The organism is Streptomyces sp. NPDC107522 (genome assembly GCF_055657525.1).
On sequence record NZ_JBVKAU010000005.1, the window covers coordinates 562,052 to 619,471 of the forward strand.

Below are 57,420 nucleotides of genomic sequence, written 5' to 3' on the forward strand. Positions count from 1 at the left end.
ACCGTACCCACGACATCGACGTCGGGATGGAGCGACTGCGCCGGGCGTTGGATGAGTCCGGGGGCCGCACGCCGGAGGAGACGTGCCGAGCGGTGATCGACTCGATGAAGCCGTCACACACTTCCGACGACATCGCGCTGTTGACGGCACGGACCCGGAAGTTCCCGCGCTCGGATGTGGCCATGTGGGACGTGCCGCCGGACCCGGCGGTGGTTCCCTCGGTACGGGCGCGCTGCCGGGAGAGGTTGCTGGAGTGGGGGCTGGAGGAGACCGCATTCGCCACGGAGCTGATCGTCAGCGAGCTGGTCACGAACGCGATCCGGTACGGCTCGCCACCGGTCGCCGTACGGCTGCTCCGCGGACGCTGTCTCATCTGCGAGGTGTCGGACGGAAGCGGCACGTCGCCGCGCATGCGGCGGGCGGCGACCACCGACGAGGGCGGGCGGGGACTGTTCCTGGTGGCACAGTCCGCCCAGCGATGGGGGACGCGGCACACCCCTCACGGCAAGGTCATCTGGACGGAGCAGCTTCTTCACGACGGCGCATCCGCCGCCTCGGGCCTCGCCCCGGTCGATTTTCTTCTCGACCAGTTCGATGATCCTGGCCTGTGAGCCTGCGTTGAGCCGGGCCGCTGTTGGGCCGTCTGTGGGCCGTCGAGGGGCGGCCAGGGTGACCCACGCGGCGGGCGGAACTCAGCTCTTGACGGACTCTGCGATTCGCTGGGCGGCCTCGGCGGGGGTGAGGTGCGTGGTGTCGACGACCTCGGCCTCGTCGTGCAGCCATGTGCGGGCCGCCTCGGTGTAGGGCTCGAGGTATTCGAGACGGAACGGGGAGGGGCCGAGGACCGTGTCCCCCTCGATGCGCCCGCGCAGGGTGTCCTGGCCGGCGTGCAGGACGAAGTGCCGTACGGGGATGGCAGCTGGGCGAGGCCTGTGCTGATCTCGCGCCAGTACTGCTCGACCAGGACGGTCATGGGAATCACCAGAGTGCCGCCGGTGTCGAGCACGCGCCGGGCGGTCTCGACGACGAGCTGCCGCCACGGCTGTCAGTGCTGGAAGTTGTTCGTCCCGGGCAGCCCCGGCGTGATGTCCATGAGCGTCTCGCCGACCTTCTCGGCGTCGAACACCCGTGAATCCGGGATCAGTTGCTGCACGAGCGGACTGGTCGTCGTCCTGCCGGCGCCGTGGGTGCCGTTGATCCATACGATCATGGGCCGATGCCGGCGCCGTGCCGCCCACGCGGCGGGGCGGTACGGCGATACGGCCTCGCGTCCCCGCCGCGCCTCTCCGGGGCGGCTACTGGGCGGCCAGCTTCGACAGGACCTCGTGCAGCGGCTCCGTCGCCCTGCGGCGGTACTCCTGGATCGACCAGCCGTTGCCGTCCGGGTCGGTGAAGTACATGAACGTGGCGCCGTCGTCGGGGGCGTACTGCACGGGCTCGGAGATCTCCAGGCCGCGTTCGACCAGCTCCGCGTGGGCCGCCTTGATGTCGGCGACGCAGAGCTGGAGGCCCTGGTAGGAGCCGGGGGCCGGGCGGGGACCCTTCGCCATCTCCCAGATGCTGTCGCCGAGCGCGATCGAGCAGCCCGAGCCAGGAGGCGTGAGCTGGACGATGCGCATGCCCGGCATGACCTCCTGGTCGATGTCGACGTGGAAGCCGACCTTGTCCCGGTAGAAGTCGCGGGCCCGGTCGATGTCGCTCACGGGCAGCGGGATCACTTCGAGGGTGAAGTCCATCGCTAGTCCTCCAAGGGGAATCGCCAACGGGTCTGGCTGAACGGCTCCCCCTTACCGAAGCCGAAAACGGTGCGCGGCGCCACCGAAAAGACATAGGCATGCGCGGGACCGTGGTGGAAGCGGCCGTTGTCCACCTCGAAATGCCAGAAGCTGCCGTACTTCGCCTCCCACCCGGCGGCCAGTTCGCGTAGCCGGGCGTCGTCGGTGATCCGCACCGCCTCGCCCTCGACCACCAGGTCGTAGCCCTTGTTCCAGGTGTTCGTGCCCGTCGTCAGGACGACGTCCGGGTTCAGCGCCAGGTTCCTCGCCTTGCGCTCCTGCGGGCCGGTGCAGAAGTGCAGCGCCCCCCGCGACCACACGGCCGGCAGCGGGGTCACATGCGGCCGCCCGTCCGGACGCACCGTCGAGATCCAGAACAGCTCGGCCTCGGCCAGCAGCTTCTCGGCCTCCGCCCACGGAGTGGCGGTGGCCGTCCCGTCGCTGTAGCGCTCATCCAGCCGGGTCTGCGGTTGCTTGTCGGTCATCGGACGCCCTCCAGACGTGTCGCTCGACAGGGCAGACCGCGCGGGCCCCCGGAACTCATCGGCGCTACTCCCACGTACTCCGGCTAGGCTCGATCGCGTACGACCTTGATCGGGTGCGCACGACCCCGATCGGACGGGAGGCCACGCATGACGGTGCCGGGGCGCAGGAGCAGTACCTTCTCGCGGCTGCTGCGGCACGGGTTCACCGATCCCTCGGCCGCCGAGCGGCTGCTGGAGAGTGTCGAGCTGGCGCCGATCAGGAACGACCCGGTGCTGCTGGAGGCCCTCGGCGCCACCGCCGACCCGGACCTGGCCCTGCACGGTCTGGTACGGCTCGTCGAAGCGCAGCCCGGCCCCGCCGCCCAGCGGCAACTGCTGGACACGGTGATAGCGGCCAAGCCCCTGCGCGACCGGCTGCTCGGCGTGCTCGGCGCCTCCTCCGCGCTCGCCGACCACCTGGCCAAGCACGCCGGCGACTGGCAGGCGCTGGTCATGTACGAGCCGAGCGATCTGCACCCCGGCGTCGAGGAGTTCGAGGTCGGGCTCGCACAGGCCACCGACCCCGTCTCCCTGCGCGTCGCCTACCGGCGCTGCCTGCTGTCCATCGCCGCCCGCGACGTGTGCGGCACGACCGACGTGGCCCAGACGGCCGCCGAACTCGCCGACCTCGCCACCGCCACCCTGCGCGCCGCCCTCGCCATCGCCCGCACCGCCGCGCCCGAGGACGCCGCGCTGTGCCGGCTCGCGGTGATCGCGATGGGCAAGTGCGGCGGCCATGAGCTGAACTACGTCTCCGACGTCGACGTCATCTTCGTCGGGGAGGCGGTGGACGGTGCCGACGAGGGCAAGGCCCTGCGGTCGGCGACCAAGCTCGCCTCGCACATGATGCGGATCTGCTCCGAGACGACGGTCGAGGGGTCCATCTGGCCGGTGGACGCCAATCTGCGCCCCGAGGGCAGGAACGGCCCCCTGGTGCGCACCCTCAGCAGCCACCTCGCCTACTACCAGCGCTGGGCCAAGACCTGGGAGTTCCAGGCGCTGCTCAAGGCACGCCCGGTGGCGGGCGACATCGAACTGGGCGAGGAGTACGTCGCCGCGGTGGAGCCCCTGGTGTGGAAGGCGGCCGAGCGGGAGAACTTCGTCGCCGACGTGCAGAAGATGCGCCGCCGGGTGGTCGAGAACATCCCGGTCGCCGAGCTCGACCGGCAGCTCAAGCTGGGGCCGGGCGGTCTGCGGGACGTCGAATTCGCCGTACAGCTGCTGCAGTTGGTGCACGGCAGGCATGACACGTCCCTGCGCAGCGGCACGACCCTGGACGCGCTGCAGGCGCTCGCCGCGGGCGGCTACGTCGGCCGCGCCGACGCCGCCCAACTCGACGACGCCTACCGCTTCCTGCGCTCCATGGAGCACCGCATCCAGCTCTACCGGCTGCGGCGGACCCACCTGGTGCCCGAGGACGAGGCCGACCTGCGGCGCATCGGCCGCTCCCTCGGCCTGCGCGTCGACCCGGTCGCCGAGCTGAACCGCGAATGGAAACGGCACGCCGGCGTCGTACGGCGGCTGCACGAGAAGCTCTTCTACCGGCCGCTGCTCGACGCGGTCGCCCAACTCGCGCCCGGCGAGGCGCGGTTGAGCCCCGGCGCGGCACGCGAGCGGCTGGTCGCGCTCGGATACGCCGACCCGGCCTCCGCGCTCCGGCACCTGGAGGCGCTGGCTTCCGGCGTCAGCCGCAAGGCGGCGATCCAACGCACCCTGCTGCCGGTGCTCTTGGGCTGGTTCGCGGACTCCGCCGACCCGGACGCGGGGCTGCTGAACTTCCGCAAGGTGTCGGACGCGCTCGGCAGAACCCCTTGGTATCTGCGGCTGCTGCGGGACGAGGGCGCCGCCGCCGAGAACCTCGCGCGGGTGCTGTCGGCCGGTCGTCTCGCCCCCGACCTGCTGATGCGGGCGCCGGAGGCGGTGGCGCTGCTCGGGGACGGCGACGGCGGCACCGGCCTCGAGCCGCGTTCACGCGGGCATCTGGAGCAGGAGATCCTCGCCGCGGTGGGACGCGCCGACGGTGCCGTGCAGGCGGTGACGGCGGCGCGTGGAGTGCGGCGCCGTGAGCTCTTCCGTACGGCCGCCGCCGACATCGTCGACTCCTACGGCACCGAGACCAAGCCGGCCGAGGCCGATCAGGGTGCGCTGGTCGATCGCGTCGGCGCCGCGGTGTCGGATCTGACGGCGGCGACGCTGGCGGGGACGCTGCGTGCGGTGGTGCGGGACGGGTGGGGGGACACCCTGCCGACCCGGTTCGCGATCATCGGCATGGGGCGCTTCGGCGGGCACGAGCTGGGGTACGGCAGTGACGCGGACGTCGTGTTCGTGCACGAGCCGCGGGACGGTGTCGACGAGCACGAGGCCGCGGCGGCGGCGAACCGGGTGGTCGAGGAGATGCGGCGGCTGCTGCAGATCCCGAGCGCGGATCCGCCTCTGCTGATCGACGCCGATCTGCGGCCGGAGGGCAAGTCCGGGCCGCTCGTGCGCACGCTGAACTCGTATGCGGCGTATTACCGCCGGTGGTCGCTGATCTGGGAGTCGCAGGCGTTGCTGCGGGCCGAGCCGGTTGCCGGGGACTCGGAGCTGGCGAGTCGCTTTGTCGATCTGATCGATCCGCTGCGGTATCCCGCCGAGGGGCTCGGTGAGGACGCCGTGCGGGAGATCCGCCGGCTGAAGGCCCGTATGGAGTCCGAACGGCTCCCGCGCGGCTCCGACCCCAAGCTGCACACCAAACTCGGGCCCGGGGGTCTCTCCGACGTCGAGTGGACGGTTCAGCTGCTGCAGCTCCAGCACGGGTGGGCCGAGCCGGGGCTGCGGACGACGCGGACGCGGGAGGCCCTTGCCGCGGCGTGTGCGGCCGGGCTCATTGCGGCCGAGGAGGCGGCGATCCTGGACGAGGCGTGGGTGCTGGCTACGCGGGTGCGCAATGCGGTGATGCTGGTGCGGGGGCGGGCCGGCGACACGTTTCCGGCGGACAGCCGTGAGCTGGCGGCGGTGGGGCGGTACCTGGGGTACGAGCCGGGGCACGTCGGGGACATGCTCGATGCGTATCGGCGTACGACGCGCCGGGCCCGGGGTGTGGTGGAGGAGCTGTTCTACGGGGCCTGAGGCTGCGTCCTCGCCTGCGGCTTGGGGGGGGCGTATGCCTGCGGCGCCCCTGCCGTCCCGGTGGGGGTGCGCGTAGCGCCTACGCGTGTGTCGTGGGTCGGGGCCGCGCCGGGGGGTGTCCGTCCTCGGTCGGGCGGTTGCTGTCTTTCAAGAGGGGCTGCTCCTTGACGCCCGCCGCTGCGGGCGGACACCCCCCGGCACGTCCCCTGCCCGCCGTGGGCGACTGCGGGTGCGTGTGTGGTGGCACCACCCGCCTCGGCAGTGCGTGCGGGAACGCTCCGTACCACAGGCGTGCCACCGTGTAGCCGAACGCCAGGCACATCAAGCCGCCCACCGCGTCCAGCCAGAAGTGGTTGGCCGTGGCGACGATCACGATCAGGGTGGCCGTGGGGTAGAGCAGGCCCAGGACGCGTGCCCAAGGGGTCCTTGTCAGGGCGAAGATCGTCAGGCCGCTCCAGACGGACCAGCCGATGTGCATGGACGGCATCGCGGCGTACTGGTTCGACATGTTCTTCAGGTCGCCGGAGGCCATCGAGCCCCAGGTGTCGTGGACCAGGACCGTGTCGATGAAGCCGCCGTTGAGCATCAGCCGTGGGGGAGCGAGCGGGTACAGGTAGTAACCGATCAGGGCCACGCCCGTGGTGGCGAAGAGGACCAGGCGGGTCGCCGCGTAGCGGCCGGGGTGGCTGCGGTAGAGCCAGACCAGGACACCCAGGGTGACGATGAAATGCAGGGTCGCGTAGTAATAGTTCATGCCGACGATGAGCCAAGTCACCGAGTTGACGGCATGGTTGATCGACTCCTCGACGGCGATGCCCAGGTGGTGTTCCAGCTTCCAGAGCCAGTCGGCGTTGCGGAGGGCCTCCGCCTTCTGTTCCGGCACCGCGTTGCGGATCAGTGAGTACGTCCAGTAACTCACCGCGATCAGCAGGATCTCGAACCAGAGGCGGGGGCGGCGCGGGGTGCGCAGGCGGTTCAGGAGGTTCTGACCGGCCTTGTCCGTGACAGGGTGCGGAACGGCCGCTTCCCGGCCTTCCAGTGTCGTCACGGTCGTGTCACCCATAGGCACAGAGTCTGCCAGATTTGCTTTCCCCGACCGATCATCCCTCGGGTGGGTTCAGGACGCACGTTCTACGGCGGGCGTACAGGCCCATTCTCCTACCAACGCAGGGCTGGATGCCGGGATTCTCCGCCTTGGGGACGAGTTATGAGTGATTCCTGTTCCCGGGCGCCGAAGCCGTCGAACCGCGCACCACCAGCTCCGGCATGAACACGAACTCGCTGTGGGGCGCCGGAGTCCCGCCGATCTCCTCCAGCAGCGTGCGCACCGCGGCCTGCCCCATCGCCGGCACCGGCTTGCGGACGGTGGTGAGGGGCGGGTCGGTGAAGGCGATCAGGGGGGAGTCGTCGAAGCCCACGACCGAGATGTCCTTCGGGACCTCCAGACCGTGCTGGCGGGCCGCCCGTATCGCGCCCAGCGCCATCATGTCGCTCGCGCAGACCACCGCGGTGCAGTTGCGGTCGATGAGGGCGGTGGCGGCGGCCTGGCCGCCCTCCAGCGTGTACAGGGAGTGCTGGACCAGTTCGGTCTCTATGACGTCCGCCGGCAGGTTCAGCTGGTCCTGCATCGCGCGGACGAAGCCCTCGATCTTGCGCTGGACAGGCACGAAGCGCTTGGGGCCCAGTGCCAGGCCGATGCGGGTGTGGCCCAGGGAGGCGAGGTGGGTGACCGCCAGGGTCATGGCCGCCCGGTCGTCGGGGGAGATGAACGGCGCCTGGACCTTGGGGGAGAAGCCGTCGACCAGGACGAAGGGGACGCCCTGGGCGCGCAGCCGCTCGTAGCGCTGCATGTCGGCGGTGGTGTCCGCATGCAGACCGGAGACGTAGATGATGCCGGCCACTCCTCGGTCGACGAGCATCTCCGTGAGCTCGTCCTCGGTCGAGCCGCCCGGGGTCTGTGTCGCCAGCACCGGGGTGTAGCCCTGCCTGGTCAGTGCCTGGCCGATGACCTGGGCCAGCGCCGGGAATATCGGGTTCTCCAGCTCCGGGGTGATCAGGCCCACCAGGCCCTCGCTGCGCTGCCGCAGCCGCACCGGGCGCTCGTAGCCGAGCACGTCGAGTGCGGCCAGCACGGACTGGCGAGTGGTGGCGGCGACGCCCGGCTTGCCGTTGAGGACGCGGCTGACGGTCGCTTCGCTCACCCCCGCCTGAGCAGCGATGTCGGCAAGCCGTGTGGTCACGGCACTGGACTGTACCGGGCGGATCTCGCCTTGCACACCAATCGGACGCCGCGGGCGGCCTGTTGACCGGCCCGGTGCGGGCTGCTGCCTCATCGCGCTCCCTAGTGAAAGTGATGGCAAGAGCTTGCAGAGTCTTGCACAACCACCCTCTGTGCCGCTCCACCCCTGAAAAGAAGCGTCTCACGGCGGTCGCCGAGCGGTCACGCCCGGATAACTTCCGAGATCTCTTGCACTTTTTTTCTGCAAGGTCTTTCGCAAGGATTGCATCGCTGTTACGTTCACGTCGCCCGGCCGCCGCAACGGCGCAGTCGGCAAGACAGCAGGGCCAGGCAGACGGGGCCGGCACTGCACCACACGGGCTTTCACCCTCAAGGAGATCTCATGCGGCGTGGCATAGCGGCCAGCGCGCTGGTGGCGTCCCTCGCCCTCGCGGCGACGGCCTGCGGCGGCGGGGACGACAGTGGCAGCGACTCGAGCGGTCCGGTGACCATCACCTGGTGGGACACCTCCAACGCCACCAATGAGGCGCCGACGTACAAGGCTCTCATCAAGGAGTTCGAGGCCGCCAACAAGGACATCAAGGTCAAGTACGTCAACGTCCAGTTCGACCAGGCCCAGAACAAGTTCGACACCGCCGCCGGCTCCAAGGGCGCCCCGGACGTGCTGCGCTCCGAGGTCGGCTGGACCCCCGCCTTCGCCAAGAAGAGCTACCTGCTCCCGCTCGACGGCACCGAGGCCCTCGCGGACCAGGACAAGTTCAAGTCGAACCTGCTCGAGCAGGCCAAGTACGAGGGCAAGACGTACGGCGTGCCGTTCGTCACCGACACCCTCGCGCTCGTCTACAACAAGGCCCTGTTCGAGAAGGCCGGAGTCGAGGCGCCCAAGACCTGGGACGACCTGAAGAAGGCCGCCGCCACGATCAAGTCCAAGACCGGTGTCGACGGCTACTGGGGCTCCACCCAGGCCTACTACGCCCAGTCGTTCCTGTACGGCGAGGGCACCGACACCGTCGACGCCGGCGCCAAGAAGATCACGGTCAACTCGGCCGCCGCGAAGAAGGCGTACGGCACCTGGCTGAGCCTCTTCGACGGCAAGGGCCTGCACAAGGCCGACACCACCGCCGACGCCTACGCCCACATCCAGGACGCGTTCGTCAACGGCAAGGTCGCCGCGATCGTCCAGGGCCCCTGGGAGATCACGAACTTCTACAAGGGCTCGGCCTTCAAGGACAAGTCCAACCTCGGCATCGCCACCGTCCCGGCCGGCTCCACCGGCAAGGCGGGCGCCCCGACCGGCGGCCACAACCTGTCGGTCTACGCCGGCTCGGACGCCGCGCACCAGAAGGCCGCGCTGAAGTTCGTCAACTTCATGACCTCCGCGAAGTCCCAGTCGACCATCGCTCTGAAGAACTCCACGCTGCCGACCCGCGACGACGCCTACACCGCCGAGGTCAAGGCCGACCCGGGCATCGCCGGCTACCAGACCGTGCTCGCCGCCGCCCAGCCGCGCCCGGCGCTGCCCGAGTACAGCTCCCTGTGGGGCCCGCTGGACACCGAGCTGCCCAAGATCGCCGGTGGCAAGGAGTCCCTGGACAAGGGTCTGAGCAACGCCGAGGTCGCCATCGCCAAGCTGGTTCCGGACTTCAGCAAGTGACCCCGAGTGGCCGCCGGATCGCCCTGCGATGGGGGGAGCGATCCGGCGGTCACCGGCCTGTGCGCCGTACACCCCTTGATCAGCTGATCTTCGAGAAGGTTGTCGAACCATGACAGTCGCCATCGACCGTGCGACCGGCAAGCGCCGCGATGACCGCGGGCGACGCCCCGGGCTGGGGCAGCGTCTGCGGCACGGATACCAGAAGCACTGGTACGCGTACGCGATGATCGCCCCGGTGGCGGTCGTGCTCGGCGTCCTCGTGCTGTACCCCCTGGTGTACGGCCTCTACCTCACGCTCACCGACGCCAACAGCCTCAACACGGCCCGCACGATCGGCGTCAACCACATCGACGCCACGTACAAGTTCATCGGGCTCGACAACTACGCCGACATCCTGTGGGGCGACACGGCCTACGACCGCTTCTGGTCGCACTTCATCTGGACGATCGTCTGGACGGCCGCCTGCGTCGCCCTCCACTACGGCATCGGCCTGGGCCTCGCGCTGCTGCTCAACCAGAAGCTGCGCGGCCGCACCTTCTACCGGCTGATCCTGATCCTGCCGTGGGCCGTGCCCACCTTCGTCACCGTCTTCGGCTGGCGGTTCATGCTCGCCGACAGCGGCATCATCAACTCGTTCCTGGACACGCTCCATCTGCCGACGCCGCTGTGGCTGGAGGACACCTTCTGGCAGCGGTTCGCCGCGATCATGGTCAACACCTGGTGCGGTGTGCCGTTCATGATGGTCTCGCTGCTCGGCGGACTGCAGTCCATCGACTCCGCGCTGTACGAGGCCGCCGAGATGGACGGCGCGAACGCCTGGCAGCGGTTCCGGCACGTCACCCTCCCGGGCCTGCGGTCCGTCAGCTCCACCGTCGTCCTGCTCGGCGTCATCTGGACCTTCAACCAGTTCGCGATCATCTTCCTGCTGTTCGGCAACACCGCCCCCGACGCGCAGATCCTGGTCACCTGGGCGTACTACCTCGGCTTCGGACAGCAGCCGCGCGACTTCGCGCAGTCGGCGGCCTACGGCATCCTGCTGCTGGCCATCCTGATCGTCTTCACCTCCTTCTACCGCCGCTGGCTGAACCGCAACGACCAGCAGCTCGCGATCTGAGGCAGGAGTCCCCATGAGTACGACCACTGTTGAGACCCCGGTGAACAAGCAGGACTCCATGACCACAGCCACCCCGCGCAGGACCCGCCGCCGCGGCCGGCGCAGCCTCGCCGGCTCCTTCGCCTCCCACGGCGTGCTGATCGTCGCGAGTCTGATCGCGCTGTTCCCGATCGCCTGGCTGGTCTTCCTGTCCCTCGGCCCGGACAAGGACGACTACCTCCACCCCGGCGGCATCTGGGACAAGATGACGTTCGACAACTACGCGTTCGTCCTGCAGCACACCGGCTTCTTCGACTGGCTGAAGAGCTCGCTGATCGTCTCCCTCGGCACCACCGTCGTCGGCGTGTTCGCGGCCGCCACCACCGGCTACGCGGTCTCCCGCATGCGGTTCCCCGGCTACCGGAAGCTCATGTGGGTGCTCCTGGTCACCCAGATGTTCCCGATCGCCGTACTCATCGTGCCGATGTACCAGATCCTCTCGGAACTGCAGCTGATCGACAGCTACCTCGGCCTGGTCCTCGTCTACTGCGCGACCGCGGTGCCGTACAGCGCGTGGCTGCTCAAGGGCTACTTCGACACGATCCCGTTCGAGATCGACGAGGCGGGGCGCGTCGACGGGCTGACCCCCTTCGGCACGTTCTTCCGGCTGATCCTGCCGCTCGCCAAGCCGGGCCTGGCGGTCGCCGCCTTCTACAACTTCATCACCGCCTTCGGTGAGGTCGCCTTCGCCACCACGTTCATGCTCGACGACGAGAAGTACACGCTCGCCGTCGGCCTGCAGAGCTTCATCAGCGAGCACGACGCGCAGCGCAATCTGATGACCGCCGCCGCGGTGCTGATCGCCATACCCGTGTCGGCGTTCTTCTACCTCGTGCAGAAGAACCTGGTGACCGGCCTGACCGCGGGCGGCACCAAGGGCTGAGCCGAGGCTCACCACGACTCCCGCGCCTTGCCGCGCGGGTGGCGGCCGCGGTGCCCATCCGACCCCGCTGTCACCGCGGCCGCCTCACATCCGTGCGCCCGAGATCCCCGGACTTCCGCAAAACGCCGAAAACCTGCACGTCGCACCATTAATCCGTGACCCGACTTTCGTTACGCATCAAGGACGCCATGAGCCAGCAGCACTCCGCCATCGCCCCGGCACCGAGCCCCGCCAAAGCCAAGCGCAGCGACTGGTGGCGGGACGCGGTGATCTACCAGGTGTATCCGCGCAGCTTCGCCGACAGCAACGGCGACGGCATGGGCGACCTGGAAGGCGTACGCTCCCGACTCCCGTACCTGCGCGACCTCGGCGTGGACGCCGTGTGGCTCAGCCCCTTCTACGCCTCCCCGCAGGCCGACGCCGGCTATGACGTCGCCGACTACCGGGCCGTCGACCCGATGTTCGGCAACCTGCTCGACGCGGACGCGCTGATCCGCGACGCCCATCGGCTGAGCCTGCGGATCATCGTCGACCTGGTCCCGAACCACTCCTCCGACCAGCACGAGTGGTTCAAGCGGGCCGTGGCCGAGGGCCCCGGCTCCCCGCTCCGGGACCGCTACCACTTCCGCCCCGGCAAGGGGAAGAACGGCGAACTCCCGCCCAACGACTGGGAGTCGATCTTCGGCGGCCCGGCCTGGACCCGGGTCACCGAACCGGACGGCACCCCCGGCGAGTGGTACCTGCACCTCTTCGCCCCCGAGCAGCCGGACTTCAACTGGGACCACCCGGCGGTGGGCGACGAGTTCCGCTCGATCCTGCGCTTCTGGCTCGACATGGGCGTCGACGGCTTCCGTATCGACGTCGCCCACGGCCTGGTGAAGGCGGATGGGCTTCCCGACCTTGGTTCCCACGATCAGCTCAAGCTGCTGGGCAACGATGTCATGCCGTTCTTCGACCAGGACGGCGTGCACGCCATCTACCGGCAGTGGCGCACGATCCTCGACGAGTACGCGGGTGAGCGCATCTTCGTCGCCGAGGCGTGGACCCCGACCGTCGAGCGCACCGCGAACTACGTCCGCCCCGACGAGCTGCATCAGGCCTTCAACTTCCAGTACCTGTCGACGGAATGGGAGGCGGAGGAGCTCCGCAAGGTCGTCGACCGCACCCTGGAGGCGATGCGCCCGGTGGGCGCCCCGGCGACGTGGGTCCTGTCCAACCACGACGTCACCCGCCACGCCACCCGCTTCGCCAACCCGCCCGGTCTCGGCACCCAGATCCGCAGGGCCGGCGACCGTGAGCTGGGCCTGCGCCGGGCTCGCGCGGCGACCCTGCTGATGCTGGCCCTGCCCGGCTCGGCATACGTCTACCAGGGCGAGGAGCTCGGTCTCCCGGACGTCGTCGACCTGCCCGACGAGGTGCGCCAGGACCCGGCGTACTTCCGCGGCGCCGGCCAGGACGGCTTCCGTGACGGCTGCCGGGTGCCGATCCCCTGGACGCGCACGGGATCGTCGTACGGCTTCGGCGCGGGCGGCAGCTGGCTGCCGCAGCCGGCGGGCTGGGGCGAGCTCAGCGTCGAGGCCCAGAGCGGTGACCCCGACTCCACCCTGGAGCTCTACCGCGCCGCCCTCGCGGCCCGCCGCGAACACCCCGACCTCGGCGCCGGCGACGCGGTGGAGTGGCTGCGTGCACCCGAGGGCGTCCTCGCCTTCCGGCGCGGGGAGTTCGTGTGCGTCGCCAACACCGGCGGCGAGTCCGTGACCCTGCCGGCCTACGGCCGCGTCCTGCTCACCAGCGGCGAGATCACCGAGGCGGACGGCGAGACGAAGGTCCCGTCGGACACGACGGTGTGGTGGACGACGGCCTGACGGTCAGGCGACGAGAGAGGGCCCGCTTCGGCGGGCCCTTTTGTCATGCGCGGCCATGCGCGGCCGTGTGCGGGCATGTGCGGCCATGGCCGGCCCTGGGCCCGCCCTGAATCTGTCGCGCCCCGCGACGTGAGCCGTCAGCCTCCGCCTGAGCGTGGCGAGGTACATGACCGCGAGGGGAGCCGGGCATGGAGACCAGTGGCGTGCGGACCGACCGATTCGGACTGCTGCTCGACCAGTTCGACCGCGCCAGGGAGATGGCCGAGGTGCGGCTGACGGGGCTCGGCGAGGAGGAGTACCTGTGGGAGCCGGTACCCGGCTGCTGGTCCCCCCCCGGCGCCGGGACGAGGCGACGACGCCCAGGGCGTTCGGGCCGGGCGACTGGGTGCTCGGCCTCGGCGCCCCGGACATCCCGGCGAACGAGTACGAGGAGGTCGCCCGCCAGGCCGCCGGTGGCATGTCGGTCGAGAAGATCGCCGACGACTGGAGCGTGAGCGTCGAGCGGGTGGAGCAGATCCTCGCCCACACCGGCCCGGTGGAACCCGACGCGACACCGGTCACCACCATCGCGTGGCGGCTGGGGCATCTGCACTACCAGTTCGCCGGCGGATGGGAGTGGACCTTCGGCGAACGGTGCCAGGACGCCGAGCAGATGGTCGACTTCAGCCCTTCCGCCGCCCTGACGCTCGAGCGCTTCTGGCCGGTGATCGACCGCTGGCGCGACGCCGTGGGCACCATGACCGACGAGCAACTCGACACCGTCGGCTTCTCCCGGTACCCGTACGGCTCCGACCCCGACGAGCCGTTCATCGCCGTCCTGTGGGGCGCCAACCTGGAGTTCATCCACCACATGGCCGAGATCGCCCTGCTCCGCGACCTCTGGCGGGCGCGCGGCTGACGCCCACGGACGGCAGAGACCGCGATGCCCGAGCGGACGTCGTCGTCCGTCGTCTCCAAGTTGTGGCGGAGGGACCAGGGGAGCGGGGTCCGGAGGTCATGGGCGGCTCCGTAAGGGGCTGTCAGGATGTCCGGGATGTCGATCAGGGATCGGGGACTCAACAAGTGGTGAGCGTGCGGGAGTTGAGACGTGCACGTCAAGGTTGCGGGTGAAAGAACTTGCTATGAGTTTCAACTCTCTTGCTGTAAACCTTTCGCGGCGGTACGTTCACGCCGGCGCCCGGCAACGAAGCCGCGCCGCGGCGCAGGGGGGATCCGACTGAGCCGCATTCGCAAGGAGTTCGCCCGTGATATCCAGATGGCAGGCGCCCCCGAGGCGCCGTAGCACGACCGCCGCCCTCACCGCGCTGGCCGCGGCCGCAGCCACCGTCGTCATGACTCCCGGCGGCACCGCATCCGCCGCCCCGCCCGGCACCAAGGACGTCACCGCGGTGATGTTCGAGTGGAACTTCGCCTCGGTCGCCAAGGAGTGCACCAACACCCTCGGCCCCGCCGGCTACGGCTACGTCCAGGTCTCCCCGCCCGCCGAGCACATCCAGGGCTCGCAGTGGTGGACCTCGTACCAGCCGGTGAGCTACAAGATCGCCGGACGCCTCGGCGACCGTACGGCCTTCCAGAACATGGTCAACACCTGCCACGCGGCCGGCGTGAAGGTCGTCGTCGACACGGTCATCAACCACATGTCGGCGGGCAGCGGCACCGGGACCGGCGGCTCGTCGTACACGAAGTACAACTACCCCGGCCTGTACTCGTCGTACGACTTCGACGACTGCACGAGCCAGATCTCCAACTACCAGGACCGCTGGAACGTCCAGCACTGCGAGCTGGTGGGCCTCGCCGACCTGGACACCGGGGAGTCCTACGTCCGCGGGGCCATCGCCGGTTACATGAACGACCTGCTCTCGCTCGGCGTCGACGGCTTCCGCATCGACGCGGCCAAGCACATCGACGCCGCCGACCTCGCCAACATCAAGTCCCGGCTGAGCAATCCGTCGGTGTACTGGAAGCAGGAGGCCATCTACGGCAGCGGAGAGGCCGTCCAGCCCACCGAGTACACGGGCAACGGCGACGTCCAGGAGTTCCGCTACGCCTACGACCTCAAGCGCGTCTTCAACAACGAGAACCTCGCCTACCTGAAGAACTACGGCGAGGGCTGGGGCTACATGAGCAGCTCGGTCGCCGGTGTCTTCGTCGACAACCACGACACCGAGCGCAACGGCTCCACGCTCAACTACAAGGACGGCGCCAACTACACCCTGGCCAACGTCTTCATGCTCGCCTGGCCCTACGGCGCCCCGGACGTCAACTCCGGCTACGAGTGGTCCGACGCGGACGCGGGCCCGCCCAACGGCGGCACGGTCAACGCCTGCTGGCAGGACGGCTGGAAGTGCCAGCACAAGTGGCCGGAGATCAAGTCGATGGTCGCCTTCCGCAACGCCACCCGCGGTGAGGCCGTCACCAACTGGTGGGACAACGGGGGCGACGCCATCGCCTTCGGGCGGGGCAGCAAGGGCTTCGTGGCCATCAACCACGAGTCGGGCTCGCTGAGCCGCACGTACCAGACGTCGCTGCCCGCGGGGACGTACTGCAACGTGCAGAACAACACCACCGTGACGGTGAACTCCAGCGGGCAGTTCACGGCCACCCTCGGCTCCAACACCGCCCTGGCGATCTACGCCGACAAGGCCGGCTGCTGATCCGCACAGCGCTCCGGTGAACCACGGCCACCCCTGTCACGGCTGCACGCGCCGGCGCAGGGGTGGCCGTCCGAGTATTTCGACGTACATGATCCGGCCGTCCACGACGTCGAGGATCAGATCGCCCGACGAGGGCACGAGCGGCACCCACCGATGGCCCGGGCCGGTCCCTACAAGGCGCTGCCCTGGCGGCTGGGCCTGCTCACCGGGACCAACTCGCCCTGCTGAGCGCTCAGGTGAAAATTCTTGCCGATGCTTTCAAGCCTCTTGCTGTAATCCTTACGGCGGCGATACGGTCGCGCGGGGTCGGACCCAAAGAGCCGTAATCGCAAGGAGTCCATCTGTGATACCGAGATGGCCGACGCCGTCGAGGCGCCGAACCGCCCATATCGGACGGGTCGCTGCGGTCGCCGCGACCGCGCTGGCCGCAGCGCTCGTCCAGCCCCTCGCGGCGCAGGCGGAGACTCCGCCCGCGCCCCCGTCCGACGCGAAGCTCGCCGCCGAGCCCGCCCGGCACGACGCCACCCGTGAGCAGTTCTACTTCGTTCTGCCGGACCGTTTTGCCAACGGCGACCCGGGCAACGACAAGGGCGGCCTGACCGGCACCCGCCTCACCACCGGCTACGACCCCACCGACAAGGGCTTCTACCAGGGCGGCGACCTCAAGGGCCTGACCAAGAAGCTCGACTACATCAAGGGCCTCGGCACCACCTCCATCTGGATGGCGCCGATCTTCAAGAACCAGCCCGTGCAGGGCACCGGGGCCAACGCCTCGGCCGGCTACCACGGTTACTGGATCACGGACTTCACCCAGGTCGACCCGCACTTCGGGACGAACAAGGACCTCGAAACCCTCATCTCCAAGGCCCATGCCAAGGGCATGAAGGTCTACTTCGACGTCATCACCAACCACACCGCCGACGTCGTCGACTACGAGGAGAAGTCCTACGACTACCTCGCCAAGGGCGCCTTCCCTTACCTGACCAAGGACGGCAAGCCCTTCGACGACGCCGACTACGCGGACGGCACGCGGAGGTTCCCGGCGGTCGACGCCGACTCCTTCCCGCGCACCCCGACCGTCCCCGCCGCGAAGAAGAACCTCAAGGTCCCGTCGTGGCTCAACGACCCGACGATGTACCACAACCGGGGCGATTCCACCTTCGCCGGTGAGAGCTCCACCCACGGCGACTTCTCCGGCCTCGACGACCTGTGGACCGAGCGTCCCGAGGTCGTCAGCGGCATGGAGAGGATCTACCAGCGCTGGGTGCGGGACTTCGGCATCGACGGCTTCCGCATCGACACCGTGAAGCACGTCAACATGGAGTTCTGGACCCAGTGGGCCACGGCCCTCGACTCCTACGCGGCCGAGCGGGGCCGCGACGACTTCTTCATGTTCGGCGAGGTCTACTCCGCCGACACGAACATCACCTCGCCGTACGTCACCCAGGGCCGCCTCGACGCCACGCTCGACTTCCCCTTCCAGGAGGCGGCACGGCAGTACGCCTCCCAGGGCGGCAGCGCGCGCAAGCTCGCGGGCGTCTTCGGCGACGACTACAAGTACACGACCGACAAGGCCAACGCCTACGAGCAGGTCACCTTCCTGGGCAACCACGACATGGGCCGCATCGGGTACTTCCTGCACCAGGACAACCCGAAGGCGACCGACGCGGAACTCCTCGCCAAGGACAAGCTCGCCAACGAGCTGATGTTCCTCAGCCGCGGCAACCCGGTCGTCTACTACGGCGACGAGCAGGGCTTCACCGGCTCCGGCGGCGACAAGGACGCCCGCCAGACCCTGTTCGCCTCGAAGACCGCCGACTACCTGGACGACGACCAGCTCGGCACGGACCGCACCCACGCGAGCGACGCCTACGACACGAGCGCCCCGCTCTACCGGCAGATCAGCGCCCTGTCCAAGCTCCGCAAGGCCAACCCGGCCCTCGCCGACGGAGTCCAGACCGAGCGGTACGCGGCCGACGGCGCCGGGATCTACGCCTTCTCCCGCACCGACGCCAGGACGGGCACCGAGTACGTCGTCGCCTTCAACAACGCCGGCGAGGCGAAGACGGCGACCTTCGCGACCGGTTCGGCCGACATGGCGTTCAAGGGGATCTACGGGACTGGTGACCTGGTCAAGAGCGACGGCGACAAGAAGCTCACCGTCACCGTCCCGGCCGGCTCGGCGGTCGTCCTCAGGGCGGCCGGCAAGCTCGCCAAGCCCGCCACCGAGCCGACGCTCACCCTGAAGGCCCCGGCCACCGGCGCCACCGGCACGGTCGAGATCGGCGCCGACGTCGACGGCGGTCAGCTCAACCGCGTCGTCTTCGCCGCCCAGGTCGGCAACGGCAAGTGGAAGACGCTCGGCTCCGCCGACCACGCCCCGTACAAGGTCACGCAGGTCATCGGCAAGGACGTAGAGGCCGGAACGGCCCTGCGCTACAAGGCGGTCGTCATCGACTCGGCGGGCCGCACCGCGAGCGCCACCGCGGCCTCCACCACCGGCACCCCGCCCGCACCCGAGACCCCGACCGCCTCCTCCCGCGACTACGCGATCGTCCACTACAAGCGCACCGACGGCGACTACGCCGACTGGGGCCTGTACGCCTGGGGCGACCTCGCCGACGGCGAGTCCACCAACTGGCCGGACAGCCACCCGTTCGTCGGCCGGGACGCCTACGGCGCCTTCGCCTACGTCAAGCTGAAGCCCGGCGCCTCGTCGGTCGGCTTCCTCGTCATCGACAAGCAGGGCAACAAGGACGTCTCCGCCGACCGCACGATCGATGTCACCAAGACCGGCGAGATCTGGGTCGAGCAGGGCAAGGAGGCCGTCCGCACCGAGAAGCCCGCGGCCGACTACCCGGCCCCCGACAAGACCAAGGCCGTCCTGCACTACCACCGCGCCGACGGGAACTACGACGGCTGGGGCCTGCACGTCTGGACGGGCGCCGCGAACCCCACCGAGTGGTCGAACCCCCTGAAGCCGGTCAAGACTGATGCCTATGGCGCAGTCTTCGAGGTACCGCTCACCGACGGTGCGACCAGCCTCAGCTACATCCTCCACAAGGGCGACGAGAAGGACCTGCCCGCCGACCAGTCGCTCGACCTCACCGCGAACGGCCATGAGGTGTGGCTGTTGAGCGGCCAGGAGAAGTACCTGCTCCCGCAGCCCGCGGGCTCTGCCGCCGCGCTCGACCTGACCACCTCCAAGGCGGTCTGGATCGACCGGAACACGGTCGCCTGGAACGGCTCCGAGGCGGCCGCCTCCACGCAGCTGCTGTACAGCCGGGACGGCTCGATCGCCGTCAAGGACGGCGCGCTGACCAGCGACGACGAGCGCTGGCTGCGCCTGTCGAAGACCTCCCTCACCGACGCCCAGAAGGCGAAGTTCCCGCACCTGAAGAACTACGCCGCCTGGTCCGTCGACCCCCGCGACCGCGACCGGGTCCGCGAGGCCCTGCGCGGCCAGCTCGTCGCCTCCCAGCGCGCCGCCAACGGAGCCGTCCTGGCAGCGACCGGCGTCCAGATCGCCGGCGTACTCGACGACCTGTACTCCGGCGCGACGAAGGCCGACCTCGGGCCGACCTTCGACAAGGGCCGTCCGACGCTGGCCGTCTGGGCACCCACGGCACAGTCGGTCCAGCTGGAGATCGGCGACTCCACCGTCGCCATGAAGCGGAACGACACCACCGGCATCTGGTCCGTCACCGGCCCCAGGTCCTGGAAGAACAAGCCGTACCGGTACGTCGTCCAGGTCTGGGCGCCCAGCGTCCGCAAGGTCGTCACCAACAAGGTCACCGACCCCTACTCGGTCGCCCTCACCGCGAACTCCGAGCGCAGCCTCGTCGTCGACCTGCGTGACAGGTCCCTGGCGCCGACGGGCTGGTCCACCTACACCAAGCCCAAGGCGGCCCCGCTGAACGCCGCCCAGATCCAGGAGCTGCACATCCGGGACTTCTCGGTGGCGGACAAGACGGTGCCCGCGAAGGACAAGGGCACCTACCTCGCCTTCACCGACAAGCTCAGCGAGGGCTCCAGGCACCTGAAGAAGCTGGCCGAGGCGGGCACGTCGTACGTCCATCTCCTGCCGGCCTTCGACATCGCGACCATCCCGGAGAAGAAGTCCGAGCAGGCGACCGTCGACTGCGACCTGGCCTCCTTCCCGGCCGACTCCGACAAGCAGCAGGAGTGCGTGGCGAAGATCGCCGCGAAGGACGCCTTCAACTGGGGCTACGACCCGTACCACTACACGGTCCCCGAGGGTTCGTACGCCACCGACCCCGACGGCACCGCGCGCACGGTCCAGTTCCGCAAGATGGTCAAGGCGCTCAACGAGGACGGCCTGCGGGTCGTCATGGACGTCGTCTACAACCACACCGCGGCGAGCGGCCAGGCGGACACCTCCGTCCTCGACCGGATCGTCCCCGGCTACTACCAGCGCCTGCTCGCCGACGGTTCGGTCGCGAACAGCACCTGCTGTGCCAACACCGCCACCGAGAACGCCATGATGGGCAAGCTGGTCGTCGACTCGATCGTCACCTGGGCCAAGGAGTACAAGGTCGACGGCTTCCGCTTCGACCTCATGGGCCACCACCCGAAGGCCAACATCCTGGCGGTCCGCAAGGCCCTGGACGAGCTGACCCTCGCCGAGGACGGCGTCGACGGCAAGAAGATCATCCTGTACGGCGAGGGCTGGAACTTCGGCGAGGTCGCCGACGACGCCCGCTTCGTCCAGGCCACGCAGAAGAACATGACCGGCACCGGCATCGCGACCTTCTCCGACCGGGCGCGGGACGCGGTGCGCGGCGGCGGCCCCTTCGACGAGGACCCCGGCGTGCAGGGCTTCGCGTCCGGGCTCTACACCGAGCCCAACTCCTCGAAGAACAACGGCACTCCGGAGGAGCAGAAGGCCCGTCTCCTGCACTACCAGGACCTCATCAAGGTGGGCCTGTCCGGCAACCTCGCCGGCTACCGCTTCACCGACACCGGCGGCAAGGAGGTCAAGGGCTCCGAGGTCGACTACAACGGACAGCCCGCCGGCTACGCGGACGCGCCCGGCGACGCCCTCGCCTACGCCGACGCGCACGACAACGAGTCGCTGTTCGACGCCCTCGCCTTCAAGCTGCCCGCTTCGGTGAGCGTCGCCGAGCGCGCCCGTATGCAGGTCCTCGCCATGGCCACGGCCACCCTCTCGCAGGGCCCGGCCCTCTCCCAGGCCGGCACCGACCTGCTGCGCTCCAAGTCGCTGGACCGCAACTCCTACGACAGCGGCGACTGGTTCAACGCCATCCACTGGAACTGCGCCGACGGCAACGGCTTCGGGCGGGGGCTGCCGATGGCGCCCGACAACGCCTCCAAGTGGCCGTACGCCAAGCCGCTGTTGAGCAGCGTCGAGGTCGGCTGCGAGCAGATCGAGGGGGCCTCGGCGGCGTACCGGGACCTGCTGCGGATCCGTACGACGGAGGGTGTCTTCTCCCTCGACACGGCGGACCAGGTGCAGTCGAAGCTCTCCTTCCCGCTGTCCGGGAAGGACGAGACGCCCGGCGTGATCACCATGCGGCTCGGCGATCTCGTCGTCGTCTTCAACGCGACGCCCGAGAAGCAGGAGCAGCGGATCGTTTCGCTGGCCGGCCAGGGCTATCAGCTGCATTCGGTGCAGGCCTCGGGTGCGGACCCTATCGTCAAGTCCTCGTCCTATGAGCAGGATTCCGGCACGTTCGCCGTTCCGGGGCGAACTGTCGCCGTCTTCGCACAAACCCGCTGATACGCCGACTACCTTGAGTGGGGCGGACCCGGTGACCGGGCCCGCCCCATTCGTGCGTATCCAGGGGCTCCCGACGATGAACGGTTACGGCATGCAGTCCGGCACGACCGTGATGGTCGTCGACGACGTCTCGGCCAACCGCTTCGCCATGGGCGCCGTGCTGCGCCGCGCGGGGCACGGTGTCGTACCGGTGGCGAGCGCGGGCGAGGCGCTGGTGGAGCTAGACGTACGGCTGCGCGCGGGCGCCCTGCCCGACGTGGCCCTCGTCGACGTCGGGCTGCCGGACATGAGCGGCTTCGAACTGTGCCGCAGGGTCAAGGCCCGGCCGTCCACGGCCGCGCTGCCCGTCGTCCACTTCTCCGCCATGTCCGTGGACGCGGGGGACCGGTGCCGGGGGCTGGACGCGGGCGCCGACGCCTACCTGACCGTGCCGGCCGAGCCGGGCGAGATCGAGGCCGTCGTACGGGCCGCCGTCCGCGGGGCGCGCCGGCGCACCGCCGCCGAAGCGCTCGCCCACCGGCTGACGCTGCTGTCCGAGGCGATCGTCGCCGTCCAGACGGCGCGCCGCCCGGCGGAGCTGGCCGAGGCGGCCGCCGCGGGCGCGGCCCGGCTCACCGGCACCCCGGCCGTCGTCTTCATCGCCGGTTCGGACGGCGAGCTCTACCGCGGCAGCTCCCGCAGCGGCCTCGCCCTCCCCGACGCGGCGGCCCACGAGACGGCGGCCCGCCTGATCCTTCGCCTGGCGAAGGGCGGGGCCGCCGGACGCACCGGCGTGCACACCTCCGTCGTCCCCGCTTCCCTGTGGCCCGAGGGCTTCTTCAACCCCGGTGTCCGGGAGGACGCGCACCTGGTGATGGCGTCGGCCCAGGAAGGCCGAACCCGGGTCTGTATCGCAACACCGGCATGTGCAACGTCCCCAAGGGGCGCGGGGCTGTATCGATCTGCGGCTCCGCCGCGGGGCGCGACCAGCCACCCCGAACCCGCGGACGCCCACCGGCACAAGGCGGCAGTTCCCATCTCGGCCCTCCCCGTGGAGCGCCTCGCCCAGGCCACCGCCCTCGCCGCCGAACCCCTGCTCATGTACCAGGCGGAGCGGGACATCGCCCTCACCCTCCAGCACAGCTTCCTGCCCCAGCCGCACCGGCTGCCCGACCTGCCGGGCGTCGACCTCGTCGTGCGGTACGTGCCCGCCTCCCGGCAGACCGAGATCGGCGGTGACTTCTACGCCGCCCTGCGCACGGACGAGGGGGTGCTCACCGCGGTCGGGGACGTCGTCGGGCACTCCCTGGACGCGGCCACCGTGATGGTCGAGATGCGGCACGCGCTGCGCGCCCACTGCGTCGAGGAGAGCGACCCGGGGGTGCTGGCCGGACGGCTCGACCGGATGCTGCAGCACTATCACCCCGACGTCACCGCCACGGTCTGCCTCGCCCTCGTCGACCCCGCCACCGGCCGGGTGCGGATCGCCAACGCGGGCCACATCCCGCCGCTGATCGTGCGGGAAGAGGGCACCGCCGAGTACGCGCGCGTGTCCGGTCCGCTGCTCGGGCTCGGCCTCGACCGGCCGGAGCCGAGCGAGCTGATCCTGTCCCGCAAGGACCGGCTCCTCATGGTCACCGACGGTCTCATCGAGACCCGCGGTGTCGACCTGGCCACCTCCATGGAGCAACTGCGCACGGCCGCCACCGACGCCCCGTCCGACCTCGACGCGTTCTGCGACACCCTGCTCGGCTGCTTCGGGCAGAGCCGGGAGGACGACATCGCGATGCTGGCGCTGAGGTTAGGGTGAGCGCTGTCGCCGTAGAACAGGAGTGCCCATGCCGCAGATCACCGTCGACTACTCAGCGCCGCTCGCCGACGGCTTCGACCGAAGCGGCTTCGCGCTGGCCCTGCACGATGCGGTGGTCGAGATCGCGGCCGCGAAGTACGAGGCGTGCAAGACGCAGTTCCGGGCCACCGAGAACACGACCGTGGGGCGGGACGTGGACGGTCACGCGATCGTCCATGTCACTCTGGGGCTGCTGGCGGGGCGTACGGACGAGACGAAGGTGCGGCTCACGGAAGCCGTACTGGAGCTGCTGCGCACCCATGTGAAGCCCGCCGAGGGCACCGCGCTGCACGCGTCGGCCGAGGTGCGCGACCTCGATCCGTCGTACCGGAAGTTCGAGAGCTGAGCCTCAGGACGCCAGCGAGATCAGCCGGCCGACCAGGTCACTGAAGGGGCCGTCGGCCGGCTCGTCCTTCAGCATGCGGCGCAGCAGGTCGCCCATCTCGTCGTCATAGGCGGCGCTGACGGCGGCCAGCGCGGCGAAGTCGTGCACGAGCTGGACCTCCAGCTCGGCGCGCGGGATGCGCCGGCCGTCCAGCCAGATCAGTGCCGTCGACTCGGCGAGCGAGATCCAGGAGCGGACGACCAGTTCCAGACGGGCGGGCGGGTTCTCCACCCGCAGGTGCGAAAGGATCTGGACATAGGCGGCCTGCCGTACGGAGTCGATGAGCGCGTTCGTCGCCGTCGAGCCGACCGCCGGGCCGCCGCGCATCAGCGCCGAGAAACCGGGGCCGTGCTCGTCGACGAAGTCGAAGTACCGGCGCATCACGCGCAGCAGCCGCGCGCCCAGCGGCCCCTCCCGCGGTTCGACGAACCGGCCCGCCAGTTCCTCCGAGGCACGCTTCAACGCGGCTTCGTACAGGCTGAGTTTGCCGGGGAAGTAGTGGTAGACCAGCGGACGCGAGATGCCCGCGGCCGACGCTATCTCGTCGATGGAGACCTCGTCGGGCGAGCGCTGGCTGAACAGTTCGAGGGCGACGCCGATCAACTGCTGCCGCCGCTCCTCGACTCCCATTCTTCGCCGTACCCCGGTAGTCATGCGAACACCTTACCGATCGAATCCGGCCCCGAACGGACCGGACCGACCGCAGGTGTTCACATATCCAGCACGAGTCGATCACTCCGCGCCCGCGACACACAGATCAGCATGGAGTCGGCCCGCTCCGCGTCCGTCAGCAGCTCGTCCCGGTGGTCCACCTCGCCCTCCAGCACCCGCTGTTGGCACGTCCCGCAGAACCCCTGCTCGCAGGAGTACGCCGTGTCGGGCAACTCGGCGCGGACGGCGGCCAGTACGGTCGAGTCGGCCGGGACGGTCAACGTCCGGCCGCTGCGCCGGAGTTCGACCTCGAAGGCATCGCCGCCCGAGGTGCGCGGCGTGAACCGCTCCAGGTGCACCCGCGGGAACCGCTCCTCCAGCACGGCCATCAGCCCCTCCGGCCCACAGCAGTACACGGCGGCTTCCTCGGGCACGTCCGCGAGGAGTACGTCGAGTTCGGGAACCCCCTCCACGACGGTCACCCGGTCCCCGCCGAGCTTCTCGACCTCCTCCAGGAACGGCATCGAGGCGCGGCCGCGCCCGCAGTACACCAGCCGCCACTGGGCATCCTCGGGCAGCGCCCGCAGCATCGGCAGGATCGGGGTGATGCCGATGCCGCCCGCGACGAACACGTACGACCCGGCCTCGACCAGCGGAAACCGGTTCCGCGGCCCCCGCACCTCCAGTTCCATGCCCTCCCGCACCTGCTCGTGCACCTCGCGCGAGCCGCCCCGCCCGTCCGGGACCAGCCGGGTCGCCACGGTGTACGACGAGCCGTCCTCCGGGTCGCCGCACAACGAGTACTGCCGCACCAGCCCCGAGGGCAGCACCAGGTCGAGATGCGCGCCCGGCTCCCAGCGCGGCAAGTCATGTCCCTCCAGACGGAGTTGTACGACCCCTTCGGCGACCTCCTCGCGCGAGGCCACCAGCAGACGCAGCGCCCGCGACCGGGGCCGCCCGGAGACCGGCTCCTCCAGGGCGGGCATCGGCCACAGCGGCGAGGCCTGGATGCGGCGCCGCAGCGCCCGGCGGGCGAGCAGGGCGGCACCGGCGACGACGGCGACGGTCCTCAGCTTCGGCATCAGGCGGCACCCTTCGCGGACTTCTCGGCGGTCTCGGCGGCCGACGCGGCGGGGGAGGAGGCGAGGTAGGCGACGGCCTGCTCGGTGGAGCCCTCCTGGGAGGGGTGGTACGAGCCGCTCAGATAACGGGGGATGGACTTGAGCATGTCGCCGGTCGTGGGCAGCAGGCCCCGTCGGCCACGGACGTAGAAGTCCTTGAAGCTCGCCCTGCCGTCGACGAGCGTCGGATCGTTCTCCATGAAGAAGCGCGCGCCACGCTGCCACAGGAACACCAGCGCGGTGAACGCCGCCGCCCATGTCCGCACCCGGCGCCGGTAGCTGCCGTCGACGTGCATGAACAGCTCGAAGGCGACGGACCGGTGCTCGACCTCCTCCGCGCCGTGCCAGCGCAGCAGGTCCAGCATGGTCGGGTCGGCGCCCCGGCGGTCCAGTGCGTCGGCGTTGAGCACCCAGTTGCCCAGGAAGGCGGTGTAGTGCTCGATGGCGGCGATCAGCGCCACCCGCTCCATGAGCCACCACCGCCGCGGCCGGCCCGGCGGCAGGGTGCGGTCCCCGAGCAGCTTCTCGAAGAACCAGTCCACCTGCGCGGTGTACGGCGTCGGATCGAGCCCCTGCTCCCGCAGATGCGGCAGCACCTCGTCATGGGCCTGCGAGTGCATCGCCTCCTGCCCGATGAACCCGATGACGTCCTCGCGGAGCCGCTCGTCCCGGATGTACGGCAGCACCTGCTTGTAGACGTGCACGAACCACCGCTCGCCGGCCGGCAGGAGCAGATGCAGCACGTTGATGGTGTGCGTGGTGAACGGATCCCCGGGCACCCAGTGCAACGGCGTGTCGTCCCAGGAGAAGGACACCTTGCGAGCCTTGAGGGGCACCCGGTCCTGCGTATTAGACATGGCGTCAATGTACTGACGGGTAGGTCGCGGGTGAACCCCCGTGCACGACCTTATTTACGCGACTGTCAGCAAGACTCGGTGGCTCACTGGAGGCCGTTGATCGACCGACCGCTCTCCAGCGTGCCCTTCAGCTCGGCCTGGGCGCCCTGCTCGGCCCGCTCGGCCAGCAGGCTGCCCTCGGAAGTGCCGCGGACGCCGCCCGTGGCCCGGATCGACTCCGTGTCCCGGGTGCCCGCCGCCAGCAGATACCAGCCGCCCGTCTGCGCCTTCCACAGCACCCCGGCCAGCACATGCGGATCCCGCGCCCCGCACGCCGACACGTTCTGTGCCTTGGCCACCACCGCGGCGTGCGTCGCACCCGGCGTCCGGAACTGGGCCAGCACCCGCTCTCCGCCGCCCCGCCAGGTCTCGGCACGCGTGCACACCCAGTCCGCCGATCCCGTCCCGTCCGGCAGCGCCTGCTGCGCATAGGCCCAGGCGTTGACGGTCCGTACGCCCGCGGAGCGCATCGCGCCCAGCCAGCAGGAGTACGGCGCCCAGGTGCGCAGCGCCTGAGGGCCGGCCGCGTCCTTGACCGACCCGGGACGGCCGGTGGTGAGACGGGCCGGGACCAGTTCGGCGAGGTCGGTCAGCAGACGGGTGCCGGTGCTGTCGGTCAGCTGCAGGGCGTTCCACGAGGTGCAGCTGCCGGTCTGCTGCGTCGCGGGGCTCGCCATCGGCGCGGTGACACCGTCGGTCACGGTGAGGTTCATCGGTCCGGTGCGCGGCTTCAGCATGTCCCGCTCCGCCGCCGTCCTCACCCAGGGCGCCAGCAGATAGCGGACGTTGCCGTCGGCCCGGCTCACCACCACCGCACTGGCCTCCGCCCGGGTCGCGCCGTCCACCCGGGAGAAGTCGAGGGCGGCGCCGGCCGTGCCGTCCAGCGGTTCGGCGTAGCGGGCGATGCGCAGGCCGTCGTAGAGGATCACCACGCGGGCGTTGTCGATGCTCCCCGCGTACAGCAGTTGCGGCGCGCCGGGCGGGCCGCCCGCCGGGGTGCCAGGGGTCGCCGAGACCTGGACCTTCTCGCCGGGGCGGGCCCAGACGGCGAGGGCACGGCGCAGCAGGGCCGAGTCGTCGGTGAGGTCGCCGCGCGCGGGCCACACGGAGAAGTCGGTGCGGGCGGAGGACTGCCAGGCCAGCGCGGGGACCTTGGTCAGCTGGGCGGGGTCGAGGGCGGCCTCGGCCGCCGGGTTCTGCGCGTACGGGGGAGCGGCGGGGCCGTCCGGGCTCCAGCCCTCGCCGGGCAGGCCGAGCAGGGCCCCGGACACCAGGAGGGCGGCCCCGGCGGCCAGTGCGGCCTTCGTGTGCTGTCGGCGCCGCATCAGGTCGGTGGGCCGGGCCTGGAGGGAGCACGGGTCGAACTCCGGGGAGTCGAGCAGCGCGTACTGCGCCTCGACGGTGTCGGCCTCCTCCAGTGCCTCGTCGGCGTCGTCGACACCGGCCGCCGTCAGCACCTCGGCCACGTCGTCGTCGGTGAGCTTCTCCAGGCCGCGCAGGACGTAGGCCGCCCGCGCCGGGCCCGACAGCGCCGACAGCCGCTGGTCCAGGGCGAGTTCGTCGGCGCCGCCCGACCTGGGGAAGAGACGCAGTCCCCACACCTGGGGCAGCAGCGGCGGCAGTTGGGAGCGCTTGGGCCAGGCCAGGCGCTTCAGCGGCCGGCCCGCCTCCAGCGCCGTCCGCAGCACGCGCAGGCGGAGCAGGGCGTACCCGGGGTCGCCTTCCCGCCCGGTCGACTGGGCCGGGATCACGGGCGTCGCCGCGGCCCGGCCCCGGGGCAGCGCGCGCTGGGTGAGGGAGTGCGCGGTCACCACACGCCGGTTGCGGCCGAGGCTCGGCGGCAGCACGAGGTAGGCGAGCCGCACAAGGCGCGGATAGTGCTCGACGAGCGCGGCCTCGGCCCGCTCGACGTCGACGACCGGATCGTCCGAGGCAGGGGCGGGGCGCGGGGCGACATCCTGTGACTGCACGTTCAGCAGAACGAGCGAATCGTCGGTAGGTCACAAGGAGCGGTCGGGCAGCGCCCCTAAGGGGCGCGGGGAACTGCGCGACCAGCCACAACGTACCTGCAGACGCCAGACGGCCTATCGCGGCTCTTTCTGCGGCGGCTCTTCCTCCGAAGCGCTCACCAACAGACGAGCGTAGTTCGCCATGGAGCGCTGATAACGAGGCAGATGCGGCGCGAGGGCACCCAATACCAGGGACAACCCCTCACGGTCCCGCCCAAGGCTCGACAGGCACAGCGCCAGCGTCGCCCGCACCGCGTCGTCCAGCTCGTCCGAGGGCGCGTCAAGTTCGGGCGTCAGCAGCTTGACGCCCTCCTCGGCCTGCCCGATGTTCCTCAGCGAGCTGGACAGCTGGATCTTGGCGCGCCGCTTCTTGTAGCCGTCGAGGCCGAGCCGCAGGGCCTCCCGGTACAGCGGGACGGCCTTGTCCGAGTGCCCCGTCGAGTCCCAGGCGCAGGCCCGCTCGAAGGGGCCCAGGGGGCTGTCGTCGGGCAGCTCGGCGACGAGGGTGTCGATCACCGCCCGGAAGTCGGCCGCCTCGGTCTCGGCGTAGTCGTCGAATGTGGCCCAGGCGGCGGTCACGCGATCTTCCCAGTCTCGGTTCACCGGCACACTGTGGCATACGCCCGTTCGAGCGCCCCCGGTATTTTGAGCGCTCCGCACACCGGAGCCGTATGGAGGGGGAGGCTCTTCGCAGGGAGGACAGATGAAGGTGACCCGACCGATGCTCGCGGCGGCCGGTGCCGTGGCGGTACTGGCACTGTCGGGCTGCGGCTCAGGCGGCGACGAGAAGGCCGCCGTGCCCGAGACCGCCACCGGCAGCCTGGAGCACCTGGCGGCCGAGGTGAAGTGCAAGCCGAACATGCAGACGGACGCCGACGAGATCCGGCAGGCCCTCTGCAAGAACACCGACGGCAAGTTCGTCCTCGCCACGTTCGCCACCGACCGCGGCCAGCGCGAGTGGCTGAACGGCGCGAAGGACTACGGCGGCTACTACCTGGTCGGCCGCAAGTGGGTCGCCGTCGGCCAGGAGAAGACGGTCACGGCGCTGCAGAACACGCTCGGCGGGACCATGGAAGAGGGATCGGAGCACATGAATCCCGGCGGCAGTCACAACAGCGGCAGCCACCACGGCTGACCGGACCGGACCTGACCTGATCTGACCGAAGAAAAGGCAGCGGAAAGCCGGCGGTGGGAAATCCCACCGCCGGCTTTCCGCTGTTCCTACCGGCTCACGACTACTGGCAGTCCTGGCCGCTGTTGATGCAGTCGACCACCTGGTTCATCGTGTTCTCGTCGAAGAAGTTGATGAAGTCGTTGTGGTCGGTGATCGCCTTGTGCAGCTGGTCCGGGAAGGAGTCCACCGCGAAGGCGTTCTGGACCTGTCCGTTCTCGATGGTCGGGGCCGGAACGTCGTAGACCAGACGCACCTGGAGCTGCGGGATCGCCTGGAAGCCGTTGGCGCAGGTGCCGTCGGCCTGGACGAACGCCACGTGGGTGCGGTGGTTGGCGCTGTCGATGTTCTGACCGTCCCAGCAGCTCTGGAAGTTGCTGGTGCGGACCACCGAGCTGCCCTCGGGGCAGATCGGGTACTTGTCGTGCAACTGCACCTTGTCCTCGAAGCCGGTGCAGCTCCAGTTCGCGTTGGCGTTGTTGTTGCCGTTGACGAAGGACTTGGCGTCACCGGTGATGATGCGCAGGGCCTCCGGCATCGCGACGACGTCGCTCGTCTTGTTGCCGACGAACTTCAGCTCCGCCTCGCTGGCCTGGATGATCGTGCCGACGTTGCCGTCCTGACCGCCGCCGGGGGCGTTGGCGTCGATGTCGTTCTGACCGTCCTGCACGCGCAGCACCGGCCAGAAGTACGACGACCTGTCGCCCTGGTTCTGGCAGGTGGTGTCGCCGTTGGCCAGGTCCTCGTCGCTCGCGAAGGCGTTGTTGGCCTGGTTGCCGACGTAGTCGTGCTGGTGCTGGGCACCGTTGCTGACACCGGGGGCGACGATCACGTTGTCCGAGTTGCGGTTCTCGTTCTCGTTGGTGCCGCAGTTCGTGGTGAAGCTGCCCGTCGAACCGGAGTCCCCGTTCGCGGGGAGCCCGTTCGCCCCCACGCCCAGCTGGGCGTTGCCCTGGACCTGGGTGATGTCCACGAAGTCGTCCGCCGACGGGCCGTTGCCGGCCTGGCCGCCGTTGCCCTGGTCCTGACCCTGGTCCTGGCCGTCCTGACCGTCCTGGTTCTGGTCCTGACCGTCTTGGTTCTGGTCCTGACCATCCTGGTTCTGGTCCTGGCCGTCCTGGTTCTGACCGTCGCCGGCGTTGCCGTCGTTGGTCTCCGGCTGGTCGGCCGGGACGCCCTTGCACTCGGCCAGCTGGTCGAGCCCACCCGGCGCGGTTCCTCCCACGCGCCGGATGTTGATGCCGATCCGGTCGAGTGTGGCCGTCCGCTTGGACTTCAGCGGACCGAGGATCGCGTTGTTGACGAAGCCGGCGTCCCCTGCCTGGGCCTGGCGCGTGTCCGCGAGACGCTTGTACGCCTCCGTGATCTGCCGGTCCAGCAGCGCCAGCTCCTTGGCGACGCCCTTGCGCGCGCTTCGCGGCACGTTCGTCAGCTGCTGGCCGACGTCCGGGCAGTCGATCGTGGCGACCTGGGCGCCCGCGGACTTCGTCCGGTTCCACCCGGACTGGTCCTCGTGTGCCGAAGCATAGAAGTTGGCCCAGACAAGCCCGCCCCCACCGAGCGCTAGGGCCGCCGATGCGGCTATGGCCTTGGTGGCCAGCGGCGTACGGCGTTTTCGTGTGTTGCGTCCCATGGAACTCCTCTGACTTCCTTTTTCGGGGCATCGAGGCGCCCGACAGGAGTGAAGCGGCTCCCTCTCATACGGAGGGCGTCCCAGGGGTGTTCAGCCGTCTCGGAAATTGTTGAGAGATTCGTGAGAACGCTGTGTTCTCAACAGCCTCTGAAATACCGCGAGTTGTTGATCCCGCACGGCGGGTGAATGCGCGGGTCCGGTTTCACCGGCCGTGGTCGAGATACGCGAGAACAGCCAGCACGCGACGGTTGTCGTCGTCCGACACCTCCAGGCCCAGTTTGGCGAAGATATTGGCGGTGTGTTTCGCGATCGCCCGTTCCGTGACGACGAGCCGTTCCGCGATCGCCACGTTCGACCGCCCCTGCGCCATCAGCTCCAGCACCTCCGTCTCGCGGGGGGTGAGCCGCGCCAGCGGCTGGTCGTCGGCCGCACGCCGGCTCAGCAGCTGCTGGATCACCTGCGGGTCCATCGCCGTACCGCCCGCCGCGACCCGCCGTACGGCGTCCACGAACTGGTCCGCGTCGAACACCCGGTCCTTCAGCAGATACCCCACCCCGCCGCTGCCGTCGGCCAGCAACTCCCGCGCGTACAGCTGCTCCACGTGCTGCGAGAGCACCAGCACCGGCAGCCCGGGCTTCTTCCGGCGGGCCTCCAAAGCGCACTGCAGCCCCTCGTCGGTGTGCGTCGGCGGCAGGCGTACGTCGACGACGGCGACGTCCGGCTCCAGCTCGGCCAGCGCGCGGGACAGCTCGGGGCCGGTCTCGACGGCCGCGGCGATCTCGAAGTCGTAGGCCTGAAGGAGCCGGACGAGTCCGTCGCGCAGCAGGAACAGGTCTTCGGCTAGGACAACGCGCAAGGGATCTCCATGGTGACCATGGTGGGACCGCCCGCGGGGCTGCTGACGGCCAGGACGCCGTCGAATGTACCCAGTCGCCGCTCGACTCCGGCCAGGCCCGAACCGGCTCCGATCACCGCGCCGCCCTTGCCGTTGTCGGTGACCGTCGCACGCAGCATGCCGTCACTGTGATGCAGGTCGACCCAGATCCGGTCGGCACCGGAGTGCTTGACGGCGTTGGTGAGCACCTCGCTGACCGCGAAGTACGCCGCCGACTCCACGGGCGCCTCCGCCCGCCCGGGCAGCTCCACGCTCACCTCGGTCGCGACCGGCAGCCGCAGCGCCAACGCCCTTACGGCGTCGCCCAGTCCGCGCTCGGCGAGCACGGGCGGATGGATGCCGCGCACGAGGTCGCGCAGCTCGGCGAGGGCGTCGGCGGAGGACTTGCGGGCCTGCGCGAGCAGCTGCCTGGCCTGCTCGGGGTCCTTGTCGAGCAGCATCTCGACGGTGCCCAGGTCCATGCCCATCGCGACCAGGCGGGCCTGTGCCCCGTCGTGCAGGTCGCGTTCGATACGGCGCAGTTCGGCGGCGGAGGTGTCGACGGCGTCACGTCGGGTCTCGGTCAACACCCGTACCCGCTCTGCCAGTTCGCCCTGGTCGGAGCCGAGGACGGCGCGGGTGAGGCGGAAGTGGGCCTCGAGCAGGCGCGGGGTGAAGAAGTGGGCGAAGAAGAGCAGGACGAGGGCCAGCGCGGCGGCGCCGAGCGCGGACGCCTGCCCGGTGACCGGCACGAACCCGTACCAGTACCCGTCGGGGAAGACCCGCCACAGTCCGGCCGCGATCGCGAAACCCTCCAGCGGATAGAAGAGCAGGGCCGCCGGCAGCAGCGCGGTGACGAAGCCCGCCGTCATGTCGACGGGCAGCCACAGCACGTCCCGCCAGGTCTGCGGGTCGCGGAGCATCCCGAAGGTGCGCGCCCACGGGTTGGCGTCCGGGGGCATCGGCCGGTACGCCGACGGGATCCGCACACCGCACCACTCGGCCGCGAGCCTGCGGCGCACGTCCGCGAAGTGCCGCACGCCGCCCAGGATCCAGGGGGTCGTGACGATGCCGACGCCGATCGGGACGAGCGCGATGGAGACGAGGGCCAGCGTGAAGCACAGCACCGAGACGGGCAGCATCGCCACGGCCAGCACGAGCCCCCGTACGGCAGCGAGTACGATGCCCTTCGCGCGTGAACCCTGCCTGCCCGTCTTCGTGTTGGTGTCCATGTCGTCAGTCTCGTCGAGGAGAGCGACGGCGGTCACGGGGCCGGGCCCCCGGATCAGGGGGTGGTGTCAGGTACACCCTGCCCGGTCGCCGCGAGGACCTTCGCCTCCACCTCCGCATCGAGCCCCTTCGGCGTCCGGTCCGGCCGCATGGGTGCCGTACCGCCGATGTCCTGGAGCCACCGCCAGGTGTCGGCGACGGTCTCCTCGACCGGCCGGCAGCGCAGCCCGGTCGCGACGGCCCTGGAGACGTCCGCGGCGTGCAGGGCGTCGTGCATGTCGCTGCCCGGCGGCACCCACACCGGCAGCTGGGTCCATGGCTCGATGCCCGCGTCCAGGATCACCTCGGGTTCGGTCCAGCGCAGCTCGGCGGTACCGCCGACGGTGGCCACGCAGGCGTCCAGCAACTCGCCCATGGTGGTGTGCCCTTGGGGACTCATCAGGTTGTACGGCCCGCTCAGCTCCTGCTCCACCGCGCCCAGGATCCACTCCGCGAGGTCGCGGATGTCGACGTACTGGAGGGCGAGATCACGCGGGCCCGGCGCCAGCACCGGCCCGCCGCGCGCGATCCGGGTCAGCCACCAGGGCAGCCGGCCCACGTTCTCGTACGGGCCGAGGAGCAGCCCCGCCCGCACGAGCACCGAGTGCTCCGCCCCGAACTCCTCGACCGCGGCCAGCTCGCCGCCCCGCTTGTCGCGCAGGTAGTCGGTGTGGTCGGCACCGGCCTCGGCGCCCTCGACCAGCGGCGCGTCCTCGGCGTACCCGGCGGGCGGTGCCCACGCGTACACCGAGCAGCTCGACACGTACACATACCGTCCGGCGCGGCCCCGCAGCAGCCGCGCCGCGTCCCGCACCGCGTAGGGCGCCGCCGACCAGGTGTCGACGACGGCGTCCCACGCGCCGGGGTCCTCGGCGAGAGCGGCGAGCCCGTCGGCCGCGGTGCGGTCACCCTGCAGCAACCGCACCCCGGCGGGGGGCTCGTGCCGCCCCCGGTTGAAGACTGTCACGTCCCAGCCGCGCCCGAGCGCCGCCTCCACGACGGCCCGCCCCGCGAACTCCGTACCACCCAGCACCAGAAGTCTCATGCCACCGACTCTGCCTGGTGCGGGCGCGGGACGGAACAGGACTCTGCCGTCGGCAGAAGGGGTACGAGAGCGCGGCCGGGCCGGTCAGCGCCCGGTCGGCGGGGCGTACTTGTACCCCACCCGCCGCACGGTCCGGATCGTCTCCCGGTGCTCGGCGCCCAGCTTGCGGCGCAGCCGGGCGATGTGGACGTCGACGGTACGGCCGTCGCCCACATGCCCGTACCCCCACACCGTGGTGACCAGCTGGTCGCGCGTGTGCACCCGGTGCGGGTTGGCCACCAGATGGGCGAGCAGCTCGAACTCCAGGTAGGTCAGGTCGAGTTCACGCCCGTCGACCGCGGCGGTGCGCCGCACGGTGTCGACGGTGACGAGCGGGTCGCCGACGGTGTCACGGGCCGGGCCCGGGACCTGCACCGGCGGCTGCTGGTCGGCCGGGACGAGCACCAGGTAGCCGATCATCGGCGGCTGCCCCGGCAGCGTGGGCAGGGAGTGCTGGGGAGCGGGCAGCCAGGTGGCACCCGGCGGCAGGAGGCCCGCGACGTCGATCACCTCGTCCCGGTCCACGGCACGCAGATGATGCCGTGAACCGTTAGGGGCGGGGGAGTTGAGCGTGGCGGCGGTGGAGAGAGGACGAGTGGTCGCCATGAGAGGTCAGCTCTTTCGCGCGAGAAGTCCGTTGGATGCCGGACGTGGACGTGGGAAGACGTACGTCGTTTTCGCGCTGGCCGGAGGCCGGGAGGGTACGGCTTTACAGGGCCCGCGCGTTCACCGCGCGGCAACACACCCGGTCGAAGTCGTGGTGCTGACGGGAAGGCCAGAAGGGCTCGAGGTCATGGCGACCTGTCGCGGAGTACTTCTGGAAGCTGGCCATGCCCCCATTGAAGCAGACCCCCGCCCCGGAGGGGACCCTTCGTCTCATCCTTCCAGCCGTTTCTCCCAGGTCAACGGCGTGACGTTGATCGCTTTGCCCGGGGAACCGTCCCACTCCGTGGACAGCCCGGCACCGGCGAGCGCGGCGACGACCTCGTGCCCGACGGCGGTGGTGGTCTCCTCGGAGCCGTCGAACCCGCCGTAGTACAGGCTGAGTCCGTACCCGTCGGCGGCGTGCTCCGTGCCCTGCTGGTGGAAGAAGACGAACCCCCGCGCGTCCTCGCGTTCCGCACCGATCTCCGCCATGCCGCAGCCTCGGCAACAGGTGAAGTTCTCCCGGGCGGTGATGCCGACGGTTTCCAGCGCGTCGAAGGCGCTGGTGAGCCGCTCCGGATCGGTGACGCCCTCCCACGCCTCCTGCTCGCCGAGCCGCTCCAGCCACAGCCGGTCCACGAGCTGCCACGCCTGAGCCTTGGACACCGGTCGCTCGTCCCCCTCGACGAGGAAGTCCTCGGCGATGTCGGCGAGCTCCTTGCGGCTGTCGTACCCGCAGCGCAGCCGCACCCTGACGCGTTCCTCGACCTTCTCCCGTATGCCCTCCGGCAGCTCGGGCACTTCCTCCTCGGGGCCCAGGTCGATCGGCTCCCACGACACGCCCGCATCCCAGCCCGGGTCCTGCCGTGCCCAGCCGCTCATGAGCGCCGCGACCTGTGCGGCGTCGGTGAGATCCGTGCCGTGGAAGCCGTCCTCGCCCAGCCGGTGCTCCAGGCGGTAGTCCCCGCCCTCCTCGTGCCACACCTGCGCGAACACATCGGGCAGGTCCGGTATCCGCTGTGCCACCAGCCAGCGGTCCCCGGGCTCCCCGAGCCGCAGCACCAGCTCCCGCAGCTGCTCCTCGGGCATCCGCACATACGTCTCGCCGTACTCCGTCTCGACCTTGACGGCGAGACGGCCCCCGTTGATCTCCATGCCCCCACGATGACACGCCCCACTGACAATGCCGTCGCCGCACGGCGAAGGGGGCGCCCACCGGACCGGTGGACGCCCCCTTCAAGGAGCCCTGGGCGGATCAGACCTGGCCGGCCTTCTCCAGCGCGGAGCAGCAGGTGTCGACGAGCAGACGCGTCACGACGTACGGGTCGACGTTGGCGTTCGGACGGCGGTCCTCGATGTAGCCCTTGCCGTCCTTCTCGACCTGCCACGGGATACGGACCGAGGCGCCACGGTTGGAGACACCGTAGGAGTACTCGTTCCACGGGGCGGTCTCGTGCAGACCGGTCAGGCGGTCGTCGATGCCGGCGCCGTAGTTCTTGACGTGGTCGAGCGGCTTGGAGCCCTCACCGAGCGACTCGCACGCGGTGATGATCGCGTCGTAGCCCTCGCGCATCGCCTTCGTGGAGAAGTTGGTGTGCGCACCGGCGCCGTTCCAGTCGCCCTTCACCGGCTTCGGGTCCAGCGTCGCGGAGACGCCGAAGTCCTCGGCGGTGCGGTACAGCAGCCAGCGGGCGATCCACAGCTGGTCGGAGACCTCCAGCGGGGCCAGCGGGCCGACCTGGAACTCCCACTGGCCGGGCATGACCTCGGCGTTGATGCCGGAGAGGCCGAGACCGGCGGCGAGGCAGTTGTCCAGGTGGGCCTCGACGACCTCACGGCCGAAGATCTCGTCGGCGCCGACACCGCAGTAGTAGCCGCCCTGCGGGGCCGGGAAGCCGCCCTTGGGGAATCCGAGCGGGTAGCCGTCCTGGAAGAAGGTGTACTCCTGCTCGATGCCGAAGATCGGCTCCTGGGCGGCGAACTTCTCCGCCACCTCGACGAGCGCGGCACGGGTGTTGGTGGCGTGCGGGGTGAGGTCGATGTTCAGGACCTCGCACAGCACGAGCACGTCGTCGCCGCCGCGGATCGGGTCCGGGCAGGTGAAGACCGGCTTGAGCACACAGTCCGAGGCGTGGCCCTCGGCCTGGTTGGTGGAGGACCCGTCGAAGCCCCAGATCGGCAGGGCGTCCAGACCGGCGGGCTCGCCCGCGATGATCTTGGTCTTGGAACGCAGCTTGGCCGTCGGCTCGGTGCCGTCGATCCAGATGTACTCAGCCTTGAAGGTCACGGGCCACATCCTTCGGGGGTGGGTCTAGGCGCACTTGCGGGTGCTGCGGCGCTGCGGCACTGAGGCGCCGCTCTTGATGCCCGCGAGCCTGTCAACAGGCGATTTCCCGGTCATTGCTCGAATGTGAACCCCGTGTTACCTGGTGGTGGTGTGGCGCGACTCACGCTGTGAGCGGCCGTACAAAGTCGATACGGCGACATCCGGCGCCGCGGGGCAGTGCGGTCCGGTGGCTCGTATGCGATGGGAATGGGCCGGCGACGGGAATGTGTCCGCGAGGGAACGCGTCGGTCCTGCCGCCCGTGGCCGCGGGCGGCAGGACCTCATGACACGTACGGCGTGGTTACCCCGCCATCACCCCACCTTCTCGATCACCGCGCGGCGGATCAGGAACTTGCCGGGCTCCCGCACCTGCTCGAAGGCGGCGTTGTTGAGCAGCACACAGCTGCCGGAGACGGACGTGACCTCCACCGTCGTGGACTTGTTGTTGTCCAGGTTGGTGACCTTCAGCTTCGTCCCGGCCGGGAACTGGTTGCTGGACGCGGCAGGAGCCCCGCCCTCACCGGAGAGCGTCACGGTGGACCCGTTGCAGACCTGCTGGCCGGAAGCCGCGGCACCGCCGCCGGCCTCGTTTCCCGCGGACGCGCTCTGCGACGGCGCGGCACCCCCGGCCTGCTCGCCAGCCTGCTCGCCGCCCTGCTGTCCCGCCTGCTGACCACCCTGCGCCGGCTGCGAAGCCTGGGAGCCCTGAGCCGACTCCCCAACCGCGCACCCGGACGCTTCCTGCTGCTTCTTGATCTGCTCGATGACGGCCTCGCGGTTGGCGATCCGCGCCTGCGACTGTGCGTCGGGATTGGCCTTCTGGCCGTCGATGAACTTCTGGTTGTTGCCGAGAGCGGTGGCGAGACCCTGGCAGACGCTCGAGTCCGCGGCCGACAGGGTCTTCGGACTCTGCGAGGCGTTCGAGGTGCTCGCCATGGCGAAGGCCCCACCGCCCGCCACCGCCGCCGCGGTCACGAACAACGCGAGCTTCTTCTTCGTGCTGAGACTTCTCCTACGCGACATGCGCGCCTCCTGAGAGGTAGGGGAGCGTACGCCGGTATGTACGAGATACCGAACGAAGTTACTCAGCGGTTACAGGAGTCACTTAAGTAACCTGCGTCACACGTCCTTTCCCTCCTCGTACGCCGCCACCGTGTCGTTGACGTACGACAGAAGGCCCTCGGTCTGCCGGGTGATCGCGGCCTCCTCGGTCTCCGCGCCGTCGCCCCACTGTCCGTTGGCGAACACCACCGAGCGGACGGTCATCACCCGGCGGAAGACCCCCGCGGAGCCGGGCGGCACGGTCGGCAGCCCCGCCTCCGGGGGTGGGTCGAGCGAGACCACCTGATACGTCACCGGGTCCATCGAGGCCATCATGAACACCCGGGAGGCGTCCTCGACGCGCGCGAAGCTCAGCACGGTGACGGTCACCTGCGAACGCCGGTCGGCGTCCGTGAACAGGGCGGCGGTCAGTCTGGAGCAGGGCTCGCCCTGTTCGATCAGCTCGGCCAGCTGCGACGACATTCCGCGGGTGCAGTCCGTGGTCGTCGCCAGGTCCACGCGCGTGTAACGGGAGCCGTCCTTCAGGCGCACGCTCTTCTGGGGAAACGCCTGCTCCGGGCGGATCACGGGCCGTGCGAGCAGGGACGGGAGAGCGGTCGGCGCGTCGGAGGGCATGTTGACGTCGACGGTGGGAACGGGTGTGTCGGACACGGCCGTCGGGGCCGGTGAGCTCGCCTCGGGGTCGCCGTCCCCGCCCCTGTACATGGCCGCACCGGCGGCGATGGCCGCGACGAGGACGACGCCCGTCCCGGCGGCCACCGCGCGCCGGGTCCGCCGTCGTCGGCGTATCCGCTCCTGCTCGGCCACCCACTGGGCGTGCGGGTCGGGCTGCTGCCCGTAGGGCACGTACGGAGGGGGCTGCTGCCCGTACGGCATTCCTTGATCACCGAAGCTCATGGCGGCGGAGGGTAACACCGCGCACCGCCCCGGCACCCGCCGCCCGACAAACCCTCAACTACCGGGACAGAGCGTCCCGTACGGCCTCCTCGGTGCGGGCGACGACCGCCGTGCCGTCATCGGCGGTGATGATGGGGCGCTGGATGAGCTTCGGGTGCTCGGCGAGAGCCTTGATCCAACGGTCGCGTTCCGAGGCGTCCCGCGCCCACTCCTTGAGCCCCAGCTCCTTGGCGGCGGCCTCCTGGGTGCGCGTGATGTCCCAGGGTTCTAGTCCGAGCCGTTCGAGTACGTCCCGGATCTCGTCCTCGGTGGGCACCTCCTCCAGGTAGCGGCGGACGGTGTAGTCGGCGCCCTCGGCGTCGAGGAGCGTGAGCGCGCTGCGGCACTTGGAGCAGGCCGGGTTGATCCAGATTTCCATGCCGCACACGTTAGCCCGTGGGGGCGTTGTTCGATTTTGACGCCGCCTCACGCGTACCTGGCGGAGCTGGTGTGACAGGGCGCCAAATACCTTTCTCACCTGGATATTTGCTGGGCCTCGCGGGCTCCCTGATTGTCAGTGGGGGCCGGTAAACTGGGAGCAGTGTTCGAGGGAATCGCCGAAGACGCCGAAGTCTCCGGCGAGCGCCCTGACCGCGACAGGAGGATGCCTGTGCCCGCTGCCGCACTGAAGCCGAAGCCGACCCGTAAGCCGCTGCCCACCCAGTCCACCGCGAAGCACCCGGTCCTGCTGGACCTGCCGTACGCGCCCGTGGAGAAGCGGCCGCTGCCGCCGGGCCGTCCGCGCGAGTGGTACGTGACCCACAACCGCCGCCTCAAGGCCATGCGCCTTGCGATCGCACTGCTCGACTCGGGCGTCTACATGCCGAACCAGGCGCGCAACGAGACGATACGGAGCACCGCCGAGATGATCGGGGTTCATCCGCCGTCGGAGACGACGTGCCACATGGTGCGGGCGTTCATGCGTTACTCGCGATAGCCGTGGCGCCGGGTGCCGTCTGTCACTGGGCACCCGGCGTTGTCGTTGCCGTTGTCCGGGGGCTGCCGCCCCCAGACCCCCGCTTCGGCCCTCAAGGGGCCTTGTCCTCAAACGCCGGACGGGCTGGTTCTACTGGACCGGGGTCCGCAAGCCCCCTCACCCCGACAACTCCCGCTCCAGCGGCGTCCGGAACCGTGGCGTCACCCGCGTCGACCCCACCCACCCCCGCAACCGCTCCGCCTCCGCAGCGATCGCCGCCTCCGCGTCCCGCCCGACGCCCTCGGAGTCGAGCAGCCGCCACACGATCTCCCCGTCCGGCCGCTGGGCCCAACCGCCCACCACACGCCCGTTCCACCACACCGTCGGCCCCACATTGCCGCTGCGGTCGAACAGCGACGGCCACAGTTCCGGCGCCAGATACCACTCCCGCCGCTGCCATCCCATCGCCGTGGGGTCGAGAGCGGGCAGCAGCGCCGCCCACGGCTCCTTGGGCTCAACCACCGGATCGACGTCGTCGTCGACCACGTATCCCGTCCCCTCGTCGAGGGACACGGCCTGCGCGTGGATCGCCGCGAGCGCCCGGCGGACCTCGGTGACCCGCCACCCCGTCCACCACTTCAGGTCGGCCTCCGTCGCCGGTCCGCACACCGCGAGCCAGCGCCGCAGCAGCTGCGCCTGTGCCCCGGCCACGTCCAGCTCCGGGTGCTCGGGGGCCGGCGCCCACCGGAACTGCGAGGACGTCCAGGAGCCCAGCGGCCGCCCCCGCACCACCTTCCCCTCGACGCCCAGCACCCGCAGCAGGCGCGTCGAGACGGTGTGCACGCCCTCGTAGCTCTTCCCGGCCGCGTACACGAACTGCTCACGCAACCGCGGCTCCTCCTCGGCGAGTTCGGCCGCCGTGGCCTGCCCGCGCCGGGCCAGCGCGGCCACCGCCGACTCCTCGACCTCCGCCAGCCATGCCGCGTCCGGCGCCCCCGCCTTCGCCATGTCCTTGACCAGCGAGGCCCGCTCCCGGGCGGCGACCGCGAGGCCGGTCGATGCGTGAACGACGGCCGTCAGCTCGGTGGGGAACACGAACACCGTGTGCCGCATGCCGTGCATGCGCACCAGCGCCCGGTCCTCGTACAGCGCCCGCTCGGTCCGGGCGACGGTCTGCGCGGACTCCGCCAGCCGCGCGCCCACGGCCAGGTACACGGTCGCCGGATCGCTGCCGTGCAACGCGACCAGCGACTCGGCGACCTCCACCGGCCCGGCGGCCCGCGCCACCCCGGCCAGCCGATGCCGCAACCCCAACCGAGCCCGCCGCTCCGCCACCCCGACGTACCGCACCCCGTCACCCATCCCGGCCTCCACCCGTCCCACCGTCCCGCCGTCGCCTCATCCCTGACCGCATCCTCCCGGACACCACTGACAATGGCCCGCCGTCGCGGCGACCAGCGGTTCCGTCAGCCGATAGCCGGGTCGGGCATTCGCACGGCGCTCGTCGCTGATCGCATCCTCCCGGACGCCACTGACACTCGCTCCCCGCCGAGGCGGCCACGGGTCCCGTCATCCGATCGTCGGGTCTTCCGCCGTACGACTCCGGCGGGGCCGGCGCGGCTCCCCGGCCCCGTCAGCCGTACCGCTCCAGCAGTCCGCCGACATACGCCGTCAACCGCTCGCCCAGTACCTGAGGTGTCAGATCCGTCCGCCCCAGCTCACGCCACGGCCCCGCGAGCTTCGCGGCATCGGGGGAGTAGGCGAGGGCGTCGAGCAGTCGCCAGTACAGGTGGTCGCCGGTGTCGGCGAGGCGGCGTCCGCCGTGTGCCTCGTACCGGTCGCGGAAGCCGAGCCCGTGCTCCGGGCCGTGCAGGAGTGCCAGTGCCGTGGAGCAGTGGGCGACGTCGAGGTCGGCCGGGCCCCATGACGTCTCCACCCAGTCGACGACGCCGCTGATCCGCAGCTCCGCGCCCGCGCCGCTGAACAGCACGTTACCGGGGTGGTAGTCCCGATGCAGGAAGCAGCCGTCATAGGCAGGGGGCTCGGCGCGGATCACGTCCACGGCCCGTTCCCAGAGCGCGCCGCCCGGCGTCCGCACCCGGTCGGGGGACGTCCACGCCTGGTACGTCCGCGGGCGCTCCTGCGGTACGACCCGGTGGATCCAGGCGAGCTGAGCCGCGAGGAGGTCCAGGCGACGGTCCAGTTCCTCCTCGTCGACCCGCACCCGGCCCGGCAGCAGGGACATCAGCAGCGACGGGTGGTCGCAGTGCTCGGCGGTGGCGTCCACGGCGATCAACCGCGGGGCGGGAATGTGGTCGTGGGCGGCGAGCAAGGTGAGGATCGACGCCTCGCGGCTCAGCAGGCCGGGTGCGTGCCCGCGGAAGAAGGGCTTTACGAACGTACGCAGCGCGAGCTCCGTGCCGTCGTCGAGGGTGAGCCGCCGCATCTGCGAGCTCCACCCGCCCTTCGCGAAGGCGGTGCGGGCGACCGTCCGCCCCTCGGGGAGCTGCTTGGCCAGCCACGACCGGGTGGCCGTCCACCCCTGGTCACCCAGGCCGGTCAGCATCGCCGTCACGAACTCCCGCCGGTCCTCGGCGTGTTCCTGGAACCACAGCCCCAGCATGTGCTCCGCGTCCGGTACGTCGAAGCGGCTGAACTGCGCGCGGGCGGCCAGCGCGTCCTGCACCGCCTCCGTGACGGCCGGCGGGATGACCGCGTCCGTCCCCGGCACCGCGAGCACCGCCCGCCCCTCGTACGCCCGCAATACGTCCAGCGCGGGTGCCGCACGCCAGCCGTCCGGCCGGCGGATGATCTCGCTGAACCGCCCGTCCCCCTCCCCGAAGGGGACGTCCCAGGCCTCCCGCGCGTAGACGGCCGGCGCGCACAGGCCCACCGCCGCCACCCGTGCCCCGTAGTGCCCGACGAGGTCCGCCACGGTCTGTCCGCTCATGCTGAAGCCGACCAGAATCAGCGGACCGCCGTCCGGCACGTGTGCGTCGATGACCGCGACCGCCTGCTCGAAGCGCCGCCGCAGGCTCAACTCCCGCAACTCGCTGGTGCTTTCGCCGTGGCCCGAGAAGTCGAACGCCAGCCCGCGGCAGCCGCGTGCCACGAACTCCGCCAGCAGGGGCACCGACCGCTCCTTGCTGCCGTTGCCCGCCCCGTGCAGCAGCACGACGGTGGCCGATTCCCGTCCGCCGCCGTCATCGCCGTACACCCCGCTGAGCAGTTCACCGTCGCAGGCGTATGTGAAAGAGGAGAGCTCGGTCATGCGCCCCATTCACGCACACAACTCGGGCCCCGGGAAAAGGAGATGCACGCCGCGTGACCGGCTCCCTACCCTGGACACGCGTAACGGAGCAGTTCACGCCGCTTCTCGCAGGGCAGGCGTCACCCTGCGGACTCGGGGCTACTCTCTACGCACCGACGGACGGTCGCCCATCCCCCAGCGCCCCGTCGGGACATCGGTCACCGCTCATCGATCACGTTCATCGATCACCGCTCGAGATCCAGAAACAACCCACGCTCACGGAGGCCCGTGATGGGCACCATCGTCATGTCCGGGACTGTCGTCCTGGTGATCCTTGGATTCGGAAACCACGTCTACTGGCTGGCCGCCGTCGCCGTGCTGTTCCTGTACCTGCAGTACGGCCGGGGCTCCTCCGCGACGGGCGGCGGAGCCGGGGGAGGGTCCTCGTCGGGAGGGCCCATGCCCGCGGACTACCGCGCCTACCGCGACCGCCGTGACATGCAGGCCAAGTGGGAGCGCCGCTACCGCCGAGAGCGTCCCCTGGAGGCCCGTCGTCAGGAGCGCGAGAAGAGCAAGTGAGGCTGGCCCCGCTGGTAACCGGGTGCCTCCGGTCACAGGCCGGGGGCACCCCAGACCGGGAACCAGCGGTTCAGGTCCTGCTCGATCCGCAGGTCGTTCGTGAGGGCGGCCTTCACCCGCAGTTCCAGCGGGTTGTCGCGCCGTTCCGCCCTGCCGGGCAGCGGCGCGAAGGGAAAGAAGGTACCGCGTTTGTAGAGGTAGACGAGGGCGAGCCGCCTGCCCCCGTCGTCCTCGAAGCCGGCCAGGGAGCACAGAAGCTGCGGGCCGAAGCCGTTGACCTCCATCGCGCTGTTCACCGCGTGCAGATCGTTGACCAGCTCCGGCAACTGCTCGGGGGTGCGCCGGGAGACCAGCCACGAGTAGCCGTAGCCGTCCCGGGTCAGCTCCACCGGCCGGCCCTCGCGCTCGGCGTCCGCGTCGAGCAGCGCCTGGACCTCGCGGTGCGTCTGCTCGAAGGCCGCGCCCTCGACCGCGGCGAAGCACACCGCCCCGCTCCCGGTCGGCCGGAAGCCGGCCGCCGCCTCCAGCGTCACCGCCGCCGACGGCAGCGCGAAGAGCTGGTCGAGATCGGGCGCGACCGGTTTCGTACGACCGAGCAGAATGTCCAGCAACCCCATGCTCACGCCCCTCCGGGAGCCGTCGCCTCGCCCAACTCGGCGGAGATCCGCCCCAGTTGGTCGAGCCGCTGCTCAAGGCTCGGGTGGGTCGAGAAGAGGTGCGCGATGCCGGGCTCGCGGCCCAGTGCCGGAGTGAAGTAGAAGGCGTTGAAGGCCTGCGCGGTCCGCAGGTCCTTGGTCGGGATCCGGGCGATGTCGCCGGAGACCTTCGTGAGCGCCGACGCCAGCACCGAGGGCCGCCCGGTGAGCAGGGCCGCGGCCCGGTCGGCGGCCAGCTCCCGGTACCGGGACAGGGCCCGGATCAGCAGGAAGCTGATCGCGTACACGGCCGCCGACACGCCCATCACGGCGGCGAAGACGACGGCGGTGTTCTGGTCCCGGCGTCCGCCGCCGAACAGCTGCGAGTAGAAGGCGAACCGCACGATCAGCCCCGCGATCACGCCGAGGAACGAGGCGACCGTGATCACGGCGACGTCCTTGTGCGCCACATGGGACAGCTCGTGCGCGAGCACCCCCTCCAGCTCGTCCGGCTCCAGCCGGCGCAGCAGCCCGGTGGTCACACAGACGACGGCATGATCGGGATTCCGCCCGGTGGCGAACGCGTTCGGCATATCCATGTCCGACACGGCGACCACGGGCTTCGGCATGTCGGCGAGGGCGGACAACCGGTCGACGACCCCGTGCAGCTCGGGATACTCCTCCCGCTCCACGACCCGGCCGCGCATCGCGAAGAGCGCGACCCGGTCGGAGAACCAGTACTGGGCCCCCAGCAGTCCGGCCGCCACGACCACGACCAGCACCCAGGACTTCAGCAGCACGATCAACGCGGCGACGAACCCCACGTACAGCAAACCGAGGAGAAAAAGCGTGACGCCCATGCGGGCGGTCAACCGCCGATCACTCCTGAAGCGGCTCTGCATCTCGCATCACCCCGCGCACTCAGGCACTCGTCCCACTGCCCAGTGTGCACCCGGCGACGCCCATGAACGGGTTGTGATCGACCCTAGGACCAGCAAAGGCCACGGGCTCAGTGCGGGGTCCCAGTACGTGGTCTCAGTACGTACGGAAGTTGATGTAGCCCAGCAGCACGATCACCCCCGCGACGCAGCCCAGGACGATCGCCGTGGACACCCAGCTCGAGCGCCGCTGCCGCCGCGCCACATGATCGGGCTCGGCCCGGAACGGCACCGGACCGGGCGGGTTCTCCTTCCAGCGCGCGGCGAGCATACGGGCCCGGGCCGAGGGCTCCTTGTGCTCGGCGTTGTCCGCCCACTTCAGGTCGAACTCGTGCTCCTGGTCGTCGTGTTCGCGCTCGGGCATGTCCCGTCCACCCCCGTGTGGTCTCATCAGCAGCAGAATAGAACATACGCCCGCGCCCCCGCTGTCGGTACAACAGCGGGGGCGCGGGCGTAAGCCTCGGCGCGAGACCGGTCAGGTGCCGATCACACGTCGAAGTAGAGCTCGAACTCGTGCGGGTGCGGACGAAGCTGCAGCGGCGCGATCTCGTTCGTGCGCTTGTAGTCGATCCACGTCTCGATCAGGTCCGGCGTGAACACGTCGCCCTGGAGGAGGAACTCGTGGTCGGCCTCGAGGGAGTCGAGGACGGCCGGGAGGGAGGTCGGGACCTGGGCGACGTTCGCGTGCTCCTCGGGAGCCAGCTCGTACAGGTCCTTGTCGATCGGCTCGGCCGGCTCGATCTTGTTCTTGATGCCGTCCAGGCCGGCCAGCAGCAGGGCCGAGAAGGCCAGGTACGGGTTTCCGGAGGAGTCGGGCGCGCGGAACTCGACGCGCTTGGCCTTCGGGTTCGAACCCGTGATCGGGATACGCATCGCGGCGGAGCGGTTGCGCTGCGAGTACACCAGGTTGATCGGCGCCTCGAAGCCCGGCACCAGACGGTGGTACGAGTTCACCGTCGGGTTGGTGAAGGCGAGCAGCGACGGGGCGTGCCTGAGGATGCCGCCGATGTAGTAGCGGGCGGTGTCCGACAGGCCCGCGTAGCCGGCCTCGTCGTAGAAGAGCGGCTGGCCGCCGGTCCACAGCGACTGGTGGACGTGCATGCCCGAGCCGTTGTCACCGAAGATCGGCTTCGGCATGAAGGTCGCCGTCTTGCCGTTGCGCCAGGCGACGTTCTTCACGATGTACTTGAAGAGCTGGAGGTCGTCGGCCGCGGCGAGCAGCGTGTTGAACTTGTAGTTGATCTCGGCCTGGCCGGCGGTGCCCACCTCGTGGTGCTGGCGCTCGACCTTCAGGCCGGCGGCCTCCAGCTCCAGGGAGATCTCGGCACGCAGGTCGGCGAAGTGGTCGACCGGCGGGACCGGGAAGTAGCCGCCCTTGTAGCGGACCTTGTAACCACGGTTGTCCTCGAGGGCACCGGTGTTCCAGGCGCCCGCCTCGGAGTCGATGTGGTAGAAGGACTCGTTCGACGACGTGGCGAAACGCACGCTGTCGAAGACGTAGAACTCGGCCTCCGGACCGAAGTACGCGGTGTCCGCGATACCGGTGGAGGCGAGGTAGGCCTCGGCCTTCTTCGCCACGTTGCGCGGGTCACGGGAGTACTGCTCGCCCGTGATCGGGTCGTGGATGAAGAAGTTGATGTTGAGGGTCTTGTCACGGCGGAACGGGTCGACCCGGGCGGTCGACAGGTCCGCGCGCAGCGCCATGTCGGACTCGTGAATGGCCTGGAAGCCACGGATCGACGATCCGTCGAAGGCGAGCTCCTCGTCCGGGTCGAACGCCTCGACGGGCACCGTGAAGTGCTGCATGACGCCCGGCAGGTCGCAGAACCGGACGTCGACGAACTTGACGTCCTCGTCCGCGATGAACTTCTTGGCCTCGTCGGCGTTCTGGAACATCCAGCTCCTCCTACTCCCAGCCGTTCCCGTGCCGGGGTGGTAGTTCGTTCGTGCGGCCAGTGCGGTGGCACACGCTGACCTCGACCCTAGGGACGGGTGATTTCTCGGGCGTGACCCATTTGTTTCGCACACGTTAACCGGACATCCCGTACCTCACCCCACCTGTCCACATCGCAAAACGGGCACAGTACGGTGGGCACGTGGACAAGAGGCAAGCAATCGGATCCTGGCTCTCGGGGCCCCGCGCGGCGGCCGAGGAAGCCGGTGTCGACTTTGGATACCGGGGTCAGCAGCTCGGTCTGCCGGAGGAGGGGCCGGGGTCGATCGCCCGCCCCGGACGACGGCTCGGTGCCATCGCCGTCGACTGGGGAATCGGCCTCTTGATCGCATACGGTCTTATCACCGACGGTTACGGCCAGGCGACCAGCAACTGGGCCCTGCTCGTCTTCTTCCTGATGAGCGCCCTGACCGTAGGCACCGTCGGCTTCACTCCGGGTAAGCGCCTCTTCGGGCTCCGCGTGGTCACCCTGGAGACCGGCACCGTCAACCCGCTGCGCGCCCTGCTGCGCACGGCCCTGCTGTGCCTCGCCATCCCTGCCCTGATCTGGGACCGCGACGGCCGCGGCCTGCACGACCGGCTGGCCGGCACGGTCGAGGTCCGGATCTGACGGCCGGCTTCTTCACATACGACGAAGGCCGGCCTCTTCGCATACGACGACGGGCCGACTTTCCCAAGCGACCAAGGGCCGGCTTCTTCGCATACGACGAAGGGGGCGCCCGGAGATGACTCCGGGCGCCCCCTTTCTCGTACGAGGGAGATCAGCGGGCCTTCGGGCCGCCCTTCGGCAGCTTCATGCCCTTGGGCATCGGTCCCTTGGGCAACGGCATGTTGCTCATCAGGTCGCCCAGGGCCCGCAGCCGGTCGTTGGTGGCGGTCACCTGGGGACCGGTCAGCACGCGCGGCAGCTTCAGCATGGTGGTCCGCAGCTTCTTCAGCTCGACCTGCCCCTCGCCCGTGCCGACGATCAGATCGTGCACCGGCACGTCCGCGACGATGCGGTTCATCTTCTTCTTCTCGGCGGCCAGCAGGCTCTTCACCCGGTTCGGGTTGCCCTCGGCGACCAGCACGATGCCGGCCTTGCCGACGGCCCGGTGGACCACGTCCTGGCTGCGGTTCATCGCCACCGCGGGGGTCGTCGTCCACCCCCGGCCGACATTGTCGAGCACGGCCGCGGCGGCGCCCGGCTGGCCCTCCATCTGCCCGAAGGCGGCCCGCTCGGCCCGGCGCCCGAACACGATCGCCGTCGCGAGGAAGGCGAGCAGGAGGCCCAGGATGCCGAGATAGATGGGGTGACCGATCAAGAAACCGATCGCGAGGAAGACACCGAAGGTGACGATTCCGACTGCCGCGAGTACAAGGCCGATCTTCTTGTCGGCCCTGCGGGTCATCTTGTAGGTCAGAGCGATCTGCTTCAGTCGCCCGGGGTTCGCAGCGTCCGCTGCCGTGTCCTTCCTCGCCATGCCACGAAGTCTACGTGGCCCCGGAGGCGCCGACGACGGCAGTGTCTCAGGGGCGGACGGAGGTGACCTGCTCCAGGACGCGCTGTGCCTCGACCCGGTCCTTGGCTCGGCGGCGGTCCTCCAGCACGGAGGTCCAGGCGTTGCGGCGGGCGGTGCGCTGGCCACTGCTCATGAGCAGGGACTCGACGGCACGGAGTGCAGTGGTGAAGGACGGGATGGCGGTGGCGCGAACCGGCGCGGCCTGCATGGTGGAGGTCCCCCCTCGGGATCGGCGGCTCGGGTGAGCGGTGCACAGGGTGTAAAACCAGTGTCACTGATTGGTGTTACCAGGGCGTGACCGACCGGTCAAACACCAATGAAGCCTTGATTCGTGCCGGGAAAACCTTGACGCGGCCCTGATGGCCTCCCCATCTGCGGGGACGCCCCAGGACCGCGTCACTCGGCACTACTGGGCGGTAAGCGCTTGTGCGCAGATTCACACGGGCCGATTGGCACTGGGTGCCATCGGAAGGGGGTACGCGGGAAAGCTCAGACGGCCTGCGAGGCGACGTATGTGCCTCGCTTCTCAATCGCCATCCGGTACAGCCGGCCGGCACGGTAGGACGACCGGACGAGCGGCCCGGACATCACCCCGGAGAAGCCGATCTGCTCGGCCTCCTCCTTCAGCTCCACGAACTCCTGCGGCTTGACCCAGCGCTCCACGGGGTGGTGGCGGACGGACGGGCGCAGGTACTGCGTGATGGTGACCAGCTCGCAGCCCGCGTCGTGCAGCTGCCGCAGCGCCTCGCTGACCTCCTCGCGGGTCTCGCCCATGCCGAGGATCAGGTTGGACTTGGTCACCAGGCCGAAGTCACGGGCGTCGGTGATGACCTTCAGGGAGCGCTCGTAGCGGAAGCCGGGGCGGATGCGCTTGAAGATCCGGGGCACCGTCTCGACGTTGTGCGCGAAGACCTCGGGGCGGGACTCGAAGACCTCGCGCAGCAACTCCGGTACGGCGTTGAAGTCCGGGGCGAGCAGCTCGACCTTGGTGTGGCCGCCCTCGCGCTGCGCGGTCTGCTGGTGGATCTGGCGGACCGTCTCCGCGTACAGCCAGGCACCGCCGTCCTCCAGGTCGTCGCGGGCGACGCCGGTGATGGTGGCGTAGTTCAGGTCCATGGTGACCACGGACTCGCCGACGCGGCGCGGCTCGTCGCGGTCGAGCGCCTCGGGCTTGCCGGTGTCGATCTGGCAGAAGTCGCAGCGCCGGGTGCACTGGTCGCCGCCGATGAGGAAGGTCGCCTCGCGGTCCTCCCAGCACTCGTAGATGTTGGGGCAGCCGGCTTCCTGGCAGACCGTGTGGAGGCCCTCGCTCTTCACGAGGTTCTGCATCTTCGTGTACTCGGGGCCCATTTTCGCCCGGGTCTTGATCCACTCGGGCTTGCGCTCGATGGGGGTCTGGCTGTTGCGGACCTCCAGGCGCAGCATCTTGCGTCCGTCGGGTGTGACTGCGGACACGTCGGCTCCCTGTAGCTTCGATTCTTCGGCGTACACCAGGGTACGCCCGTGCGTTGTGCGCCCCCGGGCTGGGCAACCTTGCGGAACGCGGGTGCATTCCTGCGCGGCCGTCTGCGTGGGCCTCGCCTTTTCCCGCCCCCGCCGCCCCTACCCGTCCCGTCCCTGGGGGCTGCCGCCCCCAGACCCCCGCTTCGGCCCTGAAGGGGCCTTGTCCTCAAACGCCGGACGGGCTGAATCCAGCCCCTCCGGCGTTTGAGGAGCGGGGGTCCAGGGGGCGGAGCCCCCTGGCGGGGTTGAAGGGGCGGAGCCCCTGGAGGATGGGACGGGTAGGGGCGGCGGGGGCGAGACACCCCGAGGAGTCAGGCGGCCGGGGTCTTCTCGATCTCCCGCGGCCTCAGGTCCGCGTTCTGCAGTACGTCCCGCAGGTGCCGCTCCACGACCGGCAGCACCTCGTCGATCGTGACGTCCCGGCCGAGCTCGCCCGCGAGGGAGGCGACGCCGGCGTCCCGGATGCCGCACGGGATGATCTTGTCGAACCACTTGTTGTCCGGGTTCACGTTCAGCGCGAAGCCGTGCATCGTCACGCCCTTCGCGACCCGGATCCCGATCGCCGCGATCTTGCGGTCCTCGCGCCGCTGGCCGGCGTTGGACGGCGCGTACTCCGGGCCGTTCAGGCGCGGGTCGAACTCCTCGTCCTGCAGCCGGGGGTCGAAGTCCAGAGACAGACCGCCGAGCGCCGGACGCTGCTCGACCGGGTCGCCCAGGACCCACACCCCGCTCCGGCCCTCCACGCGCGTGGTCTCCAGGCCGAACTCCGCGCAGGTGCGGATCAGGGCCTCCTCCAGGCGCCGTACGTGCGCCACGACGTCCACCGGACGCGGCAGCTTCTGGATGGGGTAGCCCACCAGCTGGCCCGGGCCGTGCCAGGTGATCTTGCCGCCGCGGTCCACGTCGATGACCGGCGTGCCGTCCAGGGGGCGCTCGTTGTCCGCCGTGCGCCGGCCCGCCGTGTACACCGGAGGGTGTTCGAGCAGCAGGACGGTGTCGGGGATCTCGTCCTCGAACCGCGCCGCGTGCACCCGGCGCTGCTCGTCCCACGCCTCCTGGTACTCGACGGCGTCCGCGCCGAATCCCATGCGGACGAACCGCAATTCACTCACGGCCAGCCTCCTTGGCAGCCCTGGAAGGTCGTAAGGCACAAAGCGTGCCCACGCCACTGTACGACCGGCTCGATCGGGTGACGCCTCCCGGCCCCGCGTCAGCCCGATACGGCAATCCTCACACGATCGGATGAATGGGTGGGGAAATGTGCGATCGGCTGCTTACTCTCCGCTACATTCGCGCCGTTCGAGAGGCCAAAAGGGCAGCTCACCGGCAATCCGGGCACTCGGCGGCCGAACTCGTCCGCGAGGCCCGAAAGGCAGGAGACCGCACCGCAGATGACGGAACGACCCGCGCAGCGCACTCCCAACCGCCAGCTCGCCGCGCTCATCGCAGAAGCGGGATTCTCCAACGCGGGTCTCGCCCGCCGGGTGGACCAGCTCGGCCTCGAACACGGGCTTGATCTCAGATACGACAAGACATCGGTCACCCGCTGGCTGCGCGGGCAGCAGCCGCGCGGCACGACCCCCGCCCTCATCGCCGAGGTCTTCACCCGCCGCCTCGGCCGCCGGCTCACCGCCCAGGACCTCGGCCTGGACGCCTGTGCGCCCGTGTACGCGGGCCTGGAGTTCGCCGCGACGCCCGAGGAGGCCGTCGACATCGTCAGCGGCCTGTGGCGCAAGGACTCCGGCAGCCACGCCGAGCTGCGCAAGATCGCCTTCACCCCGGCCGGTCTCGTCGTGCCCAGCCGGGACTGGCTGATCGGCCGCGCCGACGAGAAGGTCGCCCGCGGAGAGCCCGTCGCCCGCATCCCGGCCCAGGGCCGCGCCGCCGTACCCCGCCAGCGCGGCCAGGCCGAGCGCGGTCCCGGCCAGAAGGTCACCGGCGGCGACATCGCCGCGCTGCGCTCGGTCGGCGAGCTGTTCCGCTCCCTCGACGACATGTACGGCGGCGGCCACGCCCGGCAGGCCCTCGTGCGGTACCTGGAGCACGAGTGCGAGCCGATGCTGCGCGGCACCTACGGCGAACAGACCGGCCGCAAGCTGTTCGCGGCCGCCGCGGACCTGACGAGGCTCGCGGGCTGGACGTCGTACGACATCGCGGCGCACGGTCTCGCGCAGCGCTACTTCGTGCAGTCGCTGCGGCTCGCGCAGGCGGCGGGGGACCGGGCGTACGGCTCCTACGTCCTCGTCACGATGAGCCGCCAGGCCGTCTACCTCGGGCACGGCCGAGAGGCCGTCCAGCTCGCGCGTGTGGCCCAGCAGGGGGTGGGCACCAGCGCACCGCCGGTCGTCCAAGCCCTGCTGCACGCGTGCGAGGCGCGCGGGCACGGCGTACTGGGCGAGGTGCGCGCCTGCACGGCGTCCCTCGTGCGGGCCGAGCGCGCCCTCGAGGCCGCCCGGCCCGGTGATGACGTGCCGTACTGGGCGCGGTTCTTCGACGAGGCGCAGCTCGCCGACGAGTTCGGGCACTGCCACCGGGATCTGCAGCAGTTCCGGGCGGCGGCGCAGCATGCGGAGCGGGCGCTGCAGTTGCGCTCCGCTGTGTATGCCCGTAGCCGACTGTTCTGCCGGGTCGTCCTCGCCTCCGCGCGGCTTGGTCTCGGGGAGCTCGATCAGGCCTGTGCGCTGGGCGCCGAAGCCGCCGGGCAGGCCGCGGAGATGCGGTCCGTGCGGGCCGTTGAGTACGTCAAGGACTTCGAGCGGAGGTTGGAGCCGTATCGGGATGCGGCGCCGGTGCGGGGGTATCGGGACAAGGTGGCGGCGCTGGGGTAGGGGGCTCGCCGTAGCTCCGACTCGTGTATGCCTGGTGCGGCTTCGTTGTGGCTTGTCGTGCCCCCGCGGCGGAGCCGCATATCGATACAGCCCCGCGCCCCTGAGGGGGCGCGGGTGTCCCGGCGCGCTCAGGCTGCCGCTCGTAACGGTTCCGCCCTGTGCATGGACCCCGCCGCGCCCAGATCCGTCAGGATCGCCGTCGCCGCGCGGTGGGCCGAGTGGAGGGCTCCCTGGACCGTGCTGGTGTCCCGGTGGTCGCCGCAGACGTACAGGCCCGCCAGCAGGCGTACCGGGCGCCGTAGGTCGTGCGGTGGGCGCATCGCGGGGACGGCTTCTGGGGTGTGGTGAACGGCGAGGGTTTCCCAGCGGGCCGTGGAGGTGCCGTAGAGGCGGGACAGGTGCATGCGTACGGCCGTGTCGATGTCGGGCGGCGGTGTGCCCAGGACCGTCGAGGAGATCAGCGCCCGGCCCGCGGGTGCGCGGGTCGGGTCGACCTCGCTGGTCACCGCCGTGTGGGCGACCGGGCCCCCGCGGTCGGCGTCGAGCAGCAGGGAGGCGCCGGTCGCCGGTGGTTCGTCCGTCGTGTGGTGGACGACCGTCACCGGGTGGAAGTCCGGTACGCGCAGCCCCGGCAGCAGGTCGGCGGCGGTCCGTGCGTCCGTCGCCAGCAGGACGGCCCGGCACCGTATCTCGCCGTGCTCCGCGGTGGTCACCGACGTCGTGGCGACCGACGTGACCCGCACGCCGGTGTGCACGGTGCCCGGCGGCAACGCCCGCGCGAGCAGCTCCGGCAGCGCCTCGGCGCCGCCCTCGGGCACGCACAGCCGCCCGCTCGCGAAGGCGCGCAGGGCGAGATCGGCGCACCGGCTGGACGTCGTCAGCTCCGGGTCGCACAGCAGAGCGGCGAGCAGCGGCCGTAGGAAGCTGTCGATCGTGCGCACGGGGACGCCCCGCGCCGCGAGGGCCTGTGCGGCGGGCAACTCCGGGCGGGCCAGCAGCCGTTCGACGGGCGCGGAGGCGAGGCGGGCGAGCGCGGCGCCGAGCCGGGCCTGGTCGACGGCGGTGCCGAGCGGAGCGCCCGCGCGCACCCTCGGTATGGACGTCTGCCCCGGAACCGCCCGCGCGGACGCCGCCCGAGGGGCGCTCGCCAGGGCGCGTACGGCGTGCAGTGCGCCCCTTGCGCGCCTCGCGCTTGTCGGGTTCGCCACCGCGCCCGCGCGATGCCGGCGTCCGTCGCTGTGCAGCAGTACGCCTGGCGCGAAGGGGCTCAGCGCCAGTGCGTCGAGGCCTGGAGTCAGGCGTAGTTCGGGGTACGACGTCGACAGGAGTTGCCCGATCCTGTCGAGCCGGAACCCGTCGACCTTCTCGGTCGACATGCGGCCGCCCGCGTAAGGGGCGGCCTCCAGTACCGCGGTTGTTACTCCTGCGCTGGTCAGCCGATGCGCCGCGGAGAGTCCGGCGACCCCGGCTCCCACGATGACGACGTCCGCCTGGTACGCGGGCTCAAGCACGTGCCCCTCCTCGAGGTTGCGCGGCCGGTGGAGACGTCATGCCCCCAACAGGCTCCGGGGATACCCGAGTTCGGCACGAGGTTAGGGCCGTGATCGGTCAGGAACAGTCGCGCATCGACAGAGCACGGTCGCACGGTGGTCGCATACGGACACCGTGCGGGGCCTTCCTTTACCTCGCTCCGAGCCGCCCTTTACCCGCTACCGCAATTCCCGCTGCCCGCATTACCCGGCAGCCGCCCGGATCGCCTCCTCGATCTCCGGGAACGCGAAGGTGAATCCCGACTCCAGCAGCCGCGTGGGCAGCACCCGTTGGCTGCCGAGGACGTCCCCCGCCATCTCGCCGAGCACCGCCCGCAGTACCGGTGCGGGAACCGTGAGGAGTGTCGGCCGGTGCAGTACGCGCCCCATGGCCTCGGTGATCTCACGGTTCGTCAGCGGCTGCGGCGCGGTCACGTTGAACGGCCCCGAGAGGCCGTCGGTGTCGATCAGATGCCGGATCGCCGCGACCTCGTCGTGCAGCGAGACGAACGACCAGTACTGCCGCCCGTCCCCCATGCGGCCGCCGAGCCCGGCCTTGAACAGCGGGAACAGCCGCCCCCAGGCTCCGCCGTGCCGGGCCACCACCAGCCCCGTGCGCGGGAACACCGTCCGGACGCCCGCCTCCTGCGCGGGTGCCGCGGCCCCTTCCCACTCCACCACCAGCGAGGGCAGAAAGCCCTCCCCGGGCGGCGCGCTCTCGTCGACGGCGCGCTCGCCCGTCTCGCCGTAGTAGCCGATCGCGCTGCCGTTGACGAAGACCCGTGGCCGCTGCTCCGGCTTCAGCGAGGCGATCGCCTCCGCGAGTGCCGCCGTGCCGAGCACCCGGCCGCTCCGGAGCTTCGCCTTGTACGCCTCCGTCCAGCGGCGCGACCCCACGTTCGCCCCGGCCAGATTGACCACCGCGTCGCATCCGGCGAGCCCCGCCGCGTCCACGGCCCCGCCTTCCGGATCCCACCGCACCTCGTCCCGGGACCTGGGCGTACGGCGCACCAGCCGCACCACGTCGTGCCCGTCGGCCACCAGGGACCGGACGAGGGCGCTGCCGATGAGACCGGAGGAGCCGGCCACGGCAATTCTTGAAAGTTCCATGACTTCATCCTGCCTTCGACCACATAAAACCCCCGTCGACAAAACCCCCGTCGGATTTCGGGGCCGGGGTCTTAGGGTGGCGCTCATGCCCCAGCCCCACCAGTCGCCGTACATACGCGTCGCCCTGCCGGACGACGAGGAGGAACTGTCCCTCCTCGACCGCAGCACGTGGTCGACCCTGCACGCGGTCTCGCCGCAGCCGCGGCCGCCCTACCCGCCGTTCTTCGACGAGCGCCACGCCCCCGAGGACCACCTGGTCGCCGAACTGGACCGCCGCGTCGTCGGCTATGTCCGCCTCGGTTTCCCCACTCCGCTCGCGGCCAACGCGCATGTACGGCAGATCCAGGGCCTCGCCGTCGCCGACGAGGCGCGGGGCCGGGGCGTCGGGCGGGCGCTGATCCGGGCGGCGGTCGAGGAGGCCCGGCGCAGGGGTGCCCGCCGGCTCACGCTGCGCGTCCTCGGCCACAACGCCGCGGCCCGCAAGCTGTACGAGTCCGAGGGGTTCGTGGTGGAAGGAGTGCAGCCCGAGGAGTTCTTCCTGGGCGGGGAGTACGTGGACGACGTGCTCATGGGGCGCAGTCTCTGACGTTCCGTCAAGGGCCCTTCCGTCCGTCGCCTTCACGACGTGACGAGATCCCCCGTGTCCACCGGCGCCGTCGCGTTCGCCGCGCGCTCGGCGTCGGAGGCGACCTCGGCCGCCGTCAGGACGTAGCCGGTCTCGTCGTCGGAGGTGGAGCGGGCGAAGACGACGCCGAACACCTTGCCGTCGGTGGTCAGCAGCGGGCCGCCGGAGTTGCCGGGGCGGACGGTGGAGCGGATCGAGTAGATCTCGCGGGTGACGGTCTCGTCGTTGTAGATGTTCTGGCCCGTTGCTTGCACCCGGTTCGCGACCGTCGCCGCCTGGAGGTTCAGGTCGCCGTCCTCCGGGTAGCCCGCCACGACCGCAGAGTCGCCGCGGGTGGCGGCGTCGTCGAACCGCAGGACGGGGGCGCGCAGCTCGGGCACGTACAGCACGGCCACGTCCCGCTGCGGGTCGAAGAGCACCACCCGCGACTCGTACGACCGCCCGACGCCGCCGACCCGCACGCCGGGCTCGTCGATGCCGGCCACCACATGGGCGTTGGTCATCACGTGCCGCGGGGCGTAGACGAAGCCGCTGCCCTCGCGGCC

The 57,420-nt window shown here is 70.4% G+C and carries 48 protein-coding genes and 2 pseudogenes (2 of these 50 only partly in view); 17 read left to right on the top strand and 33 right to left on the bottom strand.

Features of this window, described 5'->3' with window-relative positions; genetic code table 11:
* On the top strand, window positions 1–611 hold the end of the coding sequence (locus tag ACZ7L6_RS19745; protein WP_471925505.1) for a SpoIIE family protein phosphatase. The gene continues 2,191 nt to the left of window position 1, outside the view; 611 of the gene's 2,802 nt are visible here — the last part of the coding sequence; its start codon lies off the left edge, out of view; its stop codon occupies window positions 609–611.
* Window positions 612–692: 81 nt separating this feature from the next.
* Here the strand turns inward: ACZ7L6_RS19745 and ACZ7L6_RS19750 are convergent.
* The 3 genes and pseudogenes from ACZ7L6_RS19750 to ACZ7L6_RS19760 form a co-directional block, all read right to left on the bottom strand.
* A pseudogene (locus ACZ7L6_RS19750) lies at window positions 693–1,210 on the bottom strand (ATP-binding protein).
* 85 nt (window positions 1,211–1,295) lie between these two features.
* Window positions 1,296–1,736, bottom strand: a complete 441-nt coding sequence (locus ACZ7L6_RS19755) for a VOC family protein (protein WP_471925507.1) — start codon at window positions 1,734–1,736, stop codon at window positions 1,296–1,298.
* 2 nt (window positions 1,737–1,738) lie between these two features.
* Window positions 1,739–2,260, bottom strand: a complete 522-nt coding sequence (locus ACZ7L6_RS19760; RefSeq protein ID WP_471925509.1) for a pyridoxamine 5'-phosphate oxidase family protein — start codon at window positions 2,258–2,260, stop codon at window positions 1,739–1,741.
* A 147-nt stretch (window positions 2,261–2,407) separates the two neighbouring features.
* On the opposite strand from ACZ7L6_RS19760, the gene ACZ7L6_RS19765 reads away from it, so the two are divergent.
* Window positions 2,408–5,407 carry a bifunctional [glutamine synthetase] adenylyltransferase/[glutamine synthetase]-adenylyl-L-tyrosine phosphorylase gene (locus tag ACZ7L6_RS19765; RefSeq protein WP_471925511.1) on the top strand — a complete coding sequence of 1,000 codons (3,000 nt, stop codon included), beginning with the start codon at window positions 2,408–2,410 and terminating at the stop codon, window positions 5,405–5,407.
* 79 nt (window positions 5,408–5,486) lie between these two features.
* On the opposite strand, the gene ACZ7L6_RS19770 is transcribed toward ACZ7L6_RS19765, so the two are convergent.
* Entirely contained in the window at window positions 5,487–6,470 is a 984-nt protein-coding gene (locus ACZ7L6_RS19770; protein ID WP_471925513.1) for a phosphatase PAP2 family protein, read from the bottom strand.
* 142 nt (window positions 6,471–6,612) lie between these two features.
* Window positions 6,613–7,647: a LacI family DNA-binding transcriptional regulator gene (locus ACZ7L6_RS19775; RefSeq protein ID WP_471925515.1), complete on the bottom strand. Its 1,035-nt coding sequence runs from the start codon at window positions 7,645–7,647 to the stop codon at window positions 6,613–6,615.
* A gap of 381 nt (window positions 7,648–8,028) precedes the next feature.
* Between ACZ7L6_RS19775 and ACZ7L6_RS19780 the strand changes: the two genes are divergently transcribed.
* The 9 genes and pseudogenes from ACZ7L6_RS19780 (at window position 8,029) to ACZ7L6_RS19820 (ending at window position 23,790) form a co-directional block, all read left to right on the top strand.
* Entirely contained in the window at window positions 8,029–9,300 is a 1,272-nt protein-coding gene (locus tag ACZ7L6_RS19780; RefSeq protein ID WP_471925517.1) for an extracellular solute-binding protein, read from the top strand.
* A 109-nt stretch (window positions 9,301–9,409) separates the two neighbouring features.
* A complete protein-coding gene (locus ACZ7L6_RS19785) occupies window positions 9,410–10,414 on the top strand; it encodes a carbohydrate ABC transporter permease (protein ID WP_471925519.1) in 1,005 nt (334 codons plus the stop codon).
* Between the two features lie 13 nt (window positions 10,415–10,427).
* Complete coding sequence (locus ACZ7L6_RS19790; protein ID WP_471925521.1) at window positions 10,428–11,336, top strand: sugar ABC transporter permease; 909 nt, start codon at window positions 10,428–10,430, stop codon at window positions 11,334–11,336.
* 188 nt (window positions 11,337–11,524) lie between these two features.
* Window positions 11,525–13,201 carry a glycoside hydrolase family 13 protein gene (locus ACZ7L6_RS19795; RefSeq protein ID WP_471925715.1) on the top strand — a complete coding sequence of 559 codons (1,677 nt, stop codon included), beginning with the start codon at window positions 11,525–11,527 and terminating at the stop codon, window positions 13,199–13,201.
* Between the two features lie 188 nt (window positions 13,202–13,389).
* Window positions 13,390–14,099, top strand: a pseudogene (locus ACZ7L6_RS19800) (DinB family protein).
* A 433-nt stretch (window positions 14,100–14,532) separates the two neighbouring features.
* Window positions 14,533–15,855, top strand: a complete 1,323-nt coding sequence (locus ACZ7L6_RS19805; protein WP_471925717.1) for an alpha-amylase — start codon at window positions 14,533–14,535, stop codon at window positions 15,853–15,855.
* Between the two features lie 343 nt (window positions 15,856–16,198).
* Entirely contained in the window at window positions 16,199–21,616 is a 5,418-nt protein-coding gene (pulA, locus tag ACZ7L6_RS19810; protein ID WP_471925523.1) for a pullulanase-type alpha-1,6-glucosidase, read from the top strand.
* Window positions 21,617–21,692: 76 nt separating this feature from the next.
* A complete protein-coding gene (locus ACZ7L6_RS19815; protein ID WP_471925525.1) occupies window positions 21,693–23,405 on the top strand; it encodes a SpoIIE family protein phosphatase in 1,713 nt (570 codons plus the stop codon).
* A gap of 28 nt (window positions 23,406–23,433) precedes the next feature.
* Complete coding sequence (locus ACZ7L6_RS19820) at window positions 23,434–23,790, top strand: 5-carboxymethyl-2-hydroxymuconate Delta-isomerase (protein WP_471925527.1); 357 nt, start codon at window positions 23,434–23,436, stop codon at window positions 23,788–23,790.
* A 3-nt stretch (window positions 23,791–23,793) separates the two neighbouring features.
* On the opposite strand, the gene ACZ7L6_RS19825 is transcribed toward ACZ7L6_RS19820, so the two are convergent.
* From ACZ7L6_RS19825 to ACZ7L6_RS19845, 5 genes are all read right to left on the bottom strand, one after another.
* Window positions 23,794–24,483: a TetR/AcrR family transcriptional regulator gene (locus ACZ7L6_RS19825; RefSeq protein WP_471925529.1), complete on the bottom strand. Its 690-nt coding sequence runs from the start codon at window positions 24,481–24,483 to the stop codon at window positions 23,794–23,796.
* A gap of 56 nt (window positions 24,484–24,539) precedes the next feature.
* Complete coding sequence (locus ACZ7L6_RS19830) at window positions 24,540–25,562, bottom strand: PDR/VanB family oxidoreductase (RefSeq protein ID WP_471925531.1); 1,023 nt, start codon at window positions 25,560–25,562, stop codon at window positions 24,540–24,542.
* Window positions 25,562–26,458, bottom strand: a complete 897-nt coding sequence (locus ACZ7L6_RS19835; RefSeq protein WP_471925533.1) for a metal-dependent hydrolase — start codon at window positions 26,456–26,458, stop codon at window positions 25,562–25,564. Before ACZ7L6_RS19835 ends, ACZ7L6_RS19830 begins: the two co-directional genes overlap by 1 nt.
* A gap of 83 nt (window positions 26,459–26,541) precedes the next feature.
* Window positions 26,542–28,467 carry a hypothetical protein gene (locus ACZ7L6_RS19840; RefSeq protein ID WP_471925535.1) on the bottom strand — a complete coding sequence of 642 codons (1,926 nt, stop codon included), beginning with the start codon at window positions 28,465–28,467 and terminating at the stop codon, window positions 26,542–26,544.
* A gap of 114 nt (window positions 28,468–28,581) precedes the next feature.
* Window positions 28,582–29,109: a tetratricopeptide repeat protein gene (locus ACZ7L6_RS19845; RefSeq protein WP_471925537.1), complete on the bottom strand. Its 528-nt coding sequence runs from the start codon at window positions 29,107–29,109 to the stop codon at window positions 28,582–28,584.
* Between the two features lie 100 nt (window positions 29,110–29,209).
* On the opposite strand from ACZ7L6_RS19845, the gene ACZ7L6_RS19850 reads away from it, so the two are divergent.
* On the top strand, window positions 29,210–29,641 hold the full coding sequence (locus tag ACZ7L6_RS19850; RefSeq protein ID WP_471925539.1) for a hypothetical protein: 432 nt from the start codon (window positions 29,210–29,212) through the stop codon (window positions 29,639–29,641).
* Between the two features lie 100 nt (window positions 29,642–29,741).
* On the opposite strand, the gene ACZ7L6_RS19855 is transcribed toward ACZ7L6_RS19850, so the two are convergent.
* The 10 genes from ACZ7L6_RS19855 to ACZ7L6_RS19900 all read right to left on the bottom strand — a co-directional run bounded on the left by ACZ7L6_RS19855 (window position 29,742) and on the right by ACZ7L6_RS19900 (window position 39,885).
* Window positions 29,742–31,310, bottom strand: a complete 1,569-nt coding sequence (locus tag ACZ7L6_RS19855) for a DUF1996 domain-containing protein (RefSeq protein WP_471925541.1) — start codon at window positions 31,308–31,310, stop codon at window positions 29,742–29,744.
* Window positions 31,311–31,512: 202 nt separating this feature from the next.
* A complete protein-coding gene (locus tag ACZ7L6_RS19860) occupies window positions 31,513–32,166 on the bottom strand; it encodes a LuxR C-terminal-related transcriptional regulator (RefSeq protein ID WP_398817120.1) in 654 nt (217 codons plus the stop codon).
* The gene (locus ACZ7L6_RS19865) at window positions 32,151–33,416 is read right to left on the bottom strand and encodes a sensor histidine kinase (protein ID WP_471925719.1); all 1,266 of its coding nucleotides are present in this window, start codon (window positions 33,414–33,416) and stop codon (window positions 32,151–32,153) included. Before ACZ7L6_RS19865 ends, ACZ7L6_RS19860 begins: the two co-directional genes overlap by 16 nt.
* 53 nt (window positions 33,417–33,469) lie before the next feature.
* Window positions 33,470–34,498 (bottom strand): SDR family oxidoreductase, encoded by a 1,029-nt coding sequence (locus ACZ7L6_RS19870; protein WP_471925543.1) that lies wholly within the window; start codon window positions 34,496–34,498, stop codon window positions 33,470–33,472.
* Between the two features lie 84 nt (window positions 34,499–34,582).
* Window positions 34,583–35,143, bottom strand: coding sequence for a winged helix-turn-helix domain-containing protein (locus ACZ7L6_RS19875; protein WP_471925545.1), 561 nt, complete (start codon window positions 35,141–35,143; stop codon window positions 34,583–34,585).
* 270 nt (window positions 35,144–35,413) lie between these two features.
* Window positions 35,414–36,337, bottom strand: a complete 924-nt coding sequence (locus ACZ7L6_RS19880) for a DUF6891 domain-containing protein (RefSeq protein WP_471925547.1) — start codon at window positions 36,335–36,337, stop codon at window positions 35,414–35,416.
* Window positions 36,338–36,437: 100 nt separating this feature from the next.
* Window positions 36,438–37,469 (bottom strand): glutamine synthetase, encoded by a 1,032-nt coding sequence (glnII, locus tag ACZ7L6_RS19885; protein WP_471925549.1) that lies wholly within the window; start codon window positions 37,467–37,469, stop codon window positions 36,438–36,440.
* A gap of 351 nt (window positions 37,470–37,820) precedes the next feature.
* A complete protein-coding gene (locus tag ACZ7L6_RS19890; protein ID WP_471925551.1) occupies window positions 37,821–38,531 on the bottom strand; it encodes an RlpA-like double-psi beta-barrel domain-containing protein in 711 nt (236 codons plus the stop codon).
* Window positions 38,532–38,627: 96 nt separating this feature from the next.
* Complete coding sequence (locus ACZ7L6_RS19895; RefSeq protein WP_471925553.1) at window positions 38,628–39,467, bottom strand: hypothetical protein; 840 nt, start codon at window positions 39,465–39,467, stop codon at window positions 38,628–38,630.
* Between the two features lie 58 nt (window positions 39,468–39,525).
* A complete protein-coding gene (locus ACZ7L6_RS19900) occupies window positions 39,526–39,885 on the bottom strand; it encodes an arsenate reductase family protein (RefSeq protein ID WP_433039253.1) in 360 nt (119 codons plus the stop codon).
* Between the two features lie 231 nt (window positions 39,886–40,116).
* Between ACZ7L6_RS19900 and ACZ7L6_RS19905 the strand changes: the two genes are divergently transcribed.
* The gene (locus ACZ7L6_RS19905; RefSeq protein WP_471925555.1) at window positions 40,117–40,443 is read left to right on the top strand and encodes a hypothetical protein; all 327 of its coding nucleotides are present in this window, start codon (window positions 40,117–40,119) and stop codon (window positions 40,441–40,443) included.
* Window positions 40,444–40,599: 156 nt separating this feature from the next.
* Here the strand turns inward: ACZ7L6_RS19905 and ACZ7L6_RS19910 are convergent, their stop codons facing one another.
* Window positions 40,600–41,784, bottom strand: coding sequence for a winged helix DNA-binding domain-containing protein (locus ACZ7L6_RS19910; RefSeq protein ID WP_471925557.1), 1,185 nt, complete (start codon window positions 41,782–41,784; stop codon window positions 40,600–40,602).
* 271 nt (window positions 41,785–42,055) lie between these two features.
* Window positions 42,056–43,702, bottom strand: a complete 1,647-nt coding sequence (locus tag ACZ7L6_RS19915; protein WP_471925559.1) for an alpha/beta fold hydrolase — start codon at window positions 43,700–43,702, stop codon at window positions 42,056–42,058.
* Window positions 43,703–43,963: 261 nt separating this feature from the next.
* Between ACZ7L6_RS19915 and ACZ7L6_RS19920 the strand changes: the two genes are divergently transcribed.
* Entirely contained in the window at window positions 43,964–44,251 is a 288-nt protein-coding gene (locus ACZ7L6_RS19920) for a hypothetical protein (protein WP_471925561.1), read from the top strand.
* 32 nt (window positions 44,252–44,283) lie between these two features.
* Here the strand turns inward: ACZ7L6_RS19920 and pspAB are convergent, their stop codons facing one another.
* The 4 genes from pspAB to glnA all read right to left on the bottom strand — a co-directional run bounded on the left by pspAB (window position 44,284) and on the right by glnA (window position 47,720).
* A complete protein-coding gene (pspAB, locus tag ACZ7L6_RS19925) occupies window positions 44,284–44,868 on the bottom strand; it encodes a PspA-associated protein PspAB (RefSeq protein ID WP_471925563.1) in 585 nt (194 codons plus the stop codon).
* Window positions 44,869–44,870: 2 nt separating this feature from the next.
* Window positions 44,871–45,788: a zinc metalloprotease HtpX gene (gene htpX / locus ACZ7L6_RS19930; RefSeq protein WP_471925565.1), complete on the bottom strand. Its 918-nt coding sequence runs from the start codon at window positions 45,786–45,788 to the stop codon at window positions 44,871–44,873.
* A gap of 133 nt (window positions 45,789–45,921) precedes the next feature.
* Window positions 45,922–46,188: an SCO2583/SCO2584 N-terminal domain-containing protein gene (locus ACZ7L6_RS19935; protein WP_471925567.1), complete on the bottom strand. Its 267-nt coding sequence runs from the start codon at window positions 46,186–46,188 to the stop codon at window positions 45,922–45,924.
* A gap of 122 nt (window positions 46,189–46,310) precedes the next feature.
* Complete coding sequence (glnA, locus tag ACZ7L6_RS19940) at window positions 46,311–47,720, bottom strand: type I glutamate--ammonia ligase (RefSeq protein WP_471925569.1); 1,410 nt, start codon at window positions 47,718–47,720, stop codon at window positions 46,311–46,313.
* Window positions 47,721–47,920: 200 nt separating this feature from the next.
* Here glnA and ACZ7L6_RS19945 point away from each other — a divergent pair, with 200 nt between their 5' ends.
* Complete coding sequence (locus ACZ7L6_RS19945) at window positions 47,921–48,388, top strand: RDD family protein (protein ID WP_471925571.1); 468 nt, start codon at window positions 47,921–47,923, stop codon at window positions 48,386–48,388.
* A 151-nt stretch (window positions 48,389–48,539) separates the two neighbouring features.
* Here ACZ7L6_RS19945 and ACZ7L6_RS19950 read toward each other — a convergent pair whose 3' ends face one another.
* The 4 genes from ACZ7L6_RS19950 to lipB form a co-directional block, all read right to left on the bottom strand.
* On the bottom strand, window positions 48,540–49,241 hold the full coding sequence (locus ACZ7L6_RS19950; RefSeq protein WP_471925573.1) for a DUF4191 domain-containing protein: 702 nt from the start codon (window positions 49,239–49,241) through the stop codon (window positions 48,540–48,542).
* A gap of 46 nt (window positions 49,242–49,287) precedes the next feature.
* Window positions 49,288–49,488, bottom strand: a complete 201-nt coding sequence (locus ACZ7L6_RS19955; protein WP_433039243.1) for an SCO2195 family GlnR-regulated protein — start codon at window positions 49,486–49,488, stop codon at window positions 49,288–49,290.
* Window positions 49,489–49,769: 281 nt separating this feature from the next.
* Window positions 49,770–50,735, bottom strand: coding sequence for a lipoyl synthase (gene lipA, locus ACZ7L6_RS19960; RefSeq protein ID WP_471925575.1), 966 nt, complete (start codon window positions 50,733–50,735; stop codon window positions 49,770–49,772).
* 359 nt (window positions 50,736–51,094) lie between these two features.
* Window positions 51,095–51,895 carry a lipoyl(octanoyl) transferase LipB gene (gene lipB / locus ACZ7L6_RS19965; RefSeq protein WP_471925577.1) on the bottom strand — a complete coding sequence of 267 codons (801 nt, stop codon included), beginning with the start codon at window positions 51,893–51,895 and terminating at the stop codon, window positions 51,095–51,097.
* A 279-nt stretch (window positions 51,896–52,174) separates the two neighbouring features.
* On the opposite strand from lipB, the gene ACZ7L6_RS19970 reads away from it, so the two are divergent.
* Window positions 52,175–53,611 (top strand): regulator, encoded by a 1,437-nt coding sequence (locus tag ACZ7L6_RS19970; RefSeq protein ID WP_471925579.1) that lies wholly within the window; start codon window positions 52,175–52,177, stop codon window positions 53,609–53,611.
* 128 nt (window positions 53,612–53,739) lie between these two features.
* Here ACZ7L6_RS19970 and ACZ7L6_RS19975 read toward each other — a convergent pair whose 3' ends face one another.
* Entirely contained in the window at window positions 53,740–55,122 is a 1,383-nt protein-coding gene (locus ACZ7L6_RS19975) for an NAD(P)/FAD-dependent oxidoreductase (protein ID WP_471925581.1), read from the bottom strand.
* A 222-nt stretch (window positions 55,123–55,344) separates the two neighbouring features.
* Complete coding sequence (locus ACZ7L6_RS19980; RefSeq protein WP_471925583.1) at window positions 55,345–56,250, bottom strand: TIGR01777 family oxidoreductase; 906 nt, start codon at window positions 56,248–56,250, stop codon at window positions 55,345–55,347.
* 85 nt (window positions 56,251–56,335) lie between these two features.
* On the opposite strand from ACZ7L6_RS19980, the gene ACZ7L6_RS19985 reads away from it, so the two are divergent.
* Window positions 56,336–56,836, top strand: a complete 501-nt coding sequence (locus ACZ7L6_RS19985; RefSeq protein ID WP_471925585.1) for a GNAT family N-acetyltransferase — start codon at window positions 56,336–56,338, stop codon at window positions 56,834–56,836.
* 32 nt (window positions 56,837–56,868) lie between these two features.
* Here ACZ7L6_RS19985 and ACZ7L6_RS19990 read toward each other — a convergent pair whose 3' ends face one another.
* Window positions 56,869–57,420, bottom strand: partial view of a MarP family serine protease gene (locus ACZ7L6_RS19990; RefSeq protein ID WP_471925587.1) — the end only. The gene runs 633 nt beyond the window's last position; 552 of the gene's 1,185 nt are visible here — the last part of the coding sequence; the start codon falls outside the window, past its right edge — the gene reads right to left on this strand; it ends in the stop codon at window positions 56,869–56,871.

Coding starts and splice junctions, on each gene's coding strand:
- ACZ7L6_RS19770 (WP_471925513.1), bottom strand. CDS start 6,470: ATGGGTGACACGACCGTGACGACACTGGAAGGCCGGGAAGCGGCCGTT.
- ACZ7L6_RS19850 (WP_471925539.1), top strand. CDS start 29,210: ATGAAGGTGACCCGACCGATGCTCGCGGCGGCCGGTGCCGTGGCGGTA.
- ACZ7L6_RS19935 (WP_471925567.1), bottom strand. CDS start 46,188: ATGCCCGAGCGCGAACACGACGACCAGGAGCACGAGTTCGACCTGAAG.
- ACZ7L6_RS19865 (WP_471925719.1), bottom strand. CDS start 33,416: ATGGACACCAACACGAAGACGGGCAGGCAGGGTTCACGCGCGAAGGGC.
- ACZ7L6_RS19920 (WP_471925561.1), top strand. CDS start 43,964: ATGGGCACCATCGTCATGTCCGGGACTGTCGTCCTGGTGATCCTTGGA.
- ACZ7L6_RS19870 (WP_471925543.1), bottom strand. CDS start 34,498: ATGAGACTTCTGGTGCTGGGTGGTACGGAGTTCGCGGGGCGGGCCGTC.
- ACZ7L6_RS19910 (WP_471925557.1), bottom strand. CDS start 41,784: ATGGGTGACGGGGTGCGGTACGTCGGGGTGGCGGAGCGGCGGGCTCGG.
- ACZ7L6_RS19755 (WP_471925507.1), bottom strand. CDS start 1,736: ATGGACTTCACCCTCGAAGTGATCCCGCTGCCCGTGAGCGACATCGAC.
- ACZ7L6_RS19890 (WP_471925551.1), bottom strand. CDS start 38,531: ATGTCGCGTAGGAGAAGTCTCAGCACGAAGAAGAAGCTCGCGTTGTTC.
- ACZ7L6_RS19760 (WP_471925509.1), bottom strand. CDS start 2,260: ATGACCGACAAGCAACCGCAGACCCGGCTGGATGAGCGCTACAGCGAC.
- ACZ7L6_RS19985 (WP_471925585.1), top strand. CDS start 56,336: ATGCCCCAGCCCCACCAGTCGCCGTACATACGCGTCGCCCTGCCGGAC.
- ACZ7L6_RS19900 (WP_433039253.1), bottom strand. CDS start 39,885: ATGGAAATCTGGATCAACCCGGCCTGCTCCAAGTGCCGCAGCGCGCTC.
- ACZ7L6_RS19895 (WP_471925553.1), bottom strand. CDS start 39,467: ATGAGCTTCGGTGATCAAGGAATGCCGTACGGGCAGCAGCCCCCTCCG.
- ACZ7L6_RS19955 (WP_433039243.1), bottom strand. CDS start 49,488: ATGCAGGCCGCGCCGGTTCGCGCCACCGCCATCCCGTCCTTCACCACT.
- ACZ7L6_RS19765 (WP_471925511.1), top strand. CDS start 2,408: ATGACGGTGCCGGGGCGCAGGAGCAGTACCTTCTCGCGGCTGCTGCGG.
- ACZ7L6_RS19780 (WP_471925517.1), top strand. CDS start 8,029: ATGCGGCGTGGCATAGCGGCCAGCGCGCTGGTGGCGTCCCTCGCCCTC.
- pspAB (WP_471925563.1), bottom strand. CDS start 44,868: ATGGGGTTGCTGGACATTCTGCTCGGTCGTACGAAACCGGTCGCGCCC.
- glnA (WP_471925569.1), bottom strand. CDS start 47,720: ATGTTCCAGAACGCCGACGAGGCCAAGAAGTTCATCGCGGACGAGGAC.
- ACZ7L6_RS19950 (WP_471925573.1), bottom strand. CDS start 49,241: ATGGCGAGGAAGGACACGGCAGCGGACGCTGCGAACCCCGGGCGACTG.
- ACZ7L6_RS19785 (WP_471925519.1), top strand. CDS start 9,410: ATGACAGTCGCCATCGACCGTGCGACCGGCAAGCGCCGCGATGACCGC.
- ACZ7L6_RS19875 (WP_471925545.1), bottom strand. CDS start 35,143: ATGGCGACCACTCGTCCTCTCTCCACCGCCGCCACGCTCAACTCCCCC.
- ACZ7L6_RS19815 (WP_471925525.1), top strand. CDS start 21,693: ATGAACGGTTACGGCATGCAGTCCGGCACGACCGTGATGGTCGTCGAC.
- ACZ7L6_RS19795 (WP_471925715.1), top strand. CDS start 11,525: ATGAGCCAGCAGCACTCCGCCATCGCCCCGGCACCGAGCCCCGCCAAA.
- ACZ7L6_RS19790 (WP_471925521.1), top strand. CDS start 10,428: ATGAGTACGACCACTGTTGAGACCCCGGTGAACAAGCAGGACTCCATG.
- ACZ7L6_RS19830 (WP_471925531.1), bottom strand. CDS start 25,562: ATGCCGAAGCTGAGGACCGTCGCCGTCGTCGCCGGTGCCGCCCTGCTC.
- ACZ7L6_RS19970 (WP_471925579.1), top strand. CDS start 52,175: ATGACGGAACGACCCGCGCAGCGCACTCCCAACCGCCAGCTCGCCGCG.
- ACZ7L6_RS19915 (WP_471925559.1), bottom strand. CDS start 43,702: ATGGGGCGCATGACCGAGCTCTCCTCTTTCACATACGCCTGCGACGGT.
- ACZ7L6_RS19855 (WP_471925541.1), bottom strand. CDS start 31,310: ATGGGACGCAACACACGAAAACGCCGTACGCCGCTGGCCACCAAGGCC.
- ACZ7L6_RS19880 (WP_471925547.1), bottom strand. CDS start 36,337: ATGGAGATCAACGGGGGCCGTCTCGCCGTCAAGGTCGAGACGGAGTAC.
- ACZ7L6_RS19820 (WP_471925527.1), top strand. CDS start 23,434: ATGCCGCAGATCACCGTCGACTACTCAGCGCCGCTCGCCGACGGCTTC.
- ACZ7L6_RS19825 (WP_471925529.1), bottom strand. CDS start 24,483: ATGACTACCGGGGTACGGCGAAGAATGGGAGTCGAGGAGCGGCGGCAG.
- ACZ7L6_RS19835 (WP_471925533.1), bottom strand. CDS start 26,458: ATGTCTAATACGCAGGACCGGGTGCCCCTCAAGGCTCGCAAGGTGTCC.
- htpX (WP_471925565.1), bottom strand. CDS start 45,788: ATGCAGAGCCGCTTCAGGAGTGATCGGCGGTTGACCGCCCGCATGGGC.
- ACZ7L6_RS19980 (WP_471925583.1), bottom strand. CDS start 56,250: ATGGAACTTTCAAGAATTGCCGTGGCCGGCTCCTCCGGTCTCATCGGC.
- ACZ7L6_RS19805 (WP_471925717.1), top strand. CDS start 14,533: ATGACTCCCGGCGGCACCGCATCCGCCGCCCCGCCCGGCACCAAGGAC.